The sequence below is a fragment of the Nocardia sp. NPDC059764 genome (genome assembly GCF_042732555.1).
Taxonomy (GTDB): domain Bacteria; phylum Actinomycetota; class Actinomycetes; order Mycobacteriales; family Mycobacteriaceae; genus Nocardia.
Window position 1 is genome coordinate 1 of sequence record NZ_JBHWHH010000039.1, and the last position, 49,551, is coordinate 49,551.

General features: G+C 68.9%; 49 protein-coding genes, 2 pseudogenes and 1 riboswitch. Of the genes and pseudogenes, 24 read left to right on the forward strand and 27 right to left on the reverse strand.

The features are described 5' to 3' along the window. Positions 1-39: 39 nt before the first annotated feature. The gene (locus ACFV4K_RS11445) at positions 40-438 is read right to left on the reverse strand and encodes a hypothetical protein (RefSeq protein ID WP_379274063.1); all 399 of its coding nucleotides are present in this window, start codon (positions 436-438) and stop codon (positions 40-42) included. A 279-nt stretch (positions 439-717) separates the two neighbouring features. Between ACFV4K_RS11445 and ACFV4K_RS11450 the strand changes: the two genes are divergently transcribed. The 3 genes from ACFV4K_RS11450 to ACFV4K_RS11460 all read left to right on the forward strand — a co-directional run bounded on the left by ACFV4K_RS11450 (position 718) and on the right by ACFV4K_RS11460 (position 5,159). Beyond that, positions 718-3,354, forward strand: a complete 2,637-nt coding sequence (locus tag ACFV4K_RS11450) for an NB-ARC domain-containing protein (protein WP_379274064.1) — start codon at positions 718-720, stop codon at positions 3,352-3,354. Between the two features lie 121 nt (positions 3,355-3,475). Continuing rightward, positions 3,476-4,120, forward strand: coding sequence for an NTP transferase domain-containing protein (locus tag ACFV4K_RS11455; protein WP_379274066.1), 645 nt, complete (start codon positions 3,476-3,478; stop codon positions 4,118-4,120). A gap of 13 nt (positions 4,121-4,133) precedes the next feature. Next, entirely contained in the window at positions 4,134-5,159 is a 1,026-nt protein-coding gene (locus ACFV4K_RS11460) for an XdhC family protein (RefSeq protein ID WP_379274068.1), read from the forward strand. 14 nt (positions 5,160-5,173) lie between these two features. On the opposite strand, the gene ACFV4K_RS11465 is transcribed toward ACFV4K_RS11460, so the two are convergent. From ACFV4K_RS11465 to ACFV4K_RS11490, 6 genes are all read right to left on the reverse strand, one after another. Beyond that, entirely contained in the window at positions 5,174-6,274 is a 1,101-nt protein-coding gene (locus ACFV4K_RS11465; RefSeq protein WP_379274070.1) for an ABC transporter substrate-binding protein, read from the reverse strand. A 79-nt stretch (positions 6,275-6,353) separates the two neighbouring features. Then, the gene (locus ACFV4K_RS11470) at positions 6,354-7,148 is read right to left on the reverse strand and encodes an ABC transporter permease (RefSeq protein WP_379274141.1); all 795 of its coding nucleotides are present in this window, start codon (positions 7,146-7,148) and stop codon (positions 6,354-6,356) included. Positions 7,149-7,156: 8 nt separating this feature from the next. Beyond that, on the reverse strand, positions 7,157-7,909 hold the full coding sequence (locus tag ACFV4K_RS11475; RefSeq protein ID WP_379274072.1) for an ABC transporter permease: 753 nt from the start codon (positions 7,907-7,909) through the stop codon (positions 7,157-7,159). Further along, on the reverse strand, positions 7,906-8,709 hold the full coding sequence (locus ACFV4K_RS11480) for an ABC transporter ATP-binding protein (RefSeq protein ID WP_379274074.1): 804 nt from the start codon (positions 8,707-8,709) through the stop codon (positions 7,906-7,908). Before ACFV4K_RS11480 ends, ACFV4K_RS11475 begins: the two co-directional genes overlap by 4 nt. Before the next feature lie 85 nt (positions 8,710-8,794). Further along, positions 8,795-9,148 (reverse strand): hypothetical protein, encoded by a 354-nt coding sequence (locus tag ACFV4K_RS11485; RefSeq protein ID WP_379274076.1) that lies wholly within the window; start codon positions 9,146-9,148, stop codon positions 8,795-8,797. A 138-nt stretch (positions 9,149-9,286) separates the two neighbouring features. Next, on the reverse strand, positions 9,287-10,252 hold the full coding sequence (locus tag ACFV4K_RS11490; protein WP_379274077.1) for a hexose kinase: 966 nt from the start codon (positions 10,250-10,252) through the stop codon (positions 9,287-9,289). Between the two features lie 83 nt (positions 10,253-10,335). Here ACFV4K_RS11490 and ACFV4K_RS11495 point away from each other — a divergent pair, with 83 nt between their 5' ends. Continuing rightward, a complete protein-coding gene (locus ACFV4K_RS11495) occupies positions 10,336-10,776 on the forward strand; it encodes a DUF4254 domain-containing protein (protein ID WP_379274079.1) in 441 nt (146 codons plus the stop codon). A gap of 289 nt (positions 10,777-11,065) precedes the next feature. Here ACFV4K_RS11495 and ACFV4K_RS11500 read toward each other — a convergent pair whose 3' ends face one another. Then, the gene (locus ACFV4K_RS11500; protein WP_379274081.1) at positions 11,066-12,583 is read right to left on the reverse strand and encodes an ATP-dependent DNA ligase; all 1,518 of its coding nucleotides are present in this window, start codon (positions 12,581-12,583) and stop codon (positions 11,066-11,068) included. A gap of 105 nt (positions 12,584-12,688) precedes the next feature. On the opposite strand from ACFV4K_RS11500, the gene ramB reads away from it, so the two are divergent. From ramB to ACFV4K_RS11545, 9 genes are all read left to right on the forward strand, one after another. After that, the gene (gene ramB / locus ACFV4K_RS11505; protein ID WP_379274083.1) at positions 12,689-14,098 is read left to right on the forward strand and encodes an acetate metabolism transcriptional regulator RamB; all 1,410 of its coding nucleotides are present in this window, start codon (positions 12,689-12,691) and stop codon (positions 14,096-14,098) included. Between the two features lie 60 nt (positions 14,099-14,158). Beyond that, the gene (locus ACFV4K_RS11510; RefSeq protein WP_379274085.1) at positions 14,159-14,764 is read left to right on the forward strand and encodes a hypothetical protein; all 606 of its coding nucleotides are present in this window, start codon (positions 14,159-14,161) and stop codon (positions 14,762-14,764) included. A gap of 309 nt (positions 14,765-15,073) precedes the next feature. Next, entirely contained in the window at positions 15,074-16,309 is a 1,236-nt protein-coding gene (gene urtA / locus ACFV4K_RS11515) for an urea ABC transporter substrate-binding protein (protein WP_379274143.1), read from the forward strand. Positions 16,310-16,548: 239 nt separating this feature from the next. Further along, the gene (urtB, locus tag ACFV4K_RS11520; protein ID WP_379274087.1) at positions 16,549-17,436 is read left to right on the forward strand and encodes an urea ABC transporter permease subunit UrtB; all 888 of its coding nucleotides are present in this window, start codon (positions 16,549-16,551) and stop codon (positions 17,434-17,436) included. Beyond that, entirely contained in the window at positions 17,433-18,614 is a 1,182-nt protein-coding gene (gene urtC / locus ACFV4K_RS11525) for an urea ABC transporter permease subunit UrtC (protein ID WP_379274088.1), read from the forward strand. Before urtB ends, urtC begins: the two co-directional genes overlap by 4 nt. Beyond that, complete coding sequence (gene urtD / locus ACFV4K_RS11530; protein ID WP_379274090.1) at positions 18,611-19,468, forward strand: urea ABC transporter ATP-binding protein UrtD; 858 nt, start codon at positions 18,611-18,613, stop codon at positions 19,466-19,468. Before urtC ends, urtD begins: the two co-directional genes overlap by 4 nt. Further along, positions 19,452-20,144 (forward strand): urea ABC transporter ATP-binding subunit UrtE, encoded by a 693-nt coding sequence (urtE, locus tag ACFV4K_RS11535; protein ID WP_379274092.1) that lies wholly within the window; start codon positions 19,452-19,454, stop codon positions 20,142-20,144. The genes urtD and urtE overlap by 17 nt, the downstream gene beginning before the upstream one ends. 12 nt (positions 20,145-20,156) lie before the next feature. Then, positions 20,157-20,915: a GntR family transcriptional regulator gene (locus tag ACFV4K_RS11540; protein WP_379274094.1), complete on the forward strand. Its 759-nt coding sequence runs from the start codon at positions 20,157-20,159 to the stop codon at positions 20,913-20,915. A 113-nt stretch (positions 20,916-21,028) separates the two neighbouring features. Then, on the forward strand, positions 21,029-21,568 hold the full coding sequence (locus ACFV4K_RS11545; protein WP_357090805.1) for a carboxymuconolactone decarboxylase family protein: 540 nt from the start codon (positions 21,029-21,031) through the stop codon (positions 21,566-21,568). 9 nt (positions 21,569-21,577) lie between these two features. Here ACFV4K_RS11545 and ACFV4K_RS11550 read toward each other — a convergent pair whose 3' ends face one another. Both ACFV4K_RS11550 and ACFV4K_RS11555 read right to left on the reverse strand, forming a co-directional pair. Continuing rightward, positions 21,578-22,234 carry a GNAT family N-acetyltransferase gene (locus tag ACFV4K_RS11550; RefSeq protein ID WP_379274095.1) on the reverse strand — a complete coding sequence of 219 codons (657 nt, stop codon included), beginning with the start codon at positions 22,232-22,234 and terminating at the stop codon, positions 21,578-21,580. A gap of 110 nt (positions 22,235-22,344) precedes the next feature. After that, complete coding sequence (locus ACFV4K_RS11555; RefSeq protein WP_379274097.1) at positions 22,345-23,124, reverse strand: TetR/AcrR family transcriptional regulator C-terminal domain-containing protein; 780 nt, start codon at positions 23,122-23,124, stop codon at positions 22,345-22,347. A 123-nt stretch (positions 23,125-23,247) separates the two neighbouring features. Here ACFV4K_RS11555 and ACFV4K_RS11560 point away from each other — a divergent pair, with 123 nt between their 5' ends. The 4 genes from ACFV4K_RS11560 to ACFV4K_RS11575 all read left to right on the forward strand — a co-directional run bounded on the left by ACFV4K_RS11560 (position 23,248) and on the right by ACFV4K_RS11575 (position 25,949). Further along, positions 23,248-23,625 carry a VOC family protein gene (locus tag ACFV4K_RS11560; protein ID WP_379274099.1) on the forward strand — a complete coding sequence of 126 codons (378 nt, stop codon included), beginning with the start codon at positions 23,248-23,250 and terminating at the stop codon, positions 23,623-23,625. Between the two features lie 82 nt (positions 23,626-23,707). Beyond that, positions 23,708-24,061: a YciI family protein gene (locus tag ACFV4K_RS11565; RefSeq protein WP_379274101.1), complete on the forward strand. Its 354-nt coding sequence runs from the start codon at positions 23,708-23,710 to the stop codon at positions 24,059-24,061. A 29-nt stretch (positions 24,062-24,090) separates the two neighbouring features. Beyond that, the gene (locus ACFV4K_RS11570) at positions 24,091-25,305 is read left to right on the forward strand and encodes an RNA polymerase sigma factor (protein WP_379274103.1); all 1,215 of its coding nucleotides are present in this window, start codon (positions 24,091-24,093) and stop codon (positions 25,303-25,305) included. A gap of 137 nt (positions 25,306-25,442) precedes the next feature. Continuing rightward, on the forward strand, positions 25,443-25,949 hold the full coding sequence (locus tag ACFV4K_RS11575) for a transglycosylase SLT domain-containing protein (RefSeq protein ID WP_379274105.1): 507 nt from the start codon (positions 25,443-25,445) through the stop codon (positions 25,947-25,949). 19 nt (positions 25,950-25,968) lie between these two features. On the opposite strand, the gene ACFV4K_RS11580 is transcribed toward ACFV4K_RS11575, so the two are convergent. After that, positions 25,969-26,820, reverse strand: a complete 852-nt coding sequence (locus ACFV4K_RS11580; protein WP_379274106.1) for an SDR family oxidoreductase — start codon at positions 26,818-26,820, stop codon at positions 25,969-25,971. A gap of 109 nt (positions 26,821-26,929) precedes the next feature. Here ACFV4K_RS11580 and ACFV4K_RS11585 point away from each other — a divergent pair, with 109 nt between their 5' ends. The 3 genes from ACFV4K_RS11585 to ACFV4K_RS11595 are packed head-to-tail and all read left to right on the forward strand — an operon-like array spanning position 26,930 to position 28,020. After that, a complete protein-coding gene (locus tag ACFV4K_RS11585; protein ID WP_379274108.1) occupies positions 26,930-27,328 on the forward strand; it encodes a winged helix-turn-helix transcriptional regulator in 399 nt (132 codons plus the stop codon). A 39-nt stretch (positions 27,329-27,367) separates the two neighbouring features. Next, complete coding sequence (locus ACFV4K_RS11590) at positions 27,368-27,604, forward strand: hypothetical protein (protein WP_379274110.1); 237 nt, start codon at positions 27,368-27,370, stop codon at positions 27,602-27,604. Continuing rightward, positions 27,601-28,020, forward strand: a complete 420-nt coding sequence (locus ACFV4K_RS11595; RefSeq protein WP_379274112.1) for a type II toxin-antitoxin system VapC family toxin — start codon at positions 27,601-27,603, stop codon at positions 28,018-28,020. The genes ACFV4K_RS11590 and ACFV4K_RS11595 overlap by 4 nt, the downstream gene beginning before the upstream one ends. A gap of 56 nt (positions 28,021-28,076) precedes the next feature. On the opposite strand, the gene lpdA is transcribed toward ACFV4K_RS11595, so the two are convergent. Both lpdA and ACFV4K_RS11605 read right to left on the reverse strand, forming a co-directional pair. Further along, on the reverse strand, positions 28,077-29,480 hold the full coding sequence (gene lpdA, locus ACFV4K_RS11600) for a dihydrolipoyl dehydrogenase (RefSeq protein ID WP_379274114.1): 1,404 nt from the start codon (positions 29,478-29,480) through the stop codon (positions 28,077-28,079). 172 nt (positions 29,481-29,652) lie between these two features. Continuing rightward, entirely contained in the window at positions 29,653-30,654 is a 1,002-nt protein-coding gene (locus tag ACFV4K_RS11605; RefSeq protein WP_379274116.1) for a dipeptidase, read from the reverse strand. A gap of 118 nt (positions 30,655-30,772) precedes the next feature. On the opposite strand from ACFV4K_RS11605, the gene ACFV4K_RS11610 reads away from it, so the two are divergent. The 3 genes and pseudogenes from ACFV4K_RS11610 to aspA all read left to right on the forward strand — a co-directional run bounded on the left by ACFV4K_RS11610 (position 30,773) and on the right by aspA (position 34,779). After that, a complete protein-coding gene (locus ACFV4K_RS11610) occupies positions 30,773-32,842 on the forward strand; it encodes a prolyl oligopeptidase family protein (RefSeq protein WP_379274118.1) in 2,070 nt (689 codons plus the stop codon). A gap of 39 nt (positions 32,843-32,881) precedes the next feature. Continuing rightward, a pseudogene (locus ACFV4K_RS11615) lies at positions 32,882-33,241 on the forward strand (cyclic nucleotide-binding domain-containing protein); the annotation flags it as partial. Positions 33,242-33,322: 81 nt separating this feature from the next. Then, positions 33,323-34,779, forward strand: a pseudogene (aspA, locus tag ACFV4K_RS11620) (aspartate ammonia-lyase). 21 nt (positions 34,780-34,800) lie between these two features. Here aspA and ACFV4K_RS11625 read toward each other — a convergent pair. The 10 genes from ACFV4K_RS11625 to ACFV4K_RS11670 form a co-directional block, all read right to left on the reverse strand. Beyond that, complete coding sequence (locus ACFV4K_RS11625) at positions 34,801-35,643, reverse strand: alpha/beta fold hydrolase (protein WP_379274145.1); 843 nt, start codon at positions 35,641-35,643, stop codon at positions 34,801-34,803. Between the two features lie 99 nt (positions 35,644-35,742). Beyond that, entirely contained in the window at positions 35,743-36,375 is a 633-nt protein-coding gene (locus ACFV4K_RS11630; protein ID WP_379274120.1) for a TetR/AcrR family transcriptional regulator, read from the reverse strand. 690 nt (positions 36,376-37,065) lie between these two features. After that, the gene (locus ACFV4K_RS11635) at positions 37,066-37,674 is read right to left on the reverse strand and encodes a peroxidase-related enzyme (protein ID WP_379274122.1); all 609 of its coding nucleotides are present in this window, start codon (positions 37,672-37,674) and stop codon (positions 37,066-37,068) included. Beyond that, complete coding sequence (locus ACFV4K_RS11640; protein ID WP_379274124.1) at positions 37,667-38,179, reverse strand: hypothetical protein; 513 nt, start codon at positions 38,177-38,179, stop codon at positions 37,667-37,669. The genes ACFV4K_RS11635 and ACFV4K_RS11640 overlap by 8 nt, the downstream gene beginning before the upstream one ends. Further along, on the reverse strand, positions 38,176-39,192 hold the full coding sequence (locus tag ACFV4K_RS11645; protein ID WP_379274125.1) for an LLM class flavin-dependent oxidoreductase: 1,017 nt from the start codon (positions 39,190-39,192) through the stop codon (positions 38,176-38,178). Before ACFV4K_RS11645 ends, ACFV4K_RS11640 begins: the two co-directional genes overlap by 4 nt. Beyond that, positions 39,189-39,938 carry an ABC transporter ATP-binding protein gene (locus ACFV4K_RS11650; protein WP_379274127.1) on the reverse strand — a complete coding sequence of 250 codons (750 nt, stop codon included), beginning with the start codon at positions 39,936-39,938 and terminating at the stop codon, positions 39,189-39,191. The genes ACFV4K_RS11645 and ACFV4K_RS11650 overlap by 4 nt, the downstream gene beginning before the upstream one ends. After that, positions 39,931-40,833 carry an ABC transporter ATP-binding protein gene (locus ACFV4K_RS11655; protein WP_379274129.1) on the reverse strand — a complete coding sequence of 301 codons (903 nt, stop codon included), beginning with the start codon at positions 40,831-40,833 and terminating at the stop codon, positions 39,931-39,933. The genes ACFV4K_RS11650 and ACFV4K_RS11655 overlap by 8 nt, the downstream gene beginning before the upstream one ends. Further along, entirely contained in the window at positions 40,796-42,640 is a 1,845-nt protein-coding gene (locus tag ACFV4K_RS11660; protein ID WP_379274131.1) for an ABC transporter permease, read from the reverse strand. The genes ACFV4K_RS11655 and ACFV4K_RS11660 overlap by 38 nt, the downstream gene beginning before the upstream one ends. Continuing rightward, complete coding sequence (locus ACFV4K_RS11665; RefSeq protein WP_379274133.1) at positions 42,641-43,765, reverse strand: ABC transporter substrate-binding protein; 1,125 nt, start codon at positions 43,763-43,765, stop codon at positions 42,641-42,643. Positions 43,766-43,872: 107 nt separating this feature from the next. Further along, positions 43,873-43,991, reverse strand: a riboswitch (SAM riboswitch). Positions 43,992-44,220: 229 nt separating this feature from the next. Continuing rightward, entirely contained in the window at positions 44,221-44,832 is a 612-nt protein-coding gene (locus ACFV4K_RS11670) for an HAD family hydrolase (protein ID WP_379274134.1), read from the reverse strand. A gap of 87 nt (positions 44,833-44,919) precedes the next feature. On the opposite strand from ACFV4K_RS11670, the gene ACFV4K_RS11675 reads away from it, so the two are divergent. Next, positions 44,920-45,747, forward strand: coding sequence for a GNAT family N-acetyltransferase (locus tag ACFV4K_RS11675; protein ID WP_379274147.1), 828 nt, complete (start codon positions 44,920-44,922; stop codon positions 45,745-45,747). Positions 45,748-45,774: 27 nt separating this feature from the next. Here the strand turns inward: ACFV4K_RS11675 and ACFV4K_RS11680 are convergent, their stop codons facing one another. The 4 genes from ACFV4K_RS11680 to ACFV4K_RS11695 all read right to left on the reverse strand — a co-directional run bounded on the left by ACFV4K_RS11680 (position 45,775) and on the right by ACFV4K_RS11695 (position 49,321). Beyond that, entirely contained in the window at positions 45,775-46,212 is a 438-nt protein-coding gene (locus ACFV4K_RS11680) for a MarR family transcriptional regulator (protein WP_357090764.1), read from the reverse strand. Next, entirely contained in the window at positions 46,205-46,630 is a 426-nt protein-coding gene (locus ACFV4K_RS11685) for an SRPBCC family protein (RefSeq protein ID WP_379274136.1), read from the reverse strand. The genes ACFV4K_RS11680 and ACFV4K_RS11685 overlap by 8 nt, the downstream gene beginning before the upstream one ends. A gap of 146 nt (positions 46,631-46,776) precedes the next feature. After that, positions 46,777-48,798: an elongation factor G gene (fusA, locus tag ACFV4K_RS11690; protein ID WP_379274138.1), complete on the reverse strand. Its 2,022-nt coding sequence runs from the start codon at positions 48,796-48,798 to the stop codon at positions 46,777-46,779. A gap of 175 nt (positions 48,799-48,973) precedes the next feature. Further along, positions 48,974-49,321, reverse strand: coding sequence for a YrdB family protein (locus tag ACFV4K_RS11695; protein ID WP_379274139.1), 348 nt, complete (start codon positions 49,319-49,321; stop codon positions 48,974-48,976). Positions 49,322-49,551: the final 230 nt, after the last annotated feature.

Here is a 49,551-nt window from a genome sequence, read left to right on the forward strand (position 1 = left end):
GAATCCGGTGCGGGGCCTCGTGTTTGCGGCGGACACCCCTCAGCCCTTCGACGGCTCGACAAGCGCCACGGGGGGATGGCATCGCTCGATCGGCCGTCGCGCCCGTGCTTCGTCCTCCTCGCGCGGCCCCGGCTCCCCGTCGCCGCCGGTGTCGCGCAGGGCGAGCAGGCACATGGCCTCGGTGAGGCCGAGGCCGATCAGCGCGGCGTGCAGGCTCGCGGCTTCGGCGTCGAATTCCCCTGTGGACCTGGAGAATCCGAGCAGGATCAGCTCTGCGAGCCGGATACCCGCCAGGGCTTGCGCCCTGGTCAGTCGCCGCGTCGTGGGCAGGTACGAGAGCACCCACCGTCCCCGTCCCCGCTCGGGCACATCCACCCGGAACGCCACCTCGTGAGCGACGTCCGAGGTGATCAGCCACTCGTTTTCCCATACGGCCATCCCGATCCTCCGTTCCACTCGGACCCGCCCCGTCCCGGCATTGCCCGACGCTTCCATTGGACCGTTCGCGAGCCGCCGTCCCCGTACCGCGATGTCCCGCCGTTTCTTCCCGGTCCGAACCGGCTCCGACCTGCGCCGAGAGCGGGCCCGGACCCGGAAGTTTCCCGCCCGGCCCCGGATTTCTTCGCTACCGTCGATAGCGAATACAGCTGTCCGCCAAGCGAATACGCCCGGATCTCCGATTGCCGGGCGATGGCGGGCGGTCGAGGAGGTGCCCCGATGGAGTCGACCGCCGCTTCCTCGCAGGAGATCGCCCGGCTCGGCCGTTCGCTGCGGGCGCTCGGATTGAGCGAGCAGACCTTGGTGGAGCCGCTGGCCGTCGAGCTGATGCGGCGGGGGCTGCGGCCGCGCACGGCGTGGCGCAAGGCCAACGGCCTCAATCAGCGGCAGGCGGCGGAACGCTTCAATCAGCTTGCGCCCCTGGTGGATCCGGACGGTCATCGGGAGCCGCGGATGAAGAACAGCCGGCTGTGCGAGATCGAGAAGTGGCCCGCCCGCACACCGGAGGGGTACGGCTATCGGGCGCCCGCGCTGCACACGCTGGAGTTGCTCGCGCTGGTGTACAACACCACCTGGGACCGGCTCGTCGACGTCGAGGATCTGGCGCACCTGTCGCCGGGCGATCGCCGCGCCTACCAATCCGCGCGGGAACGCCTGGGGCTGAACCGGACCGGCGCCGGGCAGCTGTACGTTCCCACGGCGGATTCGACGACCTTCATCGGCCGCCGCCACCCCATGGAGGAGATGCGCCGCCGGGTAGACCTGCACTTCCTGGGCGACTCCCGCGCGCAGTTGATCACGGGTGTAGCCGGGGTGGGCAAGACCGCCTTCACCCGGCAGCTGGTCGCCAAGTTCGCCGACCGCTTCCCGGACGGCGCGGTGTGGCTGGGGATGCGCAGTCACGATCGGGAGGCGGGCGCGACCGGCGCGTCCCGGCTGCTGGCGGCAGGCCTGAGTCAGCTGGGGGTGCGGCCGCCGCTGCGGGCCGATCAGGGCCGGTTGGCGCAGCTGTGGCGACGCGAGACCGCGGGGCGGCGGCTCCTCGTGGTGTTCGACGATGTGCTGGAGAGCAAGCAGATCCGGCCGCTGCTGCCGCAGTCGCCGAGCTGCTTCGTGGTGATCACCAGCCGGCGTCCGCTGACCGGCATGGTGCGGGTCAATCAGCTGGAGCTGGAGCCGCTGGGCCCGGACGAGGCCGAGGAGATGCTGGCCACGCTGGGCAATCTGGGCGCGGGCTACGACTCCGCGGCGGCTCGCCGGATCGTGGAGGTGGCGGGCGGGCTGCCGCTGCCGATCCGCTTGGTCGCGGGCCGGATCAGCCGCCGGCCGGGACTGTTGGCGGACCTGCGCGACGACCTCGACGCCCTGAGCACCCTGGTAACGCTGCCCGCGACCGGGCCGAGCGTGGGTCTGTGCCCCGCGGAGCTGATCCTCGACAAGTTCTCCGCCGAGGACGAGTCCATACGTGACGCCTTCGCCCTCTCGTACGCCCGGCTCCGCGACGAGGAGGCGCGCCGCGCGGTGCGGCTGCTCGGCTGGTTCCCGAGTTCGACGGTGTCCTCGGATGATTTCGCGGCCATGGCGCAGGCCGAGGACTCGGCCGCGAAACGCCTGCTGCAGCGGGTCTTCGAGGACGGGATGATCGATCAGCTCGCCAGCCGTCCGGGTCATCAGCGGTATCGGATGCACAATCTGCTGCACCTCTACGCCCGCTGCCGCGCCGACGCGGAGAGCCGGCCCGGCGAGCACGGGGCCGCGCTGGGCCGCCTGCTCGGGCACTATCTGGCGACGGCGAGCGGTATCGGCAAACCGCGCCCCTTCGACACCGTGCATCCGCACGCGTTCGACACCGTGCATCCGCACGCGGGCCGCGACTTCCGCAATCCGAATATGGCCGTCATGCAGGCCCGGCTGTGGTTCGAGGAGCGGCTGGGCACCATGCTGGCATGCGCCCGCACCGCCGAACGCACCTCGGACACCGCGCGGTTCGCCGATCTGCTGGCCGGGCAGCTCGCCACCCTGGGCTATCTGGCCGAGAGCCGCAGCATGTTCGAGCTCGCCACCTCGATCAATCACGCCATCGGCGACCGGACCGCCGAATGCGACGCCTGGTACGGCCTCGGTCACCTGCTCAATACGGTGCGCGAATACTCCAGGGCCGCGCTCTGTTTCGAGCATGCCCGGCGGCTGGCCGAGGACATCGGCGATCATGCCCGCACCGCCCGCGCCCTGCTCTGGCATGCCGCCGCGCTGCGGCACCAGGATCGCCGCGATGCCGCCCGGGACGCGGTCCGGCAGGTCCTGCGCATCGCGCATTCGCTCGATGACCTGCATCTGGAGTGCGACGCGCTGCGCGAACTCGGCCATATCGAGCGGCTCAGTGAGCGGTACGCCGCGGGCGACGAGTACTACCACCGGGCGCACGCCATCGCCCTGCGGATCGGGGACGGCTACTGCGAGGGCTGGTCGGTGTGGGGGCTGGGCGGGATCGCCGGCCTGCGCGGCAACCTGGACCAATCCTGGACGCTGTTCGAGGAGGCCTACCGGATCAGCAAGGAGATCCCGGACACCCTGCTCCAGATCGACACCCTGCGCGGCTTCGGCCACATCCACCGCAACCGCGGCGAATTCGATTCCGCCCGTATCAAATACGAGGAATCGCGCGCTCTCACCCGCGGCATGTCCGACGCGGGCGGTGAGGCGGCCGCGTGGTGGGCGCTCGGCGAGCTCGAACGCCGCGCCGACAACCCCGGCCTGGCGCAGGTCTATCTGGAGAAGGCCCGCACCCTCTGCGAGGGCATCGATCCTGCCCGCCCGCTGAAGGTCCAGCAGACGCTGACCGCGCTCGGCGCGTGACCGCGCGGCCCATCGGTCTGCCCCGCACCGTCCCATCTGGTCCGATGTGCGGCGGGCCGGTCGGGCTACCCTTCTGGTCGCTTGGCCAGCGAACCCGCGCGGGCGGGATTACCCTGCTCGCGTGAGTCCCGAACGCTGCGATGGAATTCTGCTCGCGGCCGGTGCCGGTCGGCGATATGGCATGCCGAAAGTGCTGGCCGAGGGTGGCGCGTGGCTGCGCGGGGCGGTGCGGGCGCTGCGGGACGGCGGCTGCGAACGGGTCGTCGTGGTGCTGGGCGCGACCGGACCCGCGTATGGGGCGGCGAACGGCAGCTGGCTGGTGTCGCAAACCTCGGGCATAGCGATTCCCGAAGGCGCGCAACCCATTTGGGTCGAGGACTGGGACCTCGGGCTGAGCGCGTCGACCCGTGCGGGCCTGGCCGCGGCGGCCGCGCCCGGCATCGCCACACGCTCCTCGGCGACCGCCCCCGCCGAGTTCGCGGCCATCATGCCGGTGGATACGCCGGACGTCGGCCCCGAGGTGGTGGCGCGGGTGATCGCGGCGGCGCGGGCGAGCGAGAGCCGGGTGGCGCGCGCGTTCTTCGGGTCGGTTCCGGGTCATCCGGTGGTGCTGGGGCGCGCGCACTGGGCGGGGGTCCGCGCGAGCGCGGAGGGAAATTCAGGGGCGGGCACTTATTTACGAGAACGAGCGGATATGGTGTGCGTCACGTGCGATGACCTCGCTACGGGGATCGATCGGGATTATCCGGCGGGGAGCGCACTGTGAGCGGGAGCATGTGATGCGGGAAATCATCGACGACCTTCTTCGGGTGTGGCACAGCGGGCGGACCGGAGGACTGGCCACTCTCGTTCGGGCGCAGGGCGCGACGCCGGTGCCGATCGGTTCGGCCATGGTGGTGGACGCCGACGGCCGGGCCTTCGGATCCATCTCGGCGGGCTGCGCCGAGGCCGCCGCGTACGAGGCGGCCGCGGAGTCGGCGCGCACCGGCCGGCGCGGTCTGCAGCGGTTCGGTCCGGGCAGCGGCCTGGACGCCCAGATGGACTGCGTCGGCACCCTCGACGTCTTCACGGAACCGTTCTCGCGCAGGCACTTTCCGGAATTCCCGGATATCGCGGCGGATATCGAGGCGCAGCGTCAGGTCACCCTGTTCACCGTGGTCTGGCATTCCGATCCGGACGTGATCGGGCAGCACCTCATCACCGACCGCAAGCACGGCACCGAGCTGGTCTCGCTCCCCGACTCCGACGTGTTCGTGTCCTCGTTCGCCCGCCCGCCGCATCTGATCCTGGTGGGGGCCAATGCTTTCGCGAGCGCGCTGGCCACCCAGGCCCGGATGCTCGGCTACCGGATCACCATCGTCGACGCCCGCCCGACCTTCGCCAACCCGACCGCCTATCCCGGCTGCGAGGTGGTGGTCGACTGGCCGCACCGCTATCTCAACACCCTGGCCTCGGCCGGTGAGATCGATCGCGATACCGCCATGGTGGTGCTCTCGCACGATCCGAAGTTCGAAATCCCTTTGCTCACAGTCGCTTTGCGACTACCCGAGCTGGGGTATCTGGCCGCCCTGGGTACCCCGGCGTCACACGGGCATCGGCTGGAGGCCCTGCAGGCGGGTGGTTTCAGCGACGAGACCCTCGCCCGCCTGCACTCCCCGGCGGGCCTGGACGTGGGGGCGCGCACCCCGGCCGAGACCGCCGTCTCGATCACCGCGGAACTGCTGGCGGTCCGCAACGGCCGGTCGGCCGAGCCGCTGTCCACTTCGCCGGGTGGGGGCCGGCGGCACGTGCAACTGGCGCGCTGACCCCCGGTCCCGGTCTACTGCTTCAGTTCCGGGTGCTCGGCGAACATCTCCTTCAGCACCGACAGGTCGAACAGCTGCTCGGCCTTGATGTCGATCTTGGACTTGCCGAGCGCCGCGATGTTCTGCGCGATGAGCTCGTCGGTCATGGTGAACAGGCCGTTGGCCTTGGTGTTCGCGGACACCACCAGATCGTTCTGCGCCATCGCTTCGAGCGACTGTTCCTTCAGTTCCAGCCGCTGGTCCTTGCCGTACACCTCCACGGCCAGCCGCGCCGCCTCGCCGGGATTGGCGACGGCGTCCTTCCAGCCCTTCACCTCCGCCATCAGGAACGCCTTCAGCTTGTCGCGCTCGGTGTCGATGGTTTTCTGATGCACGGTCAGCGTCTCCGCGACCAGCGGCAGCCCGAAGTCGGCGAACAGGAAGTTCACGTTCTGGAATCCCTTGGACGCCAGAGTGATCGGCTCGTTGGTGGCGTAGCTGACCCAGCCGTCCACCTCGCCGTTGGCCAGCGGCGTCGGATCGTATTGCGCGGGCACCACGGTGACGTCGCCCGGTGACATGTTGTTGGCGGCGAGCAGCGCGTCGAAGATGAGCTGATTGGTGTCCTGCACCCCGATCTTGCGGCCCTTCATGTCCTGCGGGCTGCGGATCGGCTTGTTCGCGGCACTCACGATGCAGAAGGGGTTCTTCTGATACGTGGTGCCGACGATCTTGGCGGGCAGACCCTCCAGAATGGCGGGCGCGGTGGTCTGCGGCGCGGACATGCCGATCCAGATCTTGCCGGTGCCGAGCCCGGCCTCCACCGAGGTGCTGGCCGCGCCGCCCGCGATCAGATTCACCGACCCGAATCCGGCGTCCTTGAAATAGCCCTTGGAATCGGCGAAATACTCCCCCGCGAATTCGATGTTCTTCAGCCAGGACAACTGCACCGCCACGGTCCCGAACTTGGAACCGTCGGCGACACTGCCGTTCCCGCCGCCCGACGAGTCCTTTCCGCAGGCGGCGAGCACCCCGGCCGTGCTCACCGCCGCGCCGGCCAACCCGGCGTAGCGGAAGAAGGAGCGACGGCCCATGGACAACTGCGCGGCCGGAACCGGCCGGAACAAACCACTCATGCGGCGAATGTAGGCGGTTTCGATTTCCGATTTTTTGCTTTGGCCAACGTATTTGTATGCGCCGCGTTAACTCATGTGCTCAATCCCGTCCGGCGCGCGGCGAGAAGCGCGCCAGCACCAGGTTCTCCACTACGCCGACCACCGCGTAGGCCACCACCGACACCACCGTGACCAGCGCGATCGATGCCCACAACCGGTTGTACTGGAACGTGGGTATCGCGCGGATCAGGCCCGCGCCCAAACCTGTTCCGCTGCCCAGCCATTCGCCGATCAGTGCCCCGATGAGCGCGCCCGGCACCGAGATTCGCGCCGCCGCGAACACCGACGGCAGTGCGGCGGGCAACGCCACCATGCGCAGCGCCGTCCAATGCGAACCCCCGTAGGCCATCACGAGTTCATTGGCCTGCCGGGGCGCGGACCGCAAGCCGGTCATGATCATCACCAGCGCCGGGAAGAACACCACGATCGCCGCCATGACGGTCACGCCCAGCAGCCCGCGGCCGAACACCAGCACGATGATCGGGGTGATCGCGACCAGCGGCACCGACCGCAGCAGCATGGCCACCGGCATGAACGCCTGCGCCACCGCCGGGACGCCCACGAACACCGCGGCCACCAGCAGCGCCGCGCCCATCCCGGAACCGAACCCGATCGTCGCGTCCCGCAGCGTGATCCGCAGTTCGCCGAAGATGATCCTGCGGGCGGACTCGGAGGTGGGCCCGGTGACCAGGTACCGCCACACCTCGCCCGGACTCTTGCCGACCAGTCCGACCTGCGGATACAGCTTCAGGAAGCCGTACCACAGCGCCACCAGCAGGATCAGCGAAACCAGCAGCGGCAGCAGGAATCTGCCGATCGGACGCAGCATGTTCAGGGTTCTCATCACGCCTCCGCTCGCGTCCACGGCACCGCGATCCGGGCCACCAGCGCCACGATGGCGTAGCCCAGTCCGGCCAGCGCGGCCGCGGCCAGCGCCATGCCCCAGGTGCGCGGCACGTTGTAGGCGGTCTGCGCGGCGGTCAGCGCCACCCCGATGCCGCTGTCCACGCCGCCCAGGTACTCGCCGATGATCGCGCCCAGCACCGCGGACGGCGCGGCGATCTTCAAGGCCGCCAAGGTGTTCGGCAGCGCCGCGATCAGCTGCACCCGCCACAGTCGCTGCCAGCGCCCGCCGCCGTAGGCGCGCACCAGGTCCAGTCCGGTGGGATCGGCCGACCGCAGACCCGACACCGTCCCGACCATGGTGGTGAAGAAGCAGTACATGGCCGCCAGGAACACCGTGGGCGTGCGGCCGCCGAACACCACCAGGATGATCGGCCCCAGCGCCAGCAGCGGCGTGCAGTAGCTGAGGATGGCCAGCTGGGTGACCAGCATTTCGATCGGCGGGATCAGCACCACCAGTACCGCGAGCGCGATGGCCAGCCCGTTCCCCCACGCGAAGCCCTGCAGCGCGCCCCACGCGGTGATCCGGAAGTTCGGCCCGTAGAGCGCCCAGCCGTCGGTGTACATGGTGCGCAGCACGGTCCACGGGCTGGGCACCGTGCCGCCCGCGACGCGGAGCTCGGCCAGCAGGGTCCACACCAGGAGCAGCACGAGAATGCCCGCCGCGCCGCCGATTCGGGACAGGCGGTTCATTCCGTCGCCACCCCTCCGTGCCCGCCGCGCCCGAACAGCAGCTCCGACAGGTAGTCGTGCAGCTTGTGGAATTCGGGGGTGCGCATCATCTCCGGGGTGCGGGGCCGCGGCAGATCGATCTCGACGATCTCCACCACCCGGCCCGGCCGCGGGCTCATCACCGCCACCACGTCGGAGAGGAAGACGGCCTCGGCGATGCCGTGCGTGACCATCAGGGTGGTGGCGGGTTTCTCGGTCCAGATGCGCAGCAGTTCCAGGTTCAGCCGCTGCCGGGTCATATCGTCGAGCGCGCCGAACGGTTCGTCGAGCAGCAGAATGGTCGGCTTCACCACCAGCGCGCGGGCGATCGAAACCCGTTGCCGCATACCGCCGGACAGCTGCGCGGGCTTGCTCTTCTCGAAGCCCTCCAGCCCGACCAGCGCGATCAGGTCCGCGATCAGCTCCTTGTCCACCGGCAGGCCCGCCACCTGCAACGGCAGCTTGATATTGGATTCCACACTGCGCCACGGCAACAGCGCCGAATCCTGGAAGGCAATCCCGAACTGATGCCGCCGCCGCAGCTCGGCCGGGGTTTCGCCATTGATCCGCGCCGTCCCCGCCGACGGCGACTCCAGATCCGCGAGAATCCGCAGGATCGTGGACTTGCCGCAGCCCGAGGGCCCCAGCAGCGACAGGAACGCGCCCTGTTCGGTGTGCAGATCCACCGCGTCCAGGGCGGCCACCGTCCGCCGCCCCGACCGGAAGGTCTTGCTCAGCCCGCTGATGTGAATGCCCGTCCCCGCGGCCACTTCCGAACTCATAGGGTCACGGTAGGTGCCCGCAATTGCGGGCGGATTGCGAATGAGCAGACGAGATGACCGACTTGTTACGGTGCGGCCGGATCGCTCACCAGAAGCTCGACGGCTCGAACCAGTCGCGCGCATCGCGCCGGAACAGCAGCACGATCACCGCGAGCGACACCAGCGGACCCAGCGGACCCGGCGGCCGTCCGTCCAGAATCGACGGCACCGTCCAGAACATGTTCAGCACCGCCACCAGGATCGCGCCGACCCGGATCGCCTGGCCCTCGGAATGGAAGGTCAACCCCATCAGCCCGAGCAGCAGCGCCGGGACGAACGGCACCCCCGTCGCGAGGGCCGCCGTCGAACCCATCAACCAGCCCGAGGCCGCCACGCACAGCACGCCCAGCCCGCCCATACCCACGGCGAGCACCTGCGCCGCGCGCACCACCCGCGGCATGCGATATCCATTCCCGACACCCGGCCCTCGATCGGGTTGAGTCTCCAGGTCCGACACTCCCCCAACGTAACCCCGAGTCATCCCCCGATCGGACCACCACGCCGCCGGGTCTGTTTTCCCCTGCGGGCGCGATGCGGTCTACGGCCGGACCGCGACCGTCTCCAGTTCCCGCACCCGCACGGTGGGCAGCAGCCGGTCCCGCAGCACCCGGTCGATCTCGCCCGCGACCGGGATCACCACCGCCGCGGCCGAGGTGGCGACCGCGTCGGCGAGCAGTACCGGCCAGTCGGGGGCGGGCTCGGCGGCCAGCGCCGCGATGATGGCCGCCACCGCGGCGTCCCCCGCCCCGGTGGGGTTGCCCGCCAGCGGCTTCGGCAGCGCGGCCGTCCAGGCCCGGGTCGGGGTCACCGCCACCATGCCGTCGCCGCCGCGGGTCACCACCACCGCGCCCACACCGTCCGCGATCAGGGGTTCCACGGTCGCCAGGATCTCCGGGACGGTGCCCGCCGGGCGGCCGGTCAGCCGTTCCAGCTCCTCGACATTCGGCGTGAGCACGATGCCCGGCACCCGCGCCGCCAATTCCAGTGTCTGACCGTCACAATCGCAGACCGTGGGCACGCCCCGGGCGATGGCGGTGCGGGCCAGCTCGGCGGGCAGCCCCGCGCTCACCCCGCCCGGCAGCGACCCGGAGATGACCAGCCCGCTCATGTCCGACAGCAGCCCCGCCACCCGCACCCGCAACTGATCCACGGCGCGCGGCTCGGTGACTCGCGGCCCCGGCTCCCACAGCGCGGTCGCGGTGCCGTCGTCGGACTCGCTGATCACCACGGTGCGCCGCACCCACGGCAGCGCGTGCACGAAGTCCACCGGCATCTCGAGTTCCGCCGCGGCCGCGAAGGAGTGATCCGAGAACCCGGTGGCGCGGGCGTACTTGCCGAGCTGGTTGAGCACCCGCGTGACATTGATGCCACGCCCGCCCAGCCGCTGGTCCACCGAGTGCACCCGATGCGCGCGACCACGCTCGAAATGCTCCACCCGGTAGGTCATGTCGTAGGCGGGGTTCATGGTCACGGTGACGATCACCCCACCATCACGGCACGTCACGGCACCGGATGCAACCCCTGGAAGGCAATGTGGCACCGAATGTCGTTGCCGTTCGGAGACATTCGAGGGGCAGGATGTCGGCCGTGCATTCGCTCCCGCCGAAACACCTCCTGCTGCAAGCCTGCCGCGGCCTGCCCCCCGACGACCATCCGGTACTGCGCTGCGCCGGATTACTCGCGGACCTGCACGAGCGGCGACTCACCTCCGCCGACGGCACCCACCGCATCGACCACGACCGGGCCCGGCTGGTGCACGATATCGACTGCTGGGTGGCGGCCGAGATGCCCAAGGCCGCCCGCGACGCGCACCTGCACACCGAGACCGTCGGCACCGTGGTGGACCGGCTGGCCCAGTTCTCCGCGCTGGCCTACCTGTCCCTCGCCATGTCGCCCGACGCCGCCACGCTCGACGCCGCCCAGCGGCTCACCGAATTGGCCATCGCCTACGAGGATCTCGCGGGCGAACTCGCGGCGGGCCGCCGCCGGCTGCCGAACCTCACCGGCACCCACGACTACGAATCCTGACCACCGCGAGACATGACCGCGGCCGGCGGTGCCCGGCGAGGGGGCGAGGCACCGTCGGCCACACAGGTGGACCATGCGCAATCCACCGTCGAGCCGGCGGATGGCACGGGGCGTGCAGGGAATTCCGCGTGGGAGATGCGGTGGCAGTTCCTGCGACGACCCGTCACCTGACAACCGTCCGCCGAAGCTCGACCACCGAATCGTGCGATACGAATCTCGGAGCGACCCAGGTTTCAGCTGTGAATCTCCTGTGAGAGGACCGAAACGCGGAAGGTTTAGGGAAAAGCCCCTATTTCGCCCCGGGTAGCAGGGCCCGAATGGTGTCGATGGTGTCGGCCTGGTGGGGTTCCTTGTCGGGGCGATAACGAACGACCCGGGCGAACCGGAGGGCGACTCCACCGGAATAGCGGGGGCTGGTCTGCACTCCGTCCAACGCGATCTCGACCACCAGTTCCGGATGGAGATAGACGGTATTCGCGTCCCGATCGCGTTCGTGGCGCGGGAATTCACTGGTCTGCCAGTCCAGCAGGGCATCGGTGAGGCCCTTGAACGTCTTGCCGACCATGATCGGCGGCCCGCCCTGCGGATCCCGCGCGCCCAGATGGAGATTCGACAGGTAACCGGTGCGGCGGCCGTATCCCCATTCCGCGCCCAGCACGATCAGGTCGAGGGTGTGGGTGGGCTTGATCTTCTGCCAGGCCCGCCCGCGACGACCCGCAGCATAGGGGGCGTCCAGAGATTTGATCATGATGCCTTCGTGCCCCGCGGCGAGCGCACCGTCGAAATACTCGGCGGCGCGCTCGGGATCGGGGGCGATGAGCGCCGGGATGCCGAGACCCCCGGCCACCTCGGTGAGCGCCCGACGGCGATCCCGCAACGGCGCGTCGAGCAGATCCTCCCCGTTCACATGCAGGCAGTCGAAGAAATACGGGTGCAGCAGCAGTTCCTGCGCGACGGTCGCGCCGAAGCGGCTCATGGTCTCCTGGAACGGCCGCGGCCGCCCGGAATCATTGAGCGCCAGGGTTTCTCCGTCGAGCACCACACTGGTGCAATCCAATTTCCGCACCAGTTCCACCAATTCGGGAACGCTCGCGGTGATCTCACGCAGGGTTCGGGTGAACACCCACACCTGGTCGCCGTCGCGGTGCACCTGGATGCGCGCGCCGTCCATCTTGTGCTCGACGCTGACCTGCCCGTCGAATTCGGCCACCGCCTCCTCGAGGCTGGCGCCGGGCGAGGCCAGCATGGGCTGGATGGCCCGCCCGACCCGGAGCCGGAACGCCTCCAGGGCCGCCGCGCCGCCGGTGCGGGCGGCGACCGCGGTGACCGGCAGCTGCCCGGACAGCATGTGCGCCCGCCGGACCGCGGCGATCGGCACGTCGAAGGCGACGGCCACGGCTTCGGCGACGATGGCGGCCAGCGCCCCCTGCCGCATCTCCCCGGTGAGCAGGCGGATCAGGAAGTCGTGCTCGTCGCGGGTGGCGGCCCCGAACAGGGTGGCCAGCAGCTCTTGGCGCCGGGCGGCCGACCCGGTGCCGCTCACCCCGGAAAGCTGCTCGAAGAAGTTGTCCACAGTTTCCACGGCCAGGGTGTGGACGGTCGCGGACTCCACCTCGAGCCCGGTCAGCGTCCGCCATCCGGTGCCGATCCGACCCTGGGTCAGCTCGCCGGACAGCCACGCCACGACGTGCGCCAACTCCCCCGCCTCAGCCCGTTTCAGCAGCTCGGCGCAGATATTGATCTTGTTCTTGCGGGACGACGTCGCCCGCACGGCAGCTGATGCTTCGACCACTTCGGACAAGAGCATTTCCCGACGGTATCCCGGGCTACCGACATCGGTGTGATGCACAGCTCAGCAGGTCTGCTAATCCTGCGATTGGCAGGGATGTGAATTCGCCAATAAACTGGGCACATGGCCAAGACTTACGTCGGAGCGCGGCTGCGGCAGCTGCGCACCGAGCGCGGTTTGAGTCAGGTCTCGCTGGCCAAGAAGCTCGAGATCTCGGCTAGCTATCTCAATCAGATCGAACACGACGTGCGCCCGCTCACCGTACCGGTATTGCTGCGCATCAGCGAAGTCTTCGGCGTCGACGCCGGCTTCTTCTCCTCCCAGGACGACACCCGGCTCATCGCCGAACTCCAGGAGGTCGTGATGGATCAGGAACTCGGGGTGGAGGCCGACGCGCAGGAGATCGCCGAAATGGTGTCCGCGCATCCGGGTTTGGCACGCGCCATGGTGAACATGCACAGCCGCTATCGGAACACCACCGCCCAGCTGGCCGCGGCCACCGAGGACCGGTTCGCCGACGGCAGCGGTTCGGCCGCCATCTCGAAACCGCACGAGGAAGTCCGCGACTACTTCTATCAGCGCCAGAACTACATTCACGAATTGGACACCGCCGCGGAGGAACTCACGCATCGCATGCGTTTCCACGGCGGCGACCTGAAACGTGAGATCCCGCGCCGCCTCGCCGACGCCCACGGCGTCCAGATCGTCGAACGCATCGACCTCGGCGACGGCGTCCTGCACCGCTTCGATCCGATCGCCCGCCGCCTCGAAATCGCCCCTCATCTCTCCGGCGGCCAGCGCGTCTTCAAACTCGCCGCCGAACTCGCCTATCTGGAATGCGGCGACCTCATCGAAAAGCTGGTGGCCGAGGGCAATTTCTCCAGCCAGGAGTCGATCGTGCTGGCGAAATTGGGCCTGGCCAACTATTTCGCGGCCGCGACCGTCCTGCCGTACACCCATTTCCACGAGGTGGCCGAGGACTTCCGCTACGACATCGAACGCCTGTCGGCCTTCTTCACGCAGAGCTACGAGACCATCTGCCACCGCCTGTCCACCCTGCAGCGCCCCAAACTCCGCGGCGTCCCGTTCTCCTTCGTCCGCGTGGACCGCGCCGGCAACATGTCGAAACGCCAGTCCGCGACCGGCTTCCACTTCTCCTCCAGCGGCGGCACCTGCCCCCTGTGGAACGTCTACGAGACCTTCGCCTACCCCGCGAAGATCATGACCCAGATCGCCCAGATGCCCGACGGCCGCAAATACCTCTGGGTGGCCCGCACCGTGGAACGCCGCGCCACCCGCTACGGCGAACCCGGCAAAACATTCGCAATCGGCCTCGGCTGCGAATTGCGTCACGCCGGCCGCACCGTTTATGCCGACGGCCTGGATCTCAACGAGCCCAAAGCGACTCCGATCGGCGCGGGTTGCCGGGTGTGCGAACGCGCCAACTGCCCCCAACGCGCATTCCCGCCACTCGGCAAATCCCTGGATATCAGCGAACACCGAAGTTCCATCTCCCCGTACATCATTCAGTGACGGATTCGATGACCTATCCGGGCGGGCAACGCCCGCGGAATTCCGTACGAACATGATGACGTGAATATCAAGCAGGTTATCGCGACGGCCGGTCTCACCATTGCCGCGCTGGCGATTACGGGGGGCACGTCCTACGGCGCGCCGACCTTCGATCCGGCCACGGTGCATTCCGTCCAGCATGCCGCGCAGGACGCGAACGACGTGGGCTTCTCCATTGTTCGCTCGGATGCGGACAAGACCGTCACCACCACCCTGACCGGGGGCACGTTCCAGCTCACCGACACCGCGGTGAACATCCTCGACGGAAACGGCATCGTCACTTCCACGATGCCGCTCTCGGTGACCATCGACGGCACCGATCAGGTGCTCTCGCTGAACCCCAGCATCGCTGACGACGGCGCCGCACTGGTCGCACACCCGACCGCCACCGCCGTCGCGGAGGGCACCGCCCAAACCGGCAGCGCCAACGCGGCGACCGGCGCGCTCATCGGGGGCATCTTCGGTCTCGTGGTCACCGTCATCAGCCTCGGTTTCGGGTTCATGGCGATACCCGCCGGGATCCTGGTCGGCGCGATGATCGGCGGGATCAGCGGCTCCGGGACGCCGAGCAACACCAGGCCGTGCTTCTTGGTCAACCAGAACACCGGCCTGGTGTACTGCTCCTGACCGCTGCGAGCCGTAAACCCCACCTCACCATCGCTTTCGAGCCGGTGCCAGCTTCCGCTGGTACCGGCTTTCGCCTGTTTCATACCTGTTGACCTGCAACGATGCCGCCGTCGCACGATCGCAAAGCTACTGCGGTGAGCAGAAATTCATCAGCGGGCAACACAGGAAATCCGACATTCATCGAGAGTCATTCCGGCGCAACAACTCCCGTTTACCTTTCGTTCCACGAATACAGCCGCTGTATACGTAAGCGAACCGAAGGATGCGCCGATGCACGACTCTTCCCGCCGGGACAGGGCCTCCCGCCTGATGAAGGCGATCACCATTCCGACCGCGCTGGCGCTGTCCGCCGTCCTGGTCGCCGGTTGCGGGTCGCGCGACAGCGACACCGCCTCCGGATCCAATGCCAAGTCCTGCGTGGACACTTCGAAGGACACCATCAAGATCGGTTCGCTGCACTCGCTGACCGGCACCATGGCGATCAGTGAGGTCACCGTCGCCAATGCCACCAAGCTGGCGGTGGATCAGATCAACGCGGCGGGCGGCGTGCTCGGCAAGAAGATCGAGGTGGTGCTCGAGGACGGCGCGTCGGATCCGAAGACCTTCGCCGAGAAGGCCGAGAAGCTGGTCAGCTCCGACTGTGTCGCCGCGGTGTTCGGCGGCTGGACCTCCGCGTCCCGCAAGGCCATGAAGCCCAAGTTCGAATCGCTGAACTCGCTGCTCTACTACCCGGTTCAGTACGAGGGCCTCGAGGACTCGAAGAACATCTTCTACACCGGCGCCACCACCAACCAGCAGATCATCCCCGCGCTGGACTACCTGAAGCAGAAGGGCGTCACCTCCCTCTACCTGGTGGGTTCGGACTACGTCTTCCCGCAGACCGCCAACCGGGAGATCAAGGCCTACGCCAACGCCAATGGCATCGAGATCAAGGGCGAGGACTACGCGCCGCTGGGCTCCACCGATTTCTCCACAATCGTCAACAAGGTGCGCAGCGCCAAGGCGGGCGCGGTGTTCAACACCCTGAACGGCGACTCCAACGTGGCCTTCTTCCGCGAGTACGCGAACGCGGGCCTGAAGGCCGCCGAGATGCCGGTGGTCTCGGTGTCCATCGCCGAGGAGGAGGTCGGCGGCGTCGGCGTGCAGAACGTCTCGGGCCAGCTGACCGCCTGGAACTACTACCAGACCGTCGACACCCCGCAGAACAAGGCGTTCGTGTCGGCGTACAAGGCCGCCTACGGCGCCAACAAGCCCACCTCCGACCCGATGGAAGCCGCCTACACCTCGGTCTTCCTGTGGAAGGCGACCGTCGAGAAGGCGAAGTCGTTCGCCGTGGCCGACATACAGAAGGCCGCCGACGGCGTCAGCTTCGACGCCCCGGAGGGCACCGTCACCATCGACGGCTCCAACCACCACATCACCAAGACCGCCCGCATCGGCGAGATCCACCCCGACGGGCTCATCTACACCGTGTGGGACTCGGGCAAGGCCATCCAGCCGGACCCGTACCTGAAGAACTACGACTGGGCCAAGGGCCTCAAATAGCTCGCTGCCGCCGATGAGGGGCGGCTGGTGCGGCTCAGCGCCGCACCAGCCGTACGGCGACTGACGAAGAAGCTGATCAACATGCACATAGACGAACAATTCCTGTTCACCGCCCCGATGGTTCGCGGCCCGTCTCGTTCTGGACTGAGCGCAGCGGGGGAGCGAAGCGGAGGAGCGGAGGGAGGGAAGAACGAGACCTCCAGGGCCGCGAACCGGCCCGGAGCGAAGCGGAGGGCACATTGAACGCAGTCGCTGTCGGACAGCTGTTCACGGGTCTGAGCCTGGGCTCGATCCTGCTGCTCGCCGCGCTGGGCCTGTCACTGACCTTCGGTCAGATGGGCGTCATCAATATGGCGCACGGCGAATTCATCATGGCCGGGTGTTACACCACTTACGTTGTGGAGCAACTCATCTCGGCGACCGGCGTGGCGCTGATCGTGTCACTGTTCGTCGGTTTCCTGGTCGGCGGTCTGCTGGGCGCCGCCCTGGAAATGGGGCTCATCCGCTGGATGTACGACCGCCCGCTGGACACCCTGCTGGTCACCTTCGGTGTCGGGCTGGTGCTGCAGCAGGCGGTGCGCGACATCTTCGGCGCCCCCGCCAAGAACGTGGTCGCGCCCGAATGGCTGACCGGCGGCATCGGGATCGCGGGCACCGTGGTGCCCAAGACCCGCATCTTCATCATGGTGCTGGCCGTGGTGGCGGTGATCGCGCTGGCCACCGCGCTCAAGACGACCCCGCTGGGCCGGCGCATCCGGGCGGTGGTGCAGAACCGCAGCCTGGCCGAAACCTCCGGCGTCTCTTCCCGTCTCACCGACGTCAGCACGTTCTTCATCGGGTCGGGACTGGCTGCCGTGGCCGGTGTCGCCCTGACCCTGATCGGCTCCACCAGCCCCACCATCGGGCAGTCGTATCTGGTGGACGCGTTCCTGGTGGTCGTGATCGGCGGCCTGGGACAGATCAAGGGCACCGTGATCGCGGCCTTCGGTATGGGGCTGCTGAATTCGTTCATCGAGTACTCGACCACGGCGACGGTCGCCAAGGTGATCGTCTTCATCGTGGTCGTGATCTTCCTGCAGGTCCGCCCGCAGGGTCTGTTCACCGTCCGGACGAGGAGTCTGGCATGACAACCATCCAGCGCCTGAGCGCCAACTCTTCGCTGAAAGCCCTGGGCGGCTTCGCCATCGCCGCCATCGTCCTGTTCGGGCTCGCGCCCGCGCTGCTCAGCGATTTCCGGCTGAGCCTGCTCGCCAAGTTCCTGTGCTTCGCCATCGTCGCGGTCGGCATCGGCCTGGCGTGGGGCCGGGGCGGCATGCTCACCCTCGGTCAGGGCGTGTTCTTCGGACTGGGCGCGTACATCATGGCCATGCACCTGCAGATGGCCGACGCCGCCAAGGCGCACGAGGACGTGCCGGAGTTCATGGTCATCGCCGGCGTGCCCGAACTGCCGTCGTACTGGCTGCCTTTCGAGTCCGCGCCGGTGGCGATCCTGGCCATCCTGGTGCTCCCGGCCGCCATGGCCGCGGTGCTCGGTTTCGGCGTGTTCAAGCGCCGGGTCAAGGGCGCGTACTTCGCCATCCTGAGTCAGGCGCTGGCCGCGGCGCTGGCGATCCTGCTCACCGGGCAGCAGACCATCGGCGGTTTCACCGGGCTCAGCGACTTCCGGTCGTTCTTCGGTTTCCGCCTGGACGATCCGGTGAACCGGCGCATGCTGTTCTTCATCGCGGCGGGCACCCTGCTCGCGGTGGTGGCGGTGGCGCGCCAGCTCATGCGCAGCCGGTACGGCGAACTCCTCGTCGCGGTGCGGGATCAGGAGGAGCGGGTCCGCTTCCTGGGCTACGACCCGGCCAATATCAAGATCGTCGCCTATGTGGTGGCCGCGTTCTTCGCGGGTATCGCGGGCGCGCTGTTCACCCCGATCGTCGGGATCATCTCCCCCGCCGACATCGGCGTGGTCCCGTCCATCGCGTTCCTGATCGGCGTCGCCATCGGCGGCCGCACCACCCTGCTCGGACCGGTGCTGGGCGCGATCGGCGTGGCCTGGGCGCAGACCACGTTCTCGGAGAACTTCCCCTCGGCGTGGACCTACTTCCAGGGTGCGCTGTTCATCGTGGTGGTCGGTTTCATTCCGGCCGGGCTGGCCGGATTCGGGCCCATGGCCAAGCAGCTGCTGGAGCGGTGGCAACCTACCGGGGCCGCCGACACCGCGCCCACCGGACCCGAGCCCGCCGTCGCCCCCGCGGCCGACACCGAGCCGCAGACCGAGGCCGAGCCCGCCGCCGAGCAGAAGGTGGAAGCCCGATGACCGCACCCGAACCGAAGCTCGGCGGCAACGCCGGCATGGACAGCGAATACCTCGAAATCCGCGGCCTCTCAGTGAGTTTCGACGGCTTCAAGGCCGTCTCCGACGTGGATCTCACCGTCCTGCAGGGCGATCTGCGGTTCCTGATCGGACCCAACGGCGCGGGCAAGACCACCCTCATCGACGCCATCACCGGACTGGTCCCCGCGACCGGTTCGGCCCAGAAGACCGGCGCCGAGCTCATCGGCCGCAAGGTGCATCAGATCGCCCGCCTGGGCGTGGGCCGCACCTTCCAGACCGCGAGCGTGTTCGAACAGCTCACCGTGCTGCAGAACCTCGATATCGCGGCGGGCGCGGGACGGTCGGCGCTCACCCTGCTGCGGCGGCGCAAGTCCGTGCTGCCCGCCATCGAGGAGGCGCTGGAGACCATCGGGCTCACCGCGCTGCGCGACCAGCCCGCCGGCGTGCTCGCGCACGGCCAGAAGCAGTGGCTCGAGATCGGCATGCTGCTGGTGCAGAACGCGTCGGTGCTGCTGCTCGACGAACCGGTGGCGGGCATGAGCGCCGAGGAACGCGAGGAGACCGGAAACCTGTTGCGCCGCATCGGCGGTGAGCGGGTGGTCATCGTGGTCGAGCACGACATGGACTTCATGCGCGCGTTCGCCAGTTCGGTGACCGTGCTCGCGGGCGGCCGGGTGCTCAGCGAGGGCACGGTGGAGCAGGTACAGGCCGATCCGAAGGTGCAGGAGGTCTACCTCGGCACCGCCGCGGCCGGTGAGCTGCCGCCCGCCGAGGCCGCCGGCCCGGAGCAGGAATCGGACGAGGCGAAGGAGGCCACGAATGCTGGAACTCGTTGACCTACACACCGGCTACGGCCGGACCGAAGTGATTCACGGTGTGTCCCTGACGGTTCCGGACAACGGCGTGGCCGCCATCATGGGCCACAACGGCGCCGGCAAGACCTCGCTGCTGCGCGCGGCGGTCGGTCTGCTGCCCGCCAAGTCCGGGAAGATCCGCTTCGGCGGGGAGGACATCACCAAGATGTCGCCGTCTCGGCGGGTCAAGCGCGGCATCGCCTATGTCCCGCAGGGGCAGCAGAGTTTTCCACAACTGTCCACAATGGAGAACCTGCAGGTGGTGGCCGACGGCCGGGCCAAGGGCAAGGAACTCATCGCCGAAGCCCTGGACCTGTTCCCGGCGTTGCGGGAACTGCTGACCCGCAAGGCCGGACTGCTCTCCGGCGGTCAGCGCCAGCAGCTGGCCATCGCCCGCGCCCTCATCACCGAACCGAAACTGCTGATCCTGGACGAGCCGACCGAGGGCATCCAGCCGTCGGTGGTCGCCGAGATCGAGCGCACCATCATCGATCTCACCGCCCGCGGCGGCCTGAGCGTGCTGCTGGTGGAACAGCACATCGGTTTCGCCCTGCAGGCCGCGCAGCAGTTCTCCGTGCTGCGCTCGGGCCGCGTCACGTCCTCCGGGGAGGGCGGCGCGGGCGCGGAATCCGCGGTGCGCCTGGCCATGGCGATCTGATCGGACAGCGGCGTGAACGCGCGCAGGGGGCGCATTCCGTTGTCGGAGCGGGTCTACCGCGCGCTCCAGCAGGATCTCGCGGCCGGGGTGCTGGTGCCGACCGAGCGGCTCGGCGAGGAACGTCTCGCCGAGGCGTACGGCGTCTCCCGCACCCCGGTCCGGGAGGCGCTGGCCCGGCTGCTGTCCGACGGTCTGCTGGAACGCCACACCGACGGCCTGTACCCGTACCGGCCGCGGGTGGACGATCTGGGCGATCTGTACGAACTCCGGATCGTGCTGGAGGCCAGGGGAATTCAACGACTACAGACCACCGCGGCCGGACTCCCGGACTCGCTGGCCGCCGCCCCGCTCCGGGCCCCGGTCCCCGACACCACCCGCACGCCCCTGGTCCTGGCCGAGGTGCGCCGCGAACTCGACTTCTGGCGCGACCTGCGCGACCACCCGCCCGCACCCGACGCGGAGCTCATCGCCGCCGACGAACGCTTCCACACCACGCTGTTGCTGGCCGCGGGCAATTCCGCGCTCGCCGACGCGCTCTCGGCCGTGCAAGCCCGCGTCCGTCCGGTCCGCGCCCTCGACATCCCGACCCCCGGCCGCATCGCCGCCATGGCCGAGGACCACATCGCCATCGCCGAACACCTGCTCGCCGACGATCTCGACGCCGCCCTGCGCGCCCTGCTGGCGCATCTGGCCAGCTCCCGCGCCCACGTGCTGACCCGCGCCCGCCGCGCCCTGGAACTCACCCGGCTCGCCCGCGCGGTCCGCGAGTGACGCGCTCCCGCACCGACTTCGCGGCCCGGTCGGAGCGCGGGGGCGGCCGCCGGGACGACGACTCCCGCCGCCACGGTCTGGCGAGTGGCCCAGACAGGGTGTTGACTGGACCCATGGTGTCGACGAAGCCACGCATCGCTCCCGGCCGTCTGCGGGAGCTCGGACCGGTCAACTGGGTTGTCTGGCAGGCGCTTTCCCGCGCCGCCGGGACGGACGACGCCCACCTGTTCAGCACGCTCGGCCGCACCGGCGGCCTGTTCCGCGGCTGGCTGCACTTCTCGGGGCGGCTCATGCCCGGCGGCAAACTGCGGCGCTACGAATCCGAACTGGTCATTCTGCGCGTCGCGCACCTGCGCGAATGCGAATACGAGACCGACCATCACATCCGGCTGGGACGGCGCGCGGGCGTCACCCCCGAGATCCTGGACCGGCTGCGCGAGGGACCCGCCGCCGCGGGCTGGACCGACAAGGAACGCGCCCTGCTCACCGCCGTCGACCAGCTGGTCACCACCCGCGATCTCGACGACGCCACCTGGCAGGCGCTGGCCGCGCACTACGACGAGCAGCGGCTCATCGAGATCGTGCTGCTCACCAATCAGTACGAGGGCCTCGCCAGCACCATCACCGCGCTGCGCATCGAGACCGACCACTGACCGGAAGCCCTAGCGGCGCGGGCGGAAGACCGGCTGGGTGGCGGCCTCGTACGGGATGTCGCGCGGGAAGGCCGGTTCGGCGGGGCGGGCGGGCTGGACGCGGGCGTGCAGGTGCATATCGTGCCAGCCGTCGGTGTGCAGGCCCGCGCTGCGATTGATGCCCTCGAGGATGAAGCCGGATTTGCAGGCCACCCGGCAGGATTGGGCGTTGTGCACGGAATGGCGTAATTCGAGGCGGTGGAATCCGGCCACCTCGAAGGCCCAGCCGACCAGCGCCTCCACCGCCCGCGGGGCGATGCCGCGACCGCGGGCCGCCGGGATCACCCAGTACGCGACCTCCGCCTCACCGTGCCACAGCTCCATGTGATGCAGTGAGGCGCGGCCCATCAGCCGACCGCTGCGACTATCCGCCACCGCCCAGTTCGCCGCCGCGCCACTGCTCCACGACCGCGCCCACGAGTCGACCCAGTCCCCGACCTCCTCCACGGTGTCGGCGGTGCGCACGTGCCAGCGGGCGATAGCTGGATCCTGGAATGCCGCGTACACCTCGGGGCCGTCGCGCCGCAGCCACGGCCTCAGCACCAGTCCCTCCCCCACGGGAAGCACCGGCTGCGCTGCCCTGGTGAAGGTTTCGGCGGCAACGACTGCCGGGGCCGATCGGGGCATAGCTGAAATTCTGCCGCCACCCGCCGCTCCGTGCGGCGAAATTGAGACCATCGTCCCGGTCGGTCTGTGCCAGGTTCGCGTAAGAGACAGGCGCGCCCAGGGGGTCCCGATCAGCGTTCGGGGTGCTCGATCAGGCCCGCCAGCCCGTCGAGGACCCGGGCGAGACCGAATTCGTAGGCGTGGTCCGCGCTGTAGGCGCTGTCGTGCGCTTGTCCGGCCGCCTCGCCGACCCGCGCCGCCAAGGGGTAGCGCTCGGCGTCGAACACCCGGGCCAGCAGCGGGGCCGCGCGCTCCCACCAATCATGGTCGGATTGCCCGCTTTCCGCGGCCGCCGCCGCGGTATCGATCGCGAGCTGCGCGGTGGAGGTCACGAACCCCAGCACGTAGGTGAGCGCCGCGTCCATGTCGAGGTCGCCGAGGCCGAGGCCGTCGAAGGCCCGCAGTTCGTGGTCGTACTTCGCCGCCACGCCCGGCCCCAGCGGCGGGCGCGTGGTGGGCAGGTACGCCACCCACGGGTGCGCCGCGAGCATGGCGCGATTCTCGGCCGCGATCGTGGAAACCCGCTCCCGCCAGCCCATTCCGCCCAGGTCGTGGCGCTCCATGCGCTGGTAGACGGTGTCGAGCATGAGATCCAGCAGTTCCGCCTTGCCGGGCACATAGGTGTAGGTGGCCATGGGCGTGATGCCGAGCGCGGCCGCGACCGAACGCATGGTCAGCGCGGCCAGACCCTGGGTGTCGGCGATCCCGATCGCGGCCGCGACGACGGCGTCCACGGTGGTGCGCTGTTTGGGCCCGCGCGCCGACCCGCCCGAGCCGGGCTCGCGCCAGAGCAGTTCCAGGGTTCGCACCGAGTCTCCCGCGCTGCTGCGTTCCCCGCCCTTCGCGGCCATTCGCGTCACCTCCGCCGCCGATCGTATCCCTGTGACGGTCGTCACTTTGCGTCCCGTCGGGAATTTGCGTACAAAGTACAGCGTACATAGTACAGAGTTAATCGGCACCACCTAGGAGGACCCTTGAACGTCACCGCATCCGCGATCTCGCTGAACGTGCCCGACGAGACCGCCTCCGCCAGGTTCCTCATCGAGCATTTCGGCTTCACCGAGAAGATGTCGGCCGACGGCTTCGTCAACCTGACCCGGCCCGACGCCGGCTTCGACGTCATCTACCTGCGCACCGGCCTGGGCAGCTTCAAGCCGGACCGCATCGCGGGCAGCGCCGGCCAGGGCCTGCTGGTGGTCTTCGTGGTGGATGACATCGATGCCGAATACGCTCGCGTGCAGGGCGAGGGCGTGCCGATCGTGACGCCCATCGAGACCGAGCCGTGGGGCGAGCGCTACTTCCAGGCGCTGGACCCCAACGGCATCGTCATCCAGTTGGTGCAGTGGGTCTGAGCCGGATGTCGATTCCGACCCGCCCCGTTCGAGGAGTAGGCGAGGGTCGAACCACGATCCCCACACGAAGGAGGATTCGACTATGCGACACCTGGTGCTGATTCGCCTGGACCCCGCCCAGGCCCCCGACGGTCCCGGCGAGGACCTGATCGCGCGGGTCAACGAGATCATCGAGGAGATGACCAAGGCGGGCGTGCTGCTCGACACCGCGGGCCTGCGCCCGCCCGAGGAGGGCGCCCGGATCCGGCAGTCCGGCGGCACGCAGACCGTCATGGACGGTCCCTTCACCGAATCCAAGGAGATCATCGGCGGCTATCTGCTGCTGCAGACCCGCTCCAACGAGGAGGCCGCCGAATGGGCCTCCCGGTTCCTGCGCGTGCACGGACCCGAATGGGAGATCGAGGTCGAGGTGCGGCAGCTGGAAGGCCAGCACTGACTCCGCCGGAGGAGCGGGCGCGCCGGGCCGTGGAAGCGGCCTGGCGCATCGAATGGCCGCGGCTGGTGGCGGGATTGACCCGCCTGGTCGGGGATATCGCCACCGCCGAGGAACTCGCGCAGGACGCCCACGTGGCGGCACTGGAACAGTGGCCGTCCGCGGGCGTCCCGCCGAATCCCGGCGGCTGGCTCATGCTCACCGCCAAACACCGCGCGGTGGACCGCATCCGGCGCGACGCGAACTTCGCCCGGAAGCTGGAGCTGCTGGGCCGGGAGGCGATCACCGCGGAAGCGCCGGTGGGCGAACCGGACCCGGTGATCGCCGACGACCTGCTGCGCATGATCTTCACCGCCTGCCACCCGGCGCTCACGCCCCCGGCGCGGGCGGCGCTCACCCTGCGCATGGTGGGCGGCCTGACCACCACCGAGATCGCGCGCGCCTACCTGGTCCCGGAATCGACGGTGGCGCAACGGATCGTGCGCGCCAAACGCACCATCGCCTCCAAGGGGATCCCCTTCGAGGTGCCCGAGGGCGCGGAGCTGACCGCGCGGCTGGACTCGGTGCTCGAAGTGATCTACCTGATCTTCAACGAGGGCTACGCGGCCACCTCCGGCGAACGCTGGGTGCGCGCCGAACTCTGCGAGGACGCGCTGCGCCTGGCCCGCATCCTCACCGGACTGCTGCCCGAGGAGCCGGAGGTGCACGGCCTGACAGCTCTGCTGGAATTGCAGGCCTCGCGCACCACGGCCCGCAGCGATTCCGGCGGCGGCCCGGTCCTGCTCCCCGATCAGGACCGTTCCCGCTGGAACCGCCTGTACATCGAACGCGGACTGGCCGCCCTGGCCCGCGCCCACACCCTGAACCGGACGCGGGAGCTCCCGCCCGGCCGCTACGCCCTGCAGGCCGCCATCGCCTCGGTGCACGCGGTGACCCCGGCCGCCTCTGACACCGATTGGCGGCGTATCGCCGGACTGTATGCCGTCCTCGCGCAACGATTTCCGTCACCTGTCGTGGAGTTGAACCGCGCGGTGGCGGTGGCGATGGTGCACGGGCCCACGGCGGGCCTGGAGTTGATCGACGCGGTCGCAGCGGATCTGGACGGCTATCACCTGCTGCACGCGGTGCGCGGGGATCTGCTGGAACGGCTGGGCCGGACCGCCGAGGCGCGGGCGGCATTCGAGCGCGCGGCCGAACTCACCGCCAATGACGGCGAGCGCGAACTGCTGCGCGAGCGGGCGCGCTGACCAGCGGGTCAGCGCCGATCAGGTAGTTCCCCGCGTGTCGCTCACCCGGACACCGAAGTTCAGGGGCGTACGGTCGGTTTCTGATTGGAAGACAGATGGGGTCTGTTTTTTCGTGAACGACACGGAAGGACCAGGCGTTGCCCGCTTCCCACGAGAACACCGCCCGCCGGCGCCCGATCCGAGTCGCGGTACTCGGACTGCTGACGGCGGCCATCGCGCCCTTGACCGTCGGCGTCACACACGCCGACGCCCGCACCGAGATCGCCAACCCCGTCTCCGCCACCGGCGTCCCGGTCGCGCTTCCCATCGATCCGGCCTCGCTGCTGCAACTGGTCGGCTCGGCCCAGCGCTTTTCGAAGCCCGCCCTGCAGACCATGTCCCGCTTCATGGTCCCGTTCGACCAGTGGGATTCGTTCAACCACATCATCACCAGCGAGAGCGACTGGCAGGTGTTCGCGATCAACCCGACCTCGGGCGCGTACGGGCTGCCCCAGGCCCTCCCCGCGCACAAGATGTTCAGCGAGGGCCCGGACTGGATGTTCAACCCGCTCACCCAATTGCGATGGGCCTACCGCTACATGGTCGAACGCTACGGCAGCCCGAACAACGCGTGGGCGTTCTGGCAGGCCCACAACTGGTACTGAGCCCGCCCCGTCCGCTCGATCAGTTCAGCGCCGCCCGGAACACCTCGGCCACCGGGGTGGTCGGGCGGTCCAGCAGCCGTTGCAGGTCACCGGAGTCGACGGACAGGATGCCGCCCGCGATCCCGGCGTCGGCATCGGCCAGCACCGCCGCGTATCCGGCGTCCAGGCCCGCGCCCTGCAGCGCGGCCGCGTAATCCTGCTGCGGCAGATCCTCGTAACGCACCGGCTTGCCGGAGACCTCCGAGATCACCTGCGCCAGTTCGGCGTACGAGAGGGTCTCGTCGCCGCCGAGCTCGTAGACCTTGCCCTCGTGCCCGTCGGTGGTGAGCACCCGGGCGGCCGCCTCGGCGTAGTCGGCCCGCGCCGCGCCGGACACCTTCCCGTCCCCGGCCGCGCCGTGCAGCACACCGCTCGCGACGGCGTGGCCCAGACCGCCCGCGTAGTTCTCCCAGTACCAGCCGTTGCGCAGCAGGGTGGTCGGGATGCTCGCCCCGGCCAGCACCGCCTCGGTGCCGATGTGCTCCTGGGCGAGGATCAGCGGATTGCGGTCGGCCTGCGGAATGCTGGTGTAGGCCAGCAGTTTCACGCCCGCGGCCTCGGCGGCGCGCAGCACATTGGTGTGCTGGGCCACGCGCTTGCCGAACTCGTTGCCGGAGACCAGCAGTACGCGGTCGACGCCCTGGAAGGCGCGTTCCAGCGCCGCCGGATCGTCGAAGCTCGCGACCCGCACCTCGACGCCGCGCTCGGCCAGGTCGACCACCTTGGCGGGATCGCGGACCACGGCGACGACGGGCTGCGACCCGTCCTTCAGCAACGCCTCGACGACCAGGCGACCCAGCTGACCACTGGCTCCGGTGACTGCGACGGTCATGACTACCTCCAGGTTCGATGGAATGAACTGCACGCTCGACATGTACTAACTAATAGTAAGCACATGCTATTCCTGAACCGCTACCCGAATGACAGGTAACCTGAATCTCATGAACGCCCGGCCTTCCGACAAGTCCTTCGCGGACGACCCGACCCTGGAAGCCGACGTCTTCGCCCGCAACTGCGCCTCCCGCCCGGTCCTGCAGGACGTCGCCAGCCGCTGGGGCGTGCTGGCCCTGGCCGCCCTGCGCGAGGGCCCCTACCGCTTCTCGGCGCTGCGCCGCCGGGTCGACGGCATCTCCGAGCGCATGCTCTCCCAGACCCTGCAGACCCTGGAACGCGACGGCATGGTCCACCGCGAAGTCCAGCAGTCCATCCCGCCGGTCGTCGAATACACCCTCACCGACCTCGGCGAACGGGTCGCCGACCAGCTGGTCGGGCTGATCGACATCCTCGAATCCAATATCGGCGACATCAGGGCCGCACAAACCGCCTACCACCGCGAATAATCCCTACATGCGCATGACATGCGCATGTAGGATGGAAAGATGGCTGTGGCAATCCAGATCAAAGACGTTCCCGAAGAAGTCCGCGACGCCATTGCAGCTCGAGCGGCGGCACGCGGGCAGACAACCCAGACATACCTGCGCGGATTGCTCGAACGCGAGTTTCGAGCCGAGCGCAACCGGCACCTCATGGAAAGCATGGTCGGTCATCGCAGTCTCACCATGAGCGCCGAGGATGTTGTCGCCGAGATCCGGCGCGGGCGAGAGGTCGAGGATTGATCGTTGTCGACGCAAACGCGATGGTATTGGCCCTTGTCGATCCGTCGACGAAAGGTGACGAGGCCCGGGCAGCCCTGGTCGCCGACGATGACTGGTGTGCGCCCGCGCATATGCCACTGGAAGTTCAGCGAACCCTGCACAAGGCCGTACTTCAGAGTCACATCAAGGCATCTGACGCCGATTCAGCCGTATCCGCGCTGATATCAATGCAATTCGAATACGTTCCAGCGGACACCACGCTGCAACATGCCGTGTGGGCGATGCGGCACAACGTATCCACCTACGACGCCGCCTATCTCGCAGTGGCGATGTTGAACGATGCCGCCTTGGTCACCTTCGACGCCCGCCTGGCCAAGGTCGCCACAATGGGCAGAACTCCGATCTCGGTGACCCTCTTACCCCGACAACAGCCCTGACGCGCCAAAGGCTCGGCGGCGGCGGTTTCACCGACGCCGAGCCTTTCAGGACCGTTTCAGAAGTTGATCATGTGGCCGGCGAGGCCGTGGATCGCTTCCTGGATCGCTTCCGACAGGGTCGGGTGGGTGTGGACGTTGCGCGCCACTTCGTTGACCGTGAGGTCCCACTTCTGGGCCAGGGTCAGTTCCGGCAGCAGCTCGGAGACGTCCGGGCCGATCAGGTGGCCGCCGAGCAGTTCCCCGTACTTGGCGTCGGAGATCAGCTTGACGAAGCCCTGCGCGTCGCCGAGGCCGTGCGCCTTGCCGTTCGCGGTGAACGGGAAGGTGGCGACCTTGACGTCGTAGCCCTCGTCCTTGGCCTGCTGCTCGGTGAGGCCGAAGGAGGCGACCTGCGGCTGGCAGAAGGTGGCGCGCGGCATCATGCGGTAGTCGCCCAGCGCCTGGGTCTCCGCGCCCGCGATGGTCTCGGCGGCGACCACGCCCTGCGCCTCGGCGACGTGCGCGAGCTGCAGCTTGGCGGTGACGTCACCGATGGCGTAGATGCCCGGGACGTTGGTGCGCATGTAGTCGTCGATGGCGATGGCGCCGCGGTCGGTGAGCGCGACGCCGGTGTTCTCCAGGCCGTAGCCCTGCACGCGCGGCGCGAAGCCGACGGCCTGCAGCACCTTGTCGACGGTGACGGTCTCGATGGCGCCGGTCTTGTTGTCCTTGATGGCGACGGTGACCTTGGAGCCGTCGTCTTCCATGGACTGCACGGCCGCACCGGTGGTGATGGTGATGCCGAGCTTCTTGTACGCCTTGGTGATCTCCTTGGAGACGTCGGCGTCCTCATTCGGCAGTGCGCGGTCCAGGAATTCGACGATGCGCACGTCCACGCCGTAGTTCTTGAGGACGTAGCCGAACTCCATGCCAATGGCGCCCGCACCCACGATGAGGATGGAGCCCGGCAGGTCGCGGGTGAGGATCTGCTCCTCGTAGGTGACCACGTTGGCCGACAGCGAGGTGCCCGGCAGCAGCTTGGTCTCGGTGCCCGCGGCGATGATCACGTTGTCGAACGTGATGTCCTCGGCGCCGCCCTTGGTGAGCGCGACCGAGAGCGACTTCGGGCCGGTGAAGGTGCCCTTGCCGTCGAACTCGTCGATCTTGTTCTTCTTCATCAGGAAGTGGACGCCCTTGACCCGGCCGTCCGCGACCTTGCGGCTGCGATCGAACGCCGCGCCGAAGTCGAAGGTCGCGTTACCCGAGATACCGAAGGTCTTCGCTTCCTTGGTGAAGATATGAGCCAGCTCCGCGTTGCGCAGCAGTGCCTTGGACGGAATGCAGCCCACGTTCAGGCACACGCCACCCCAGTATTTCTGCTCGACGATCGCTGTTCGCAGGCCGAGTTGAGCGGCACGAATCGCGGCGACGTAACCGCCGGGACCAGCGCCGAGAACGACGACATCGTAGTGGGAAGTCACGGCTTCGAGACTAGACTCCCCCGCCTCCCCGCGCCTCAGCGCCCGGCTGAGAGCCGTTGCCTATTGACATTGCGGGCCGGCGGCCGGGTGCCGGAACCCATCGTGGGGGTACTCCGGGAGTTACCCGGATCCTCACGAAATCAGTCGTCGCCTTCTTATCTCTCACGCTGGGTCAATCTCGCCAGACCTGCCGGGCGACGCGCGCGAAGTTGCCGCCGAAGACGGCCGCCCGGTCCGCCGCGGAGAAGCCGCGGTCGGCGAGCGCCGCGTCCAGTCCGCGCACCCCCGACGTGCCGAGCAGATCCTCCGGCGGCGTCCACTGCAATTGGCCGTAGCGGAGGTACTCCTCGGAATAGCTCTCCGGATTCTCGATCAGCTCCCGATTGAAATCGTCGGCGTCGAAGGAGTAGTCCGAGCCCACCCCGACGTGCTCGATACCGACCAGTTCCGCCCCGTAGGCGATGTGGTCGGCCATGGCCTCCACCCGCCCGGCCCGGTCGGCGGGCTCGTTGCGGCCCAGGAAGATGCCGACCCCGTTGACGCCGATCACCCCGCCGGTGGCCGCGCACGCCTTGGCCTGCTCGTCGGCGATATTGCGCGGATGCTCCCACAGCGCCGCGAAATTCGAGTGGCTGTAGATCATCGGGACGCTGGTGATCTCCGCGATGTCGAGGCCGGTGCGGCGCGAGCAGTGCGACCCGTCGGCGAACACGCCCACCTCGTTGAGGGTGCGGATCAGGTCGCGCCCGTACCGGGTGAGCCCGGTGTCCTCGGTGTCGAGGCAGCCGCAGCCGGCGGCATTGGCGTGGTTGTAGGTGGGCAGCAGCGAGCGCAGGCCCAGTTCGTGGAACAGCTCGACATTGTCGAGATCGCCGTCCAGCGGCCCGGCGTCCTCGAGATCGAAGGCCAGCGCGATGGTGGACTCGGTCTCGGCGGTCGGCGTGCTGGGCCAGGCGTCCTCGATGTCGTGCACCAGCCGGAAACGGCCGTCCGTCAAGGCATCCCGTCGCAGCTGGGTGACCAGTTCCAGCGAATCGCGGGTGGTCTGCGGCGAATATCCGATGTTCACCGAGAGATACGAGCCCAGCGGGTACCGAATCAGCTCGGTGACGTCCGCGGTCGGCAGTAATGGCAGGCAGCAGTGCTGTTCCCACAGCCGGGGCTCATGCGACACCCGGCAATCCTACTGACCGGACAGTGCGGTCGGCGTCACCCGCGCCCGACCGTCCTCGCCACAGTGGTCGGCAACACGTTCGCGACCGGCGAACGCGCCCCTGGGCAACAATGTGGGCATGACCGGTGTTGGAGAGGGTGTGACGGACCCCTACCTGTGGCTCGAAGAAGTCGAGAGCGACCGCGCGCTGGCGTGGGCCGAAGAACGGAACGCGGTGTCGAAGGAGCGTTTCGCCTCGACCGAGCGTTTCGGCGAACTCGAGGCGCGTGTGCTCGCCATGCTCGACACCGACACCCGCATCGCCTATCCGAGCCGGCGCGGCCCATGGCTCTACAACTACTGGCGCGACCGCGAGCACCCCAAGGGCCTGTGGCGGCGCACCACCTTCGCCGAATACGCCAAGGCCGAGCCGGACTGGGAGATCCTCATCGACCTGGACGCGCTGGCCGCGGCCGAGGGCGAGAACTGGGTGTGGGGCGGCGCGGCGGTGAAGCGCCCGGAACAGCGGCGCGCGCTGATCAGCCTGTCGCGCGGCGGCGCGGACGCCAAGGTGATCCGCGAATTCGACATCGAGGCAAAGACTTTCATCGACCCGGCGGACGGCGGCTTCCACCTACCCGAGGCCAAGTCCGACTACGCCTGGATCGATCACGACACCGTCTACGTGGGCACGGACTTCGGCCCCGGTTCCCTCACCGACTCCGGCTATCCCCGGGTGGTGAAGCGCTGGCGGCGCGGAATCCCTTTGGCCGAGGCCGAATTCGTGTACGAGGGCCGGTCCACCGACGTGGCCGTCTCGGCGGGCTACGACCGCACCCCCGGCTACGAACGGCACTACCTGAGCCGCGCCACCGACTTCTTCAACGAAGAGGTCTACCTGCTCGAGTCCGACGACACCCTGCGGCTGATCGAGGCCCCCACCGACGCCGACGTCTCCTGGAACAAGGAGTGGCTGCTGGTGCGGCCGAAGACCCCGTGGGAGGTGAACGGCTCGACCTATCCGGCGGGCGCGCTGCTGGCCGCGAACTTCGAGGAATTCCTATCCGGCGCACGCGATTTCGAGGTGCTGTTCACCCCCGACCCGCACACCGCACTGCACGGCTACAGCTGGACCGAGAACCACCTGCTGCTGGCCACCCTGCACGACGTGCAGACCGAACTGCACGTGCTCACCCCCGGTCCGGACGGCTGGACCCGCGCGCCGCTGGCCGACGCCCCGGCCATGTCCACCACCAGCGTGATGAACCTCGACCGGCTCGAGGGCGGCGACGAATTCATGCTCTCCACCAGCAGTTTCACCAGCCCGGCCACGCTCATGTCGAGTTCGGTGGGCGGTTCGGTGGAGGTGCTGAAGCAGGAGCCCGCGTTCTTCGACGCCGACGGCATGGAGACCGAGCAGTTCTTCGCCCGTTCCGACGACGGCACCGAGATCCCGTATTTCGTGATCCGCCACCGTGATCTGCGGGGCACCCCCGGACCGACCGTCATGTCCGGCTACGGCGGCTTCGAGGTCTCGCGCCGCCCGGCCTACAGCGGCGCGGTCGGCATGGGCTGGCTGGAACGCGGCGGCACCTACGTCATGACCAATATCCGCGGCGGCGGCGAATACGGCCCCGAATGGCACACCTCGGTGCTGAAGGCCAACCGGCACAAGGCCTACGAGGATTTCGCGGCCATCGCGCGCGACCTGGTGGCGCGCGGCATCACCACCCACGACCAGCTGGGCGCGGTCGGCGGCAGCAACGGCGGCCTGCTCATGGGCGTCATGCTGACCCGCTACCCGGAGCTGTTCGGGGCCATCGTGTGCCAGGTGCCGCTGCTGGACATGCGGCGCTACCACCTGCTGCTGGCGGGCGCGTCCTGGATGGCCGAGTACGGCGACCCGGACAAGCCGGAGGAGTGGGAGTACATCTCCGAGTACTCCCCGTACCAGAACACCAGCGCCGAGCGGACCTATCCGCCGATCCTGCTCGCCACCTCCACCCGCGACGACCGGGTGCACCCCGGTCACGCCCGGAAGATGGCCGCGCGCTTGGCATCCGAGGGCCACGAGGTCTGGTACTACGAGAACATCGAGGGCGGCCACGGCGGCGCCGCGGACAACAAGCAGTCCGCGTTCCAGGCCGCGCTGGTCTACGAGTTCTTCCTGCAGCAACTGATGGACGGTGAACCGCCGCGTCGCGCTTGAAAGATCCGCCCGTTTCGGAAAGATCGGACTCGGTTGCCGATGTGGGGCGTCCCCACCGAGCGAGGAGTCGACGTGGCCGAACTGGACGAGCTGATCAGTAGCACCGCCGCGGCCACCGGACTCGATCCGGAGGACGTCCGCGCCTTCGCCGCCACCGCCGAGCGGCGCGAATACCCGGCCGGGGCGGTGCTGTTCCACGAATCCACGCCGCGCGAGTGGGCGGGCATCGTGGTGGCGGGCGAGATCCGGATCACCTCCGGCCTCACCGGCCACGTGATCGAGCGCGCCCGGCTCGGCCCCGGCAGCCTGATCTCGGAGATCGCGCTGGTCGACGACACGCCCCACACCGCCACCGGGCGCAGCGTCACCGGCGCGGTCGTGCTCACCGTGCCCCGGGCGACCCTGCGGGAACAGGCCGTCCTGCACCCGGATCGCTACTACCGCATGGTCTCCCGGGTCGCCCAGCTGGTCGCGCACCGCATGCGCGCGGTCTCCGCCCAGCTGTCGGCCGCCATCGCCGCCCAGCAGCCGCTCGGCGGCATTCGCACCGAACACGATTCGCTCGGCACCCGGGAATTGCCCGCCGAGGCGTACTACGGGGTGCAGACCCTGCGCGCGGTGGAGAACTTCCAGATCTCCGGCATCGAACTGCGCAAGTTCGGGCACCTGGTCAATGCCCTGGCCCACGTGAAAAAGGCTGCGGCCCTGGCCAACGCGGAACTCGGTTCGCTCGCCCAGCCCAAGGCCGACGCCATCGTCGCGGCCTGCGACGAACTGCTCCCGGCCGGCTGCGCGAGAACTTCATCGTCGACATGGTGCAGGGCGGCGCGGGCACCTCCACCAACATGAACGCCAACGAGGTGATCGCCAACCGCGGCCTGGAGCTCATGGGCCACCACAAGGGCGAATACCAGTACCTGCACCCCAACGACGACGTGAACCGCTCGCAGTCCACCAATGACGTCTACCCCACCTCGGTGAAGCTGGGCGTCTACCTGTCCCTGCAGGACGCCGCCGCGGCGCTGGGCGAACTGCAGAACGCGCTGCGCGCCAAAGCCGTCGAATTCGCCGACGTGATCAAGATGGGCCGCACCCAGTTGCAGGACGCGGTCCCGATGACCCTGGGGCAGGAATTCGGCGCGTACGCGGTCATGATCGGCGAGGCCGTCAACCATCTGCAGCGCATCGGCGGGGACCTGCTCGCGGTGAACATGGGCGCGACCGCCATCGGCACCGGCATCACCAGCCCGCCCGGCTACGCGGACCTGGTCACCGTCAAGCTCGCGGAGATAACCGGATTGCCCATCGTGCAGGCCGAGAACCTGGTCGAGGCCACCCAGGACTCCGGCGATTTCGTGGCGGTGTCGGCCACCCTCAAACGCGCCGCGGTGCAGCTGTCCAAGATCTGCAACGATCTGCGGCTGCTGTCGAGCGGTCCGCGCGCGGGCCTGGGCGAGATCAATCTGCCCGCCATGCAACCGGGTTCGTCGATCATGCCGGGCAAGGTCAACCCGGTCATCCCGGAGGTGGTCAGCCAGGTCTGTTTCCAGCTCATCGGCTACGACATGACGGTCACCATGGCCGCCGAGGCCAGTCAGCTGGAACTCAATATGGCCGAGCCGATCATGGCCCACGACCTCATGATGGGCACCATGATGCTGCGCAATGCCGCGGTCACCCTGACCAGCCGCTGCATCACCGGCATCACCGCCAACCGGGAGCACTGCCGGGATCTGGTGGCGCACAGCATCGGACTGGTGACCGCGCTGGTGCCGACACTGGGCTACGAGCAGTCGGCGGCCATCGCCAAGGAGGCCCTGGAGTCCGGTGGCAGTGTCTACGACCTGGTGCTCGAGCGCGGAGCCATGACCAAGGCCCAACTCGACGACCTGCTCAGCCCCGAGAAGATGACCGCGCCGCGCTCGCGGCGGCTCTGAGCGCCCCGATCCACTGTCGAATCAGCGGTCGCGCAGCCACTTTTCGACGTAGTCGATGGTGGAGCCGGGATCGCTGATCCAGCCGTTGTGCCCGAGCGGGGCCGGGTTGTGCCAGGTGGTGATGTCGGCCTGCGGCATTTTCGCGAGCAGTTGCCGGGCCGATCCGCGCGGGGTCAGCTCGTCGCCGGTCATGGTGATCGACAGGACCGGCAGTTTCAGCCGCCCGATCCGCTCCTCGTAGTCGATATCGGCTCCGGCGGGTTCGAACCTGCCGGTGCGGGCCAGTCGCGCCCAATCGGCGATGAGCGCCTTGGACTGCCTCCCGAAGCCGCCCGCCGTGACCGTGTCGCCCGGCCAGAACCCGGCCAGATTGGCGGTCAACGACAGCGCCGCGCTGCCGACCGCGGCCAGCCCGGAGTACCCGCGGAAATGCGGTGTGCCGGACGCGATGAGGATGAGCCCGCCCAGCCGCCCCCGGATCCGGGACGCGTACATGGCGCCCAGCTGGCCGCCCATGCTGTGGCCGAGCAGGTACGGGGTGCTGTCGGGGAAGCGCAGGCGTACGGCCTCGAACATGGCCGGGAAGTCCACCGCCACCAGGTCCTGATAGCCGTAGACGGACGGTCCGGTCGCGGGTCCGCCGCCGTTGCCGCGGATCTCCAGCAGCGCCACATCGAAACCCCGGGCCGCCAACGGCATTCCGAACAGCGAGTAGTACTCCCCCGGCACGCCGAGGCCGGGGGCGATCACCACCACCGGCCGCGGCGTGTCGGCGGTGATCGGATGCCGGTGCGAGCCTTTCGCCGGAATCAGCCGCACCGGGATCGTGGTCCCGTCGGGCAGCTGGATCGGCACCGTCTCCATGTTCGGCGCAGCCTCCATGATCGGCACGCTACCCGTAAAGTTCGCGCCCGTCCGCGAGGCGGACGGGCGCGAAAGAGCGTCGGAAGGTGAGTTTTCGGGTCAGGCGCTGACCGCGCCCATGATGATGCGGCGCAGCACCTGGATGACGTCGTCGAGCGGCTGGCGCGGATCCGAGCCGCTCCAGGCGTCGACCACGTAGTTCACCGCGCCGATGATGGCGAGCACGCGCATTTCGTAGTCGCCGGGCGGGATCTCGCCGTGCAGGGCCGCGTCCTCGGCGGCGCTGGCCAGCAGGGCGCCCCAGGCGCGGCGCAGCTCCAGGCGGAACTTCTCCACCTTGGGGCCGGCGCCGACGACCTCGACGAGCGCGACTCTGGCCTTGCGCGGATCTCGTCCGATGGACTCGATGTAGGCGCGGACCGCCGCGTCGATGATGTCGACGGCGCTGGCGTCGGAGTGCTCGGCGATGGTGGCCGCCACGGCTTCCCGCGACTCGCGATCGATGTGCTCGTAGAGCTCGAGCAACAGCGATTCGCGACCGGTGAACTCCTCGTAGAACTGTCTGGAGGAGAGTCCGGCGTCCTTGCAGATGGCTCCGACGGAACTATTGGCGTATCCATCGCGCGCGAACACCGTGAGCCCGGACTCCAGAAAACGCGCACGACGCTGCCGCTGCCGGTCTTCTACGGGCTGCCCGGCGTACATTCTTCCCGCGTTCGTTTCCTGTGACATTGCGCCAGACAATACCGAAGGGCCCGATCCCCTCGTCATGGATCGGGCCCTTCGTTTGAACCTTCGACTTACCGCGCGTTAGCCGAAAGTTGGCTCAGCGACGTCGGGTCACCCGACGCACCCGGGACGGTGGGTATAGGCAGGGGAACCGTCCCGAGTTCGGTACGCGGGTCCGGGGGGAGAGACTCGCGGGCCGATGTCGCGTTGACCCGAAAGTCACTGATCGTTTGCCGTTCATCACGATACAGAGCGGGCCAACTGGACGGAATACTTTTCGAGGAACTTTTTAGGTTTTATTTGAGCGCCCCTCGCGACGCGCCGCCGGACCAGCGCCGGAGCCGATGCAGGAGCGGAGTACCCACGCCGAATCCGGCTAATCCGGACACGAAAAAAGGGCCCGATCCCCGAAACCGCGGGAGGGCCCTTCCGCATCGCTCCGGCACCTGTTCAGTTGCCGAAAGATGGCGCTCGCGTGGCTACTTGGCAGAAAGGCTCGCGGAGCCGGTAGCCAGCAGCTTGAACAGGGTCTGAGAGAGAACATCCGAAAGGAAGTTCGCCATGGTGGTGCTCCGATCCGAACGATTGCCAGTGCTGTCACTGACTGTTTGCCATCGCGACGATACCGAGCCGATACCCCCGCAGGGAAGATCACGGATGAACTTTCTGGAACCAACTCGATAGAGCACTGGATTATGCTGGCACCTCGGGCTCTCCCAAGGTGAGCATCAGACGGTTGGCCCACGAGAACGAGGCCGCCGACAACACCAGATCATGCAGCTCCGAGGCGTCGAAACCCAACTGCCGCAAGCGGTTCAGATGGCCAGCGGTGGCGCGGGGCGGGTTGGCGGCGAGAGCGTCCACGAAATCGATGACCGCGTCCCACCTTTCGTCGATGCGCACGTCGTTGCCTTCGTCCAGCAACCGCCGAACATCCCCGTGCCGCTTGGACAACGCAGATGTGAAACGTGAATGAACGGAGGCGCAGTACTCGCACCCGTTGTGCCGGGAGGTAACGGTCGCCGCGAGTTCGCGCTCCGCGCGGGTCAGTCCACCTCGACCGTAGAAGATCTCTTTGTCGTTGCCACTGCGATGCGCCAGCACCTCAGGGTTGCGCGCGAGTAGCCGGAAGTACGGGCCGATCCCGCGATCACCCTCCAGCAGGGGTTTCTGCAACTCATCGGCATCGGCCAGCCGGATGGGTTCCACCCACGGCACCCAGTCCAGGTGTTCCTGGGTGAATCCTGTTGGGCGGCGTCCGTTTTCGACGCCGCGGACCTCGCTGACGCCCTGCTCACTCATTGTCCGCTCCGATCAGTGTGAGACCGGCCAGCAGCCGGACCTGGAAGTGCACGAATCCGATGAGCTGCGCCACCGTGACGATGTCGCGCTCGGACAGCCCGGCCGCGGCCAGGGCGTCGATATCCGCGCGGGTGATGGCGGCGGGCGCGGTCGTGACCCGCGCGGCGTGCCGCAGGATCGCGGCCAGCACTGGATCCCCCTCGGCCGGAGCCGTTCCCAGTCCGGCGTAATGCGCCGCCAGCTCGGGCGCGCCCGCCAGCTCCGCCACCGCCACGGCCGCCGCGATCAGCCGGTCCCGCCCGACCGTCGCGGCCGCCGGACCGTCCAGCAACGCCTCGTACACCCCCTGCGTATGCGCGATCACCGCCGGGCGTGTCGCCCGCAGCGCCCGCACCGCGTCCGCGCGCGGGCCGAGTACGGCATCGATGACATCGGCGGCCGGGTCCGTCTCGGGTCCGGCCGGGGCGAGTGGCGCCACCTCGACGGCGGCGGTCGCTTCGGTCACGAGGAAGTCCTTTCGTCGGGTCGCCAACCCAGTTGCGGGGCAACCTTGGTGGCGATGAGTTCGATGGAGCGCAGGGTGGCGGCGGGGCCCGGGTCGACCGGGTGGACCTGCACGATGAAGTCGGTGGCGTGCCGCAGCGCCACGTCGGCGGCGAGCTGCTCCACCACCTCGTCGGGCGTGCCGAAGTAGATGTCGCGCAGGACCTCGGCGACCGAATCGGCCACCTCCGGCCCGCCGTTGCGACCGAGCTGATCCAGGAATCGGGCCGCGCCGCGCTCGGCCAGGGCCCGCGCCTCGGCGTGGTCGTCGGCCACGAAAACGCCCCGGGACGCGCCGATTCGCGGTTCCGCTCCCGGTGCCAGCGCGTCGAGATAGGCGTCGACCAGCGGCTGCTGGATCTCCCACAGGGTGGCCGCGGGCGCGGCCGGATCCCGCGGCTGCGCCTTCGACAGCAGCAGTCCGTCACCCGCGCCCCCGGCGCGCGCCGCGCCCCCGGCCGAGAAGGTGGCCTGCCACAGCCGGTCCCGCAGTCCGGGCGCGGGCGGATTCAGCCCCCGATCCCCGATCAACGGCGTTCCCGCCAAGGCCGCGGTGACCTTGGCGAGCTTGTCCGCGTACAGCCCCTGCCGGTCGAGATCGGCTGCCCCGAACAGTTCGAAGGCGTGCCGTGATCCGCCCGCGCCGAAGCCGAGTTCCAGCCGCCCGCCCGACAGCTCGTCCAGGACGGCCGCGTCCTCGGCGACCCGGATCGGGTCCTCCAGCGCGAGCGTCACGATGGCGGTCCCGACCCGGATCCGCGGGAACCGGGCGGCCGCGTGCGCCAGGAACACGAACGGCGACGGCAACCCGCCTTCCGCCGGATCCAGGTGGTGTTGCGCCACCCAGGCGGTGTCGTAGCCGAGCCGTTCGGCCAGTTCGATCTGGTCCAGGGCCTGCCGATACACGGCGGCCGCGTCCTCGGCCGGGTCGGTGCGGACCAGGCGGGTGAAGAAGCCCAGACGTCGCGCGGTCATGTCGTCACCTTTCCCAAGTAGGCATCGCGGACGGCCGGATCGCCGACCAGGTCCGCGGCCGGGCCGTGCAGCGCGATCCGCCCCGTGCGCAGCACATTGGCGGTGTGCGCGATGCTCAGGGCCAGCTCCGCCTGCTGTTCCACGATCAGGATGGCCAGGCCCAGTTCCCGATTGAGCCGGGCGATCTCCGACAGCACCCGATCCACGAACAATGGAGACAGTCCCATTGTCGGCTCGTCCATGCAGATCAGCCGGGGTTTGCTCATGAGCGCGCGGGCGAAGGCCAGCATCTGCTGCTCCCCGCCGGACAGGGTCCCCGCCCGCTGCAGGCGGCGCTCTGCCAGCCGCGGGAAATGCTCGAAAAGCTCGGCTGCGCGCGCGGCCAGCACCGCGCGCCGCTCCTTGCGGATGTAGCCGCCGACGAAGAGGTTCTCCTCGACGGTCATGGCCGGGAACACGCGCCGCGCCTCCGGCACCGAGGCCAGCCCGGCCCGGATCCGCGCCGCCGCGGGGGTGGCGCTCACGTCGACGCCGTCGATGCGGACCGCGCCGGAACTCGGATGCAACAGTCCCAGAGCGGTTTTCATGGTGGTCGACTTGCCGGAGGCATTGCCGCCGAGCAGGGACACGATCTCGCCGGGGCGGACCGTCAGCGATATCTCGTCGAGCGCCCGGGACGCCCCGTAATGCACCACCACGCGATCGAATTCCAGGATCGGCGTGGCGTTCTCGTCGAAGTCAGACATCGATGGCCACCTTTCCCCCGGCCCGGCTGCGGCCCAGGTACGCCTCGATGACGCGGGGATCGGAGAGCACCTCGTCGGGTGTGCCCGACGCGATGATCCGGCCCTCGTCCAGCACCAGCACCCGGTCGGAGAGCTCGTGGACCAGGTCCATCTTGTGTTCGACCAGCAGCACCGTCTGACCCTGGGCCTTCAATTCGGCCAGTTGCGCGCCGATCTCGGCGGTCTCGGTCTGGTTCATGCCGGCGGCGGGTTCGTCCAGCAGCAGCAGGTCCGGTGCGGAGGCCAGCGCCCGCGCGATCTCGGTGCGGCGGCGGTTGGCGTAGGACAGCGTGTAGGTGGGGTGATCGGCACGCGGGACCAGTCGCTCGGAGAAGCGGTCCAGCTGGGCGTCGATGCGGGCCGCCGATTCCCGGCGCTCGGCCCGCGCCGCCGGGGTCGGCGCCAGCGCCACACCCAGTTCGGCCAGCAGCGACACCCACTTCAGTACCGGGATGTTCGCGAGCCGCCGCAGCGGGCGGGTGGCGCGCAGAGTGGTCTGCAACCCGACGTCCACGTTCTCGCGCACGGTCATGGTGCCGAAGACCCGCCCGTTCTGGAAGGTGCGGGCGATCCCGGCCGCCGCGGCCGCCTCCGGGCGGCCGGGACGAATCCGCTTGCCGCGCACCAGCACGTCCCCGGCATCCGGCTTCAGCACCCCGGAGATCAGATTCACCGTGGTCGATTTCCCGGAGCCGTTGGGCCCGATGATGGACACGAATTCGCCAGCGGCGATGGTGAATTCGATACCGTCCACCGCCTGCACCCCGCCGAACGAGCGCCGCAGACCGGTCACGGTGAGTACCGCTTCCGTTCCGGTCTCAGGCTTCGACCGGGCTTGGTTCGCTTGTGCGGACACGATCCCTCCTCACCAGAATTCCCTGCGGCCGGAACCGCACCACCAGCAACAACACCAAGCCGTACAACACGATTCGCCACGACGGCGCCAGCCGCAGCAGCTCCGGCGCCCCGATCAGCACCACCGCGCCCAGCACCGCGCCGTACGGCGAAGCGGTGCCACCGAGCACCAGGATGGTCACCACCAGCAGCGACATCGGCAGGTTGAACACGGTCGGATCGATATAGGAGTACTGGTGCGCCAGCAGCGCGCCGCCGATCCCGGAGCAGAACGCCGCCACCGCGAACGCCAGCGCCTTGTAGTCGCGCACCGGCACCCCCGCCGAGCGCGCCGCCACCTCGTCGGCCCCGATGGCCCGGATCGCGATCCCCAGCCGGGACCGCTGCACGCCGACGATCAACGCCACCACCGCGGCCAGCACCACCAGCTCCAGCCGGAAAATGTCGGTGTGCGTGGTGAATTCGACGCCGAAGACGCTGGGCGCGGGAATCCCGAAGATGCCGTAACTGCCGCGCGTCACCGATTCCCAATTGCGGATGATCGCCACCGTGACGATGCCGATGCCGAGCGTCGCGATCGCCACGTAGTGCCCGCCCAGCCGCCACAGCGGCGCGGCCAGCACCGAGGACACCACGGCCGCCATCACACCCGCCGCCACGATGGCGGGCAGGAACGCCCACCCGTGCGACACGGTCAAGACCGCCGAGGTGTACGCGCCGATCGCGATCGGCCCGGCCTGCCCGATGGCCAGCTGCCCGGCCGATCCGGCCACCAGGGTCATCGATACCGCGATGATCGCGTACGCCAGGATCTGGGTGCCCACCGAAATGCCGTAGTCGTCGGCGATCAGCGGAATCGCCACGCCCGCAATACCGAACGCCAGCGGCGCGTGCCACCAGCGCACCCGCAACTCCCGGCCCGCGCCGAGGAACGTCCCGGTCATGGGCTCGGATTCGATGGCGGGCGGCCGGGCCAGCAGCCCGCCGGGCCGCAGCACCAGGAAGATCACCAGCAGTCCGAACGTGATCAGATCCCGGTAGCCGTCCCCGAACCAGTAGATGCCGAACGCCTCCACCAGGCCGAGCACGAAGCCGCCGAGCACCGCGCCCGGGATCGACCCGAGCCCGCCGATGGTGGCCGCCACGAACCCGGTCATGCCGACCACGCCGCCGCTGGTAGGCGAGATGTTCGAGTTGTAGAGGCCGACGAAGATGCCGGCCAGCCCGCCCAGCCCGGAGGCGATGGCGAAGGCCAGCGACTGCACCCGCCCGACCCCGATCCCCATCTGCGCGGCGGCATCCGGATCCTGCGCGGTCGCGCGGATCGCCAGCCCGTGCCGGCTGAACCGCAGGAACGCCCACAGCCCGCCCATCACCAGCAGGGTGATGGCGAACATGACCACGTCCGAGGTGCCGAATCGCACCCCGCCCACCTGGAAGTTGTTGGTGGACAACACCTGCGGGAACGGCCGGGTGTCCGGCCCGAACACCAGGGCCACCACGTTCTCGATGATGAGCCCGACCGCCACCGTCGCCAGCAGCGCCGCGATGGCCGGGGCCCGGCGCAACGGCCGCACCGCCAGCACGTCGCCGACCAGCGCCGTCACCGCCACCACCACGACCAGCGCCGCCCACCACGGCACCCCGTGCTGGGCGATCAGCCACCAGCCCAGCACCGAACCGAACGCGAAGATCGCGCCGTGCGCGAAATTGATGACATTGCTGACCCCGAAGATCAGGGTGATGCCCACGGCGATCAGCGCGTACGCATTGCCGTGGACCAGACCCGCGATGAGCGTGTCGAACATCTACTTCTTGCTTCCGACCGGCACGAACTTGCCGTTCTGGAGAATCAGCTCGATCGGCTTCACCCCGCTGGGGCGGCGCGTCTGCTGATCGAAGGCGAAGGTGCCCAAGCCGATTCCGTCGAAGTCCTTGACCTCGCGCAGCCCCTTCAACACGCCCTCCCGGGTCGCGCCGCCCGCCTTGGCCGCCTTCACCACCGTGCTCAGCGCGTCATAGGCGTACACATTGAAATCGCCCGGGTCGGTATTGAACTTGGCCCGGAACTTGGTGACGAAATTCTGCACCTTCGGGCTCGGATCCGACGGTGTGAACACGCCGTTCACGATGTCGCCCTCGGCCGCGGCGCCCGCCAGGTCGATGAACTGCGGCGTGTTCTGCCCGCCGAAGAACTGCCCGGTGAACCCGACATCCCGCAGCTGCTTGACCACCAGCGCACCGTCCGGTCCGTACCCCAGGTGCACGAAGGCCTCCGGGTTGGCGTCCCGGCCCTTGATCAGGACCGGCCGGAAGTCCTGCGAATCCGGCAGGATCGCCGAGGAATAGGCGATCTCGATGCCCTTCTCCTTGGCGAACTGCTCGAAGTACTTGAACGCCTGCTTACCCCAGTCGGTTTCGAGGTAGACGACCGAGACCTTCTTCGCCTTGGAGCGCACCCACTCGGCATTGCGCTCCTGGTACACGTCCAACGTGATGGACGGACTCCACGAATAGTCGCCCGCCTTGGTGAAATCCACCGCGGAGTTGGTGAACCCGTACTGCACCAGTTTGCCCCGGTTGTACACCGGCGACGCCGCGATCGACGCGGGCGACGAGAAGTCGCCCAGCTCCGCGATGATCGACTGATCACCCACGAACTTGGTCGCGATCGGCACCGTCTGCTTCGGATCCGACTGCGAATCCTCCCACTTCAGCGCCACCTTCTTGCCATTGATCCCGCCCGCGGCATTGATCTCGTCGAGCGCCAGGTCGAACCCCTGCTGCCAGAGCCGCCCGTACTCGGCGGAATTGCCCGTCTTCGGCCCCGACACCCCGAAATACACGGTGTCCGAACTGCTTCCGGACGATTCGCCACCGCAGGCCGCCGCCAGACTCGCGACCAACGCCGCCGCACCGACACCCACCGCCACTCGGAAACCACGCGACCGGGACAAGATCCTGCTCATAGCTACCTCTACATTCGCGCACCGGCACACGGCCGGGCAGGGGGACACGACCGCGACAGAGGAATGCGCGGTCCTGGCGCTTGCGCCACCCGGTCGGGCAGCGCCTGGTCGTCACCCGGGGCACCCCACCGCCCACGCGAGGGTTGCCGATCAGCGAGCCGGGGCTCGAAAAACGCTGATACTCGTGACCGTGTCCAGAAAGGTAGCCGTGACAACCGGCGGCCGACACCGTTCGAATCACCCTGATGCCAAACGCCGCCCGGCCCCGCCGCCAGGAAATCCCCTGTCGCCCCCGCGAATTGCTCCCGCCGCCGCATCGCCCCCGCCGATGCCGCCGCTCACCCCTACGTCAGATGCGCGGTCAGCCAGGCTGGGAACTCGGTCAGGTCCCGCAGCCCCGCCGATGCCGCGGCTCACCCCTACATCAGATGCGCGGTCAGCCAGGCCGGGAACTCGGTCAGGTCCCGCAGCACCACGTCCGCGCCGGCGGCCGACAACTCCTCGGCCACGTACGGTCCGGTCGTCACCGCCACCGAGGTCGCGTCCGCCACCTTGGCCGCGCGCACGTCACCGAGATGGTCACCCACATAGATCGAGGCGCCGCGCTCGAGCAGCACCTCCCCCTTCTCCTCCGCCCAGGCCCCGCCGACCAGTTCGTCGACCGCCAGCCCCAGATGATCCAGATGCAGCTGCGCGTGCGGCCCGTTCTTCGCGGTGATCACCAGCACCCGGCCCCCGGCCTCGTGCACCGCGGCCAGCGCGTCCACCACACCGGGCAGATGGTCCGACGCGTGCACCGCCAGCTCCGGATACATCTCCCGGTACATGGCCACCACGCCCGGCACCTCGTGCTCCGGGAACCACTGCGCCGCCTCGTGTGCCAGCGGCGGACCCAGCCGCGACACCACCAGCTCCGAATCGATCGCCACCCCGGTCCTGGCGGCCACCGCGTCCCACACCGCGGCGATCCCCGGCCGCGAATCGATCAGCGTCATATCCAGGTCGAATCCGACCACCAGGTCACCAGCCACATCCCGACCCTACGGGCCGCGGAAAATCGGAGGCCCCGCGGCAGGGCCGCCACCTAAGCTCGGACCATGCCGAGCGATCAGGGAACGCTGTTCTGTGGAACCGAGCTCGCCGCCCGCATCGAAGGCGTCGAAGCCGAACTGATCGCCAAGGGCAGCGCGGCCGCCGCGGCCCGGCTCGGACCGGACACCGGCTTCGTGATCCCCCTCGCCGGCGGGGTCGCGTCCTTCGCCGAGGACGGGTCACCGCTGAACAAGATCGCCGGGCTCGGCTTCGCGGGGATACCCGACGCGGCCGAACTCGACGAGATCGAGCGGCTGTTCGCGGCCCGCAAGACGCCCGTGCAGGCCGAGGTCTCCCAACTCGGCGACCCCGGCATCGGGGAACTGCTCACCGGACGCGGGTACCGGCTGGTGTCGTTCGAGAACGTGCTCGGCCGCGAACTCGGCGCGGCGCTGACCGCGTACGTCGCGTCCGGCGTCGAGGTGACACCCAGTGGCTCAGACGAATTCGACACCTGGCTCGACGTCGTCGCGGACGGCTTCGCCCACCCCGACACCCAGGGCGTCGCCTCGCACGAGGAATTCCCCGCCGAGATCATCGCCAATGCCATGCGCGATCTCACCGGCGCGGCCGGGGTGCGGCGGTTCCTGGCCCGGCGCGACGGCCGGGTGGCCGGAGGCGCAAGCCTGCGGCTGGCCCGCGGCGTCGCCCAGCTCACCGGCGCGGCTACCGATCCCGCGCATCGGCGGCACGGCGTCCAATCCTCGCTGCTGTCGGTGCGCCTGGCCGAGGCGAGCGCGGCGGGCTGCGATATCGCGGTGGTGACCACCCAGCCCGGATCGAAATCGCAGCAGAACGTGCAACGGCAGGGGTTCAGCCTGCTCTACACCCGGGCCATCCTGGTCAAAGCCTGATCGACACCCGATCGGGCGTCACTCCGCTCAGCCTGGCAGCCGGTGCGCGGCAATGGGTTTCAGCTGCTCGCGCAGCACATCGCCCTCGCCGCCGAAGAGCTGCTCGTCGGTGTCGACGGCGATCCGCACCGCCCGGCTCGCCAATTCCCGGCCCTCGGCCGTGATCTCGACCCGCAGCGCGCGGGCATCGGCGGGGTCGGCCCGTCGCGCCAGCAGCCCCCGCTCCTCCAGACCGCGAATCACCTTGGACGCCATCATCCGATCCGCGCCCGACATGTCCGCCACCTGCTGCTGGGTCGGCAGCTCACCGGACCGGCCCAGCCAGCCCGCCGAGGCCAGCAGATTGAACTGGGTCGGTGTGAGCCCGAGCGGACGCAGATTGCGTTCCAGCGTCGCCCGCCACTCCAGGGCGGCGTGATGCAGCCAGAAGCCCGGACTCATGAGCGGTCCCCGTGGTTCAGCCACGCCGTCGTGCCTCCTGTTCCAATGCGGCGAAGGTCAGCGGCATATCCTCGCGCATGCCCTTCTCCCAGACGAGCTTGAACAGCGGGCCCATCGGCCCGTGCACCTCGACGTGCTCGGCCACCCGCACGCGGCCGTCGCCGAGCGGGACGTAGGTGCGATGACCGCGCAGCTTCCCGAACGGGATGCCCGCCTCACTGGTCCACGACCGTCCCGGCTCCACGGCCACGATAGTGAACGGCCCGGCCGGCGCGCCCTTCGGCTTCACCCAGCCCTTGGTCCCGGCCACGAACTCGCCGTCGATACGGGACTTCTCCTCGTGCGGGTCCCATTCCGACCAGCGGTCGACATCGGTGGCGACCGCCCAGATGCGGTCCAGGTCGCCGGTGATCACGGCCTCTTCGGTGAACGAGTACATCATCGCCGTCTCCAATATCGGGCAAACATGTTGTTGCGACAACAGTAACCGTAGTCGCGACAACAATCAACCCCTGCCGTCGACCCGCGACCCATGGATGGGCCCGATGACAGCGACACCATGTGCCGCCGCCACCGGGCGTCCGACCGCTACGGGACCGGCGCGTAACCCAGCGGGCGCGTCGTGAACGTGCCCCGGCCCTGCGTCCGGCTCCGCAAACGCGTTGCGTAGCCGAACAATTCGGCCAGCGGCACCATGGCCGTCACGACCACGGTGCCGGTCCGGGTCGTCGACCCCGTCACCCGGCCCCGCCGGGCGGCGAGATCGCCGAGCACCGCGCCGACATGGTCCTCCGGCACCGTGGCGGTGAGTTCCGCCAGCGGTTCCAGTACCGCCATGGCACTGGCGCGCAAGGCTTCCCGCAGCCCCAGGCGGCCCGCGGTGCGGAACGCCAGGTCCGACGAATCCTTGGAGTGCGTCGCGCCGTCGGTGAGCGTGACCCGCAGACCCGTCACCGGATGACCCGCCAGCGGACCTTCCGCCAAAGCGTCCCGGCATCCGGCCTCGACCGCGCGCACGAACTCCGCCGGCACCCGGCCGCCCACCACCGTGGACTCGAACTCGAAACCCGTGGCGCCGGGCTCGGATTCGCGCAGCGGCCGCACGTCGAACACGATGTGCGCCCACTGCCCCGAACCGCCGTCCTGCTTGGCGTGCCGGTAGGTGAAGCCCCGCACGCCGCGCACCACGGTCTCCCGGTACGCCACCTGCGGCCGGCCGACCGTCACACTCAGCCCGCGGTCGCGCCGCAGCTTCTCCACCACGACCTCCAAATGCAGCTCGCCCAGCCCCGCCAGCAGCGTCTGTCCCGACTCCGGATCGGTCCGCACCGTCAGCGACGGATCCTCCTCGGCCAGCCGGGCCAGAGCCACCGCCAGCTTCTCGGCCTCGGCGCCGGTCCGCGCCTCCACCGCCACCGACACCACCGGCTCGGTCGGAGCCGGCGGCTCCAGCAGCACCGGGGCCTCCGGAGCGCACAAGGTCGCGCCCACCCGCACGGCCTTCGGGCCGACCAGCGCGACGATATCGCCCGCGGGCGCGGACTCCACCTCCGCGTGCCGGTCCGCCTGCACCCGCAGGATGCGCGAAACCCGCTCGCGCCGACCGCTGCCCGCGTCCAGCACGGCGTCGCCTTTGCGGAGGACACCCGAGTAGACGCGGACAAAGGTCAGCCGGCCCGTCGGCGTGGCATGCACCTTGAACGCCAACGCCGCCAGCGGTTCCGCCGGATCCGCGGCCCGCGCACCGTCGCCCACCGCCGGCCGATCCAGCGGCGACGGCAGGTAGGCGGCCACGGCGTCGAGCAGCGGCTCGATGCCGATATCGCGGTACGCCGCACCGCACAGCACCGGCACCACCTCGCCGGAGAGCGTCAGCTCCCGCAGCGCGGCGGCCAAGGCGTCCGAGGACAGCGCGGAGCGCTCGACGAACTCTTCGAGCGCAGCCGGACTCCGCTCGGCCACGGCCTCTTCCAGCGCCTTGCGAGCCTGGGCCACCGCATCCGCCAGGTGGTCCGGGATCGCCGTCTGCGCGAACCCGTGCTCCCACGTGAGCGCACGCAGCCCGACCAGGTCCACCACGCCCGTGAACACCTCACCGGAGTACACCGGCAGCTGCACGAGCAACGGAACCGGATGCAGCCGTTCCCGAATCGAGGCCACCGCGGCCGCCAGGTCCGCCCCGGCCCGATCCATCTTGTTGACGAACGCGATCCGAGGCACCCCGTACCGGTCCGCCCGCCGCCACACCGACTCACTCTGCGGCTCGACTCCCGCCACGGCGTCGAACACCGCGACCGCGCCGTCCAGCACCCGCAGCGACCGCTCGACCTCATCGGAGAAGTCCACGTGCCCCGGCGTATCGATGACAGTGAACCGATGCCCGGCCCACTCACAGCTCACGGCCGCCGCGAAGATGGTGATCCCCCGATCCCGCTCCTGCGGATCGAAATCGGTGACGGTCGTCCCGTCGTGCACCTCGCCGCGCTTGTGGATGCTCCCGGTGAGGAACAGCATCCGCTCGGTCACCGTGGTCTTCCCCGCATCCACATGCGCGAGAATCCCCAGATTGCGAACAACGGCCAGGTCGGGTCGAGAAACATTGGTACGCACAGTCTTCAGTCCTTCGTGCTGATCAGGAAAAGAACAGCGCGATTCCCCCGGACGGAGACACCGCTCCCGGGCTACTCGATACGGCCGCGCAGCCGACACCGAGTCGGCAAAGAAATCATGCTGCGACCGTATCCACCCGACACCCCTTGTGTCGCCTCATTTTTCACGTCGGGCTTCACATCGACAGATGCCCGAAGTGGATCGCCGCCAGATTCGCGATCACCACCAGCGGGAAGACCAGCGCGACCTTCCGATGCCCCAGCTGCCAGAGTCCAGCGGCCGCGCCACCGAAGACCAGCACCTTGGTAGCCACCGCGGCCGCCGGCACCGAGAAGCTCGCCTCCGGCGCCGCGAAGAGTCCCCACAGCACCATGGCGGCGACAGCCATCCCCACACCCCGGAGGATCTTCGTGGTGCGACTCCGGCCTGTACGGACTCCCCAGTAGGCCAGTGCGCCAACGGCGACCAGCTCGGCGACGAAGGCGAGGGTGAAGTTCAGGATGGACCAAGCGGTGGCGATCATAGCTACTCCGAGATCAGTGCTCTCTATTTCGATCAATGATCACCGATTCAGTGACCTGAGTCAAGAGCACTGCTCTCAAAAGCAGTCGAACGGACCATAGATACGCCAAAGGCCCCCAGCTGATTGCTGGGGGCCTTCGCGAAGGATGTTCCGGCGGTGTCCTACTCTCCCACACCCTGTCGAGTGCAGTACCATCGGCGCAGGTGGCCTTAGCTTCCGGGTTCGGAATG

Excerpts from the sequence above, each read along its gene's own strand:
- ACFV4K_RS11445 (WP_379274063.1), bottom strand. The coding sequence starts at position 438 with ATGGCCGTATGGGAAAACGAGTGGCTGATCACCTCGGACGTCGCTCAC.
- ACFV4K_RS11450 (WP_379274064.1), top strand. The coding sequence starts at position 718 with ATGGAGTCGACCGCCGCTTCCTCGCAGGAGATCGCCCGGCTCGGCCGT.
- ACFV4K_RS11460 (WP_379274068.1), top strand. The coding sequence starts at position 4,134 with ATGCGGGAAATCATCGACGACCTTCTTCGGGTGTGGCACAGCGGGCGG.
- ACFV4K_RS11465 (WP_379274070.1), bottom strand. The coding sequence starts at position 6,274 with ATGAGTGGTTTGTTCCGGCCGGTTCCGGCCGCGCAGTTGTCCATGGGC.
- ACFV4K_RS11475 (WP_379274072.1), bottom strand. The coding sequence starts at position 7,909 with ATGAACCGCCTGTCCCGAATCGGCGGCGCGGCGGGCATTCTCGTGCTG.
- ACFV4K_RS11480 (WP_379274074.1), bottom strand. The coding sequence starts at position 8,709 with ATGAGTTCGGAAGTGGCCGCGGGGACGGGCATTCACATCAGCGGGCTG.
- ACFV4K_RS11485 (WP_379274076.1), bottom strand. The coding sequence starts at position 9,148 with ATGCCGCGGGTGGTGCGCGCGGCGCAGGTGCTCGCCGTGGGTATGGGC.
- ACFV4K_RS11500 (WP_379274081.1), bottom strand. The coding sequence starts at position 12,583 with ATGCTCTTGTCCGAAGTGGTCGAAGCATCAGCTGCCGTGCGGGCGACG.
- ramB (WP_379274083.1), top strand. The coding sequence starts at position 12,689 with ATGGCCAAGACTTACGTCGGAGCGCGGCTGCGGCAGCTGCGCACCGAG.
- urtA (WP_379274143.1), top strand. The coding sequence starts at position 15,074 with ATGAAGGCGATCACCATTCCGACCGCGCTGGCGCTGTCCGCCGTCCTG.
- urtC (WP_379274088.1), top strand. The coding sequence starts at position 17,433 with ATGACAACCATCCAGCGCCTGAGCGCCAACTCTTCGCTGAAAGCCCTG.
- urtD (WP_379274090.1), top strand. The coding sequence starts at position 18,611 with ATGACCGCACCCGAACCGAAGCTCGGCGGCAACGCCGGCATGGACAGC.
- urtE (WP_379274092.1), top strand. The coding sequence starts at position 19,452 with ATGCTGGAACTCGTTGACCTACACACCGGCTACGGCCGGACCGAAGTG.
- ACFV4K_RS11545 (WP_357090805.1), top strand. The coding sequence starts at position 21,029 with ATGGTGTCGACGAAGCCACGCATCGCTCCCGGCCGTCTGCGGGAGCTC.
- ACFV4K_RS11550 (WP_379274095.1), bottom strand. The coding sequence starts at position 22,234 with ATGCCCCGATCGGCCCCGGCAGTCGTTGCCGCCGAAACCTTCACCAGG.
- ACFV4K_RS11555 (WP_379274097.1), bottom strand. The coding sequence starts at position 23,124 with ATGGCCGCGAAGGGCGGGGAACGCAGCAGCGCGGGAGACTCGGTGCGA.
- ACFV4K_RS11565 (WP_379274101.1), top strand. The coding sequence starts at position 23,708 with ATGCGACACCTGGTGCTGATTCGCCTGGACCCCGCCCAGGCCCCCGAC.
- ACFV4K_RS11580 (WP_379274106.1), bottom strand. The coding sequence starts at position 26,820 with ATGACCGTCGCAGTCACCGGAGCCAGTGGTCAGCTGGGTCGCCTGGTC.
- ACFV4K_RS11585 (WP_379274108.1), top strand. The coding sequence starts at position 26,930 with ATGAACGCCCGGCCTTCCGACAAGTCCTTCGCGGACGACCCGACCCTG.
- ACFV4K_RS11590 (WP_379274110.1), top strand. The coding sequence starts at position 27,368 with ATGGCTGTGGCAATCCAGATCAAAGACGTTCCCGAAGAAGTCCGCGAC.
- ACFV4K_RS11610 (WP_379274118.1), top strand. The coding sequence starts at position 30,773 with ATGACCGGTGTTGGAGAGGGTGTGACGGACCCCTACCTGTGGCTCGAA.
- ACFV4K_RS11625 (WP_379274145.1), bottom strand. The coding sequence starts at position 35,643 with ATGGAGACGGTGCCGATCCAGCTGCCCGACGGGACCACGATCCCGGTG.
- ACFV4K_RS11630 (WP_379274120.1), bottom strand. The coding sequence starts at position 36,375 with ATGTCACAGGAAACGAACGCGGGAAGAATGTACGCCGGGCAGCCCGTA.
- ACFV4K_RS11635 (WP_379274122.1), bottom strand. The coding sequence starts at position 37,674 with ATGAGTGAGCAGGGCGTCAGCGAGGTCCGCGGCGTCGAAAACGGACGC.
- ACFV4K_RS11645 (WP_379274125.1), bottom strand. The coding sequence starts at position 39,192 with ATGACCGCGCGACGTCTGGGCTTCTTCACCCGCCTGGTCCGCACCGAC.
- ACFV4K_RS11650 (WP_379274127.1), bottom strand. The coding sequence starts at position 39,938 with ATGTCTGACTTCGACGAGAACGCCACGCCGATCCTGGAATTCGATCGC.
- ACFV4K_RS11660 (WP_379274131.1), bottom strand. The coding sequence starts at position 42,640 with ATGTTCGACACGCTCATCGCGGGTCTGGTCCACGGCAATGCGTACGCG.
- ACFV4K_RS11685 (WP_379274136.1), bottom strand. The coding sequence starts at position 46,630 with ATGATGTACTCGTTCACCGAAGAGGCCGTGATCACCGGCGACCTGGAC.
- ACFV4K_RS11695 (WP_379274139.1), bottom strand. The coding sequence starts at position 49,321 with ATGATCGCCACCGCTTGGTCCATCCTGAACTTCACCCTCGCCTTCGTC.